Annotated in this window: 38 protein-coding genes (1 of these 38 running past the window's edge); 8 read left to right on the top strand and 30 right to left on the bottom strand. The window is 55.3% G+C overall.

Translation table 11 applies throughout. From position 1 onward, the window contains the following. The 8 genes from Poly41_RS27645 to Poly41_RS34440 all read right to left on the bottom strand — a co-directional run. Positions 1–70: the 5' portion of an SdrD B-like domain-containing protein gene (locus Poly41_RS27645; RefSeq protein ID WP_197231700.1), read on the bottom strand. Its footprint begins 10757 nt before the window's first position; 70 of the gene's 10827 nt are visible here — the first part of the coding sequence; its start codon is at positions 68–70; the stop codon falls past the left edge of the window. A gap of 659 nt (positions 71–729) precedes the next feature. Further along, a complete protein-coding gene (locus Poly41_RS27640) occupies positions 730–2628 on the bottom strand; it encodes a TolC family protein (protein WP_146530613.1) in 1899 nt (632 codons plus the stop codon). Positions 2629–2781: 153 nt separating this feature from the next. Further along, positions 2782–4986, bottom strand: coding sequence for an efflux RND transporter periplasmic adaptor subunit (locus Poly41_RS27635; protein WP_146530612.1), 2205 nt, complete (start codon positions 4984–4986; stop codon positions 2782–2784). Between the two features lie 98 nt (positions 4987–5084). Next, a complete protein-coding gene (locus Poly41_RS27630) occupies positions 5085–6575 on the bottom strand; it encodes an efflux RND transporter periplasmic adaptor subunit (RefSeq protein WP_146530611.1) in 1491 nt (496 codons plus the stop codon). After that, entirely contained in the window at positions 6575–7453 is an 879-nt protein-coding gene (locus tag Poly41_RS27625) for an efflux RND transporter periplasmic adaptor subunit (RefSeq protein WP_197231699.1), read from the bottom strand. The genes Poly41_RS27630 and Poly41_RS27625 overlap by 1 nt, the downstream gene beginning before the upstream one ends. Positions 7454–7481: 28 nt before the next feature. Continuing rightward, on the bottom strand, positions 7482–9473 hold the full coding sequence (locus Poly41_RS27620) for a preprotein translocase subunit SecA (protein WP_261344920.1): 1992 nt from the start codon (positions 9471–9473) through the stop codon (positions 7482–7484). A gap of 134 nt (positions 9474–9607) precedes the next feature. Next, on the bottom strand, positions 9608–9781 hold the full coding sequence (locus tag Poly41_RS34445) for a hypothetical protein (RefSeq protein ID WP_197231697.1): 174 nt from the start codon (positions 9779–9781) through the stop codon (positions 9608–9610). A 117-nt stretch (positions 9782–9898) separates the two neighbouring features. Next, a complete protein-coding gene (locus Poly41_RS34440; RefSeq protein WP_197231696.1) occupies positions 9899–10258 on the bottom strand; it encodes a sulfatase/phosphatase domain-containing protein in 360 nt (119 codons plus the stop codon). 561 nt (positions 10259–10819) lie between these two features. Here Poly41_RS34440 and Poly41_RS27610 point away from each other — a divergent pair. Genes Poly41_RS27610 through Poly41_RS27600 form a run of 3 tightly spaced genes read left to right on the top strand, consistent with a single transcriptional unit; the run spans position 10820 to position 18162 of the window. Then, on the top strand, positions 10820–12295 hold the full coding sequence (locus tag Poly41_RS27610) for an alpha-L-fucosidase (RefSeq protein ID WP_197231695.1): 1476 nt from the start codon (positions 10820–10822) through the stop codon (positions 12293–12295). 24 nt (positions 12296–12319) lie between these two features. Next, a complete protein-coding gene (locus Poly41_RS27605; protein ID WP_197231694.1) occupies positions 12320–14713 on the top strand; it encodes a DUF5703 domain-containing protein in 2394 nt (797 codons plus the stop codon). Positions 14714–14769: 56 nt separating this feature from the next. After that, complete coding sequence (locus Poly41_RS27600) at positions 14770–18162, top strand: glycosyl hydrolase (protein WP_197231693.1); 3393 nt, start codon at positions 14770–14772, stop codon at positions 18160–18162. Between the two features lie 13 nt (positions 18163–18175). Here the strand turns inward: Poly41_RS27600 and budA are convergent, their stop codons facing one another. Both budA and Poly41_RS27590 read right to left on the bottom strand, forming a co-directional pair. Further along, entirely contained in the window at positions 18176–19012 is an 837-nt protein-coding gene (gene budA / locus Poly41_RS27595; protein WP_146530605.1) for an acetolactate decarboxylase, read from the bottom strand. A gap of 378 nt (positions 19013–19390) precedes the next feature. Next, positions 19391–19645 (bottom strand): GlsB/YeaQ/YmgE family stress response membrane protein, encoded by a 255-nt coding sequence (locus Poly41_RS27590; protein WP_146530604.1) that lies wholly within the window; start codon positions 19643–19645, stop codon positions 19391–19393. A gap of 248 nt (positions 19646–19893) precedes the next feature. Between Poly41_RS27590 and Poly41_RS27585 the strand changes: the two genes are divergently transcribed. Further along, entirely contained in the window at positions 19894–20391 is a 498-nt protein-coding gene (locus tag Poly41_RS27585) for a hypothetical protein (protein ID WP_146530603.1), read from the top strand. Positions 20392–20436: 45 nt separating this feature from the next. On the opposite strand, the gene Poly41_RS27580 is transcribed toward Poly41_RS27585, so the two are convergent. The 18 genes from Poly41_RS27580 to tssK form a co-directional block, all read right to left on the bottom strand. Beyond that, the gene (locus tag Poly41_RS27580) at positions 20437–21678 is read right to left on the bottom strand and encodes a TIGR03032 family protein (protein WP_146530602.1); all 1242 of its coding nucleotides are present in this window, start codon (positions 21676–21678) and stop codon (positions 20437–20439) included. Further along, positions 21638–23503, bottom strand: a complete 1866-nt coding sequence (locus Poly41_RS27575) for a ferredoxin (RefSeq protein ID WP_146530601.1) — start codon at positions 23501–23503, stop codon at positions 21638–21640. Before Poly41_RS27575 ends, Poly41_RS27580 begins: the two co-directional genes overlap by 41 nt. 126 nt (positions 23504–23629) lie before the next feature. Next, positions 23630–24586 carry a thiamine pyrophosphate-dependent enzyme gene (locus Poly41_RS27570; protein WP_146530600.1) on the bottom strand — a complete coding sequence of 319 codons (957 nt, stop codon included), beginning with the start codon at positions 24584–24586 and terminating at the stop codon, positions 23630–23632. Further along, positions 24583–26502, bottom strand: a complete 1920-nt coding sequence (locus Poly41_RS27565) for a 2-oxoacid:acceptor oxidoreductase subunit alpha (protein ID WP_146530599.1) — start codon at positions 26500–26502, stop codon at positions 24583–24585. Before Poly41_RS27565 ends, Poly41_RS27570 begins: the two co-directional genes overlap by 4 nt. A 213-nt stretch (positions 26503–26715) precedes the next feature. Further along, positions 26716–29499: a type VI secretion system ATPase TssH gene (gene tssH, locus Poly41_RS27560; RefSeq protein WP_146530598.1), complete on the bottom strand. Its 2784-nt coding sequence runs from the start codon at positions 29497–29499 to the stop codon at positions 26716–26718. A 40-nt stretch (positions 29500–29539) separates the two neighbouring features. Further along, a complete protein-coding gene (gene tssG / locus Poly41_RS27555) occupies positions 29540–30664 on the bottom strand; it encodes a type VI secretion system baseplate subunit TssG (protein ID WP_146530597.1) in 1125 nt (374 codons plus the stop codon). Next, positions 30628–32475 (bottom strand): type VI secretion system baseplate subunit TssF, encoded by a 1848-nt coding sequence (gene tssF / locus Poly41_RS27550; RefSeq protein WP_146530596.1) that lies wholly within the window; start codon positions 32473–32475, stop codon positions 30628–30630. The genes tssG and tssF overlap by 37 nt, the downstream gene beginning before the upstream one ends. Next, entirely contained in the window at positions 32472–32966 is a 495-nt protein-coding gene (tssE, locus tag Poly41_RS27545) for a type VI secretion system baseplate subunit TssE (RefSeq protein WP_146530595.1), read from the bottom strand. The genes tssF and tssE overlap by 4 nt, the downstream gene beginning before the upstream one ends. A 7-nt stretch (positions 32967–32973) precedes the next feature. Beyond that, on the bottom strand, positions 32974–33783 hold the full coding sequence (locus Poly41_RS27540; protein WP_146530594.1) for a type VI secretion system accessory protein TagJ: 810 nt from the start codon (positions 33781–33783) through the stop codon (positions 32974–32976). 26 nt (positions 33784–33809) lie between these two features. Then, positions 33810–35402, bottom strand: coding sequence for a type VI secretion system contractile sheath large subunit (gene tssC, locus Poly41_RS27535; RefSeq protein WP_197231692.1), 1593 nt, complete (start codon positions 35400–35402; stop codon positions 33810–33812). Between the two features lie 75 nt (positions 35403–35477). Next, complete coding sequence (gene tssC, locus Poly41_RS27530; protein ID WP_146530592.1) at positions 35478–36977, bottom strand: type VI secretion system contractile sheath large subunit; 1500 nt, start codon at positions 36975–36977, stop codon at positions 35478–35480. A gap of 115 nt (positions 36978–37092) precedes the next feature. After that, on the bottom strand, positions 37093–37602 hold the full coding sequence (tssB, locus tag Poly41_RS27525) for a type VI secretion system contractile sheath small subunit (RefSeq protein WP_146530591.1): 510 nt from the start codon (positions 37600–37602) through the stop codon (positions 37093–37095). Between the two features lie 120 nt (positions 37603–37722). Beyond that, on the bottom strand, positions 37723–38868 hold the full coding sequence (gene tssA / locus Poly41_RS27520; protein ID WP_146530590.1) for a type VI secretion system protein TssA: 1146 nt from the start codon (positions 38866–38868) through the stop codon (positions 37723–37725). Between the two features lie 157 nt (positions 38869–39025). After that, positions 39026–39766 carry a sigma-70 family RNA polymerase sigma factor gene (locus tag Poly41_RS27515; RefSeq protein ID WP_146530589.1) on the bottom strand — a complete coding sequence of 247 codons (741 nt, stop codon included), beginning with the start codon at positions 39764–39766 and terminating at the stop codon, positions 39026–39028. Then, complete coding sequence (locus tag Poly41_RS27510; RefSeq protein ID WP_146530588.1) at positions 39763–40149, bottom strand: hypothetical protein; 387 nt, start codon at positions 40147–40149, stop codon at positions 39763–39765. Before Poly41_RS27510 ends, Poly41_RS27515 begins: the two co-directional genes overlap by 4 nt. 12 nt (positions 40150–40161) lie before the next feature. Next, complete coding sequence (locus Poly41_RS27505; protein ID WP_146530587.1) at positions 40162–41844, bottom strand: type VI secretion protein IcmF/TssM N-terminal domain-containing protein; 1683 nt, start codon at positions 41842–41844, stop codon at positions 40162–40164. Between the two features lie 10 nt (positions 41845–41854). Continuing rightward, a complete protein-coding gene (locus Poly41_RS27500; RefSeq protein WP_146530586.1) occupies positions 41855–42499 on the bottom strand; it encodes a DotU family type IV/VI secretion system protein in 645 nt (214 codons plus the stop codon). Between the two features lie 123 nt (positions 42500–42622). Next, entirely contained in the window at positions 42623–44080 is a 1458-nt protein-coding gene (tssK, locus tag Poly41_RS27495) for a type VI secretion system baseplate subunit TssK (RefSeq protein WP_146530585.1), read from the bottom strand. A gap of 255 nt (positions 44081–44335) precedes the next feature. Between tssK and Poly41_RS27490 the strand changes: the two genes are divergently transcribed. Together Poly41_RS27490 and Poly41_RS27485 are read left to right on the top strand one after the other, a co-directional pair. Then, positions 44336–49255, top strand: a complete 4920-nt coding sequence (locus Poly41_RS27490) for a hypothetical protein (protein WP_197231691.1) — start codon at positions 44336–44338, stop codon at positions 49253–49255. A gap of 121 nt (positions 49256–49376) precedes the next feature. Further along, positions 49377–49859: an Hcp family type VI secretion system effector gene (locus Poly41_RS27485; RefSeq protein ID WP_146530583.1), complete on the top strand. Its 483-nt coding sequence runs from the start codon at positions 49377–49379 to the stop codon at positions 49857–49859. Positions 49860–50178: 319 nt separating this feature from the next. Here the strand turns inward: Poly41_RS27485 and Poly41_RS27480 are convergent, their stop codons facing one another. Both Poly41_RS27480 and Poly41_RS27475 read right to left on the bottom strand, forming a co-directional pair. Next, positions 50179–50766: a hypothetical protein gene (locus tag Poly41_RS27480; protein ID WP_146530582.1), complete on the bottom strand. Its 588-nt coding sequence runs from the start codon at positions 50764–50766 to the stop codon at positions 50179–50181. A 216-nt stretch (positions 50767–50982) separates the two neighbouring features. Next, a complete protein-coding gene (locus Poly41_RS27475; RefSeq protein ID WP_197231690.1) occupies positions 50983–55785 on the bottom strand; it encodes a vWA domain-containing protein in 4803 nt (1600 codons plus the stop codon). Positions 55786–55880: 95 nt separating this feature from the next. Between Poly41_RS27475 and Poly41_RS34435 the strand changes: the two genes are divergently transcribed. Both Poly41_RS34435 and Poly41_RS27470 read left to right on the top strand, forming a co-directional pair. Then, positions 55881–56195 (top strand): hypothetical protein, encoded by a 315-nt coding sequence (locus Poly41_RS34435; RefSeq protein ID WP_197231689.1) that lies wholly within the window; start codon positions 55881–55883, stop codon positions 56193–56195. After that, positions 56182–57474: an FHA domain-containing protein gene (locus Poly41_RS27470; protein WP_197231688.1), complete on the top strand. Its 1293-nt coding sequence runs from the start codon at positions 56182–56184 to the stop codon at positions 57472–57474. The genes Poly41_RS34435 and Poly41_RS27470 overlap by 14 nt, the downstream gene beginning before the upstream one ends. Positions 57475–57671: the final 197 nt, after the last annotated feature.

The raw sequence follows: 57671 nt of genomic DNA, 5'->3' as shown, positions 1-57671 counted from the left end.
CAAACAGCACACGTGGCTCGAGATGTTGCCATAGGCGTGCATGGACGAAATCGTGGAAGTTCTTTCTCATTACGGTGGCGTCGCGTGGGGGAAAACCGGAAGGGGAGGCCGTTAATAGCGAAAAGTTAAGGCGCACCGGTAATGGAGACCTTGCTGTAGGTATCAGCATTTCCTAGGGGGCAAGCGTTCACGAATGCCCTAATTTGATAGCATTCCCGAAGCGGGTTGTCAGATTACGGGCACCTTGACGATTCCACGGCTTGCAACGGAAACGTGACCGCTGCGCTCATTACCGCGAAGCGGTTAGATTCCACAGCCCAGAGGTCGTCGCGAAGCGGCGCACCCTGGGTTACCGTTACGGTTCACGCATCCGTACGCCGTAGATGTTCCACGAAGACTTCCTTGTAGGACAATTGTCCCAATTGTCCGGTGCGTACCTCGCTGGCAAAGCCAGCTGAAGACAATTGAGACAATTGTCCTACATTAAAACACCTCGCATTCCGGACAGACAACATCGAGGGTGCGCCTGTCCGCTGTCGCCGCGTTCGCGGCTGGGGCTTCGGTTTACCTCTACGACTGACTTTCGTCCGCAGCTAAATGCTGCCGCAGCTATCGCTGTTAAAGATAGCAACCACGAAAGCGTTAAATCAACAAGCAGTTAGAGCCCCTATCGTCAAGGATTTTTAACTAGATCCACTACCAAATCGTTCAGGGAAAAAATCGACGTCTCTAGAAGTCCAGCGTCGAGGAATACTCGGGTGCAAGGGTCGGTTCTTGCACGGGAATGATGGTTCCGCCATCTAACAATCCACCATCCAAGACTCCGCCGTCCAGCATCCCCCCGTTGTCAATCACGTAGCTGGATTGTTTGGAGAGGAGGTTGCGTGGCAGTCCACACTCGCAGATTCGCGAGATTTCGACTTGCTCGCTTTGTAGCAGCAATCCAGTGACCCGTTTTAGATTCACCAGCGACAGGTTATACGTCAACTGTGCGGTCAGGTATTCAAATTCGGCACCCGCAAGTTGGCTCTGCGCGATGAGCAGGTTCTCAAGCGTCAAAGTCTTGTCGGTTTGATCGCCCGGAAGTTGTTCCCAACGGGCCGTCATGGCATCCAGTTGAGCCGAACGTGCTCGCATCGCCGTTTGCTTGGTGGACAATTCGGACATCGACGTTTGCAGTTCACGAACCCCCACGGCGACCTCGTGACGTATCGTTTCGAGTGTCGTCGAGTACTGGTTACTGATTTGACGCAGTTCGAGTTTACGTCGACGTAGCCGCGCTTCCGCGGCGCGGTTGCCCACCGGAAATTCGTATTGTAATCCAATGCCATAGCTTGGAGCCCCGGTGGTGAACTGACTCTCGAACGCCTGGAATGCGTCACCCTGAGCAGCCAAGCCAGAAAGGTAGGTTTGCGTGACCAAGTTGAGCAGCGGCATCAATTCGTTCTTGGACATGTCCAAGCGAACGCCGGCGGCCTTGATTTGCTTCAGAGCCTGCATGACTTCAGGTCGGTTCTGTACCGCGATTGCGACCGCTTCTTCCAAATCCGCGGAACTCGACGTGAACGACGGCGCATCGGTGGGCAACAACTCGACATTGGCGTACGAGGGCTGGTTGACGAGCGAGCGAAGTCGCGATTGAGCATTCTTCACGGCAGCACGAGCACGAACCAAGTCGCTGTAACGACTCGCAATGGCCGCTTCGGCGCTGACCAACTGTGATGCGTTGGCATCCAAGTCGCTACGGGCGGCCAATCGATCGTAGATCGCTTTTCCACGAAGGTAGGAATTGGTCTTTTGGTACAGCGCGGCGCGTTCAAGGTACAACGCCCAGTACGAACGAGCGACTTCCAACAGGTGCGATTCAAGTTGACGTCGAAACTCATCCGCGGCAACCTCTTGATCGATCTTTGCCAGGCAGATCAGGCTGTCGTTATATCGGCGGCCACGACCTCGCATCAGCGGCTGAGTAAACCCGAGTACCAAACGGGCGGTGCCTTGTGGATCGGGCACAAAGAATTGTGAGTTGTTGTCTTGGAAACCGAATTGCTGCGAAACATCGACGGTGCCCCCTGTATGAGTTCGCCGGCGGTATCCACCGCGCGCGGTCAAGTTATGGTCGTTGAATCGGTCCACCCCCGCGCCCGCCGTCAAGACATTGCCGATCGGCTCGCTAACGTCGTCCCAACGTGTATCGAGGTATTGGTGCCAATCGAACGTGGCGGCCGCTTCGATCACGGCAGTCTCACGAATCAGGGGCAAGTCGCTAAAAACTTGCACTTGGCTGCTGTATTCGAGCGTTGCGAGCAGAGTGTCCTCGAGCGTCAGCGGCATCGATTGCCGTTCCGTCCCGAGCGGCTGGCCAACATAAGGCGTCCACCAACCGGGATCGTATTGATGGTTGGTGTTCCAACGATCGTGCTCGGACAATTCGGTGTTGGCTTGTTGCAAGGCCGAAAGGTCCGAGACGTTTGCATTTTGAGCCGACGCCGGGCCGCTAAACGCCGCGATTAGCAGGGCGATGCCGACGGCGATGCCTCGTGAAAGTCGTTGTCGTTGTTCGGGGGGCGTGCAGCCGTGAGCTGAGTCATTGGCATGCGACGAAGGGTATGGCCGTAAAGCGAGCAAGGCACCAATCCATCGGTGGGAGGCAGCGGGGAGGTTGAGGACGGGGCGACCCCATCACAGTCCTTGCTAGCATCGAGACTTAGGGATCCTTTGCTGCACTGAACATTTCCGCATCACTGCAATCACTCCAGTCGGGCAACCCCGACCACCGGGCTAACGTGCTGCGATCACTACACTCGCGCCGGATTTCCGATACCACTGGATCAGTTCGTCTAATAGGATCTGTCCCAGCGTCTGCTGCCCCAGCACAAATCGCACGGTTCCCCGTTGTCCGCCTCTCAGCTCCCCACCTCCATTTTGGGATTGAGGGTCCTCCCAAAAAGCTTCGGCGATCACTCGCGGCTCGACCAACTTCCATCGCTCCTTCACGTTTCGGGCCTGAGGATTGGCGTAAACGGCTAGCGATCCTCCCAGCGAACTGGCAAATGCTGGATGCGAAAGGTCATGGGTTGCACGCGGTTTCAACTCATCAAAACAGATTGTCTCGAGCAGCCGTCCCTGTCCTTCGATCCAAACGTCGGCGGTAAACTGGTCGCGATCTCGTAGCGTGACCGCGTCATCCTGTCGGATCATCGCCACGAGTTTCATCTGCTTCGGATCGGCGACCACGAACATCCTTTCGCCTGCCGTGACAAGGGTCCCAAGGCGATCGACTAAGTCCGATTGAAGGACCGTCCCCTCGGCGGGACAGCGAATATGGAGTCCGGCAAGCCGCTGCTGCAAATCATGCTGTCGCGTCATCATCGCAAGCTCACTGGCACGCTCGATTTCCAGTTCCACCATGGACTGATTGTGGCGGAAGACGCGTTGTCGATGTCGGGATTGAGCAATTTCAGCGTTCAGACGCTGCAAATCGATCTCGAGTCCCCGATTGGTCAATCGGGCCAGCACCTGACCGACAACAACTCGCTGTCCAGGCTCGACAGCAATTTCCGTAACGAAACCTCGTGCTCGCGACCGTACTTCAACCGGTTTGTCATGAGTGACGATCATCGGGGCTGAAACCCGCTGTTGATAGGGAAGCATCAATCCAGCGATGCAGAGGACCACCATAGCGCCCGTCACGGTCAAGAACCGACTTCGATTGATTCGCACCGGATCGTTCCAATGGGCGAACAGACGCACGATCGGCTTACCGATCCAAAACGTGATCGCGACGGCTGCAAGCAAAATCCCAGCACCCCTCCACAATGACATCGCCGCCATCGCCAGCGTGACACAAATCAGGATTCGCCAAACAAACGCTGCCACCGCGTAGGTCGCAACCATTGGCACTTGACCTTCGGGCCAGGTCGGGCGTGTAACGGATGCACCAAGCCAATATTTCTGACGAAGGTAAGTCAACCAACGGGTCGCGTTGGTGGAAAGATTTGGCAGTTCAAGATAGTCCGAAAGCAGGTAGTATCCATCGAATCGCATCAGCGGGTTCAAGTTGAACAACACGGTCGTGATCGTGGCAGCAACGATCAGATTGCGCGCGTGCATTTGCACAACCGGATCCTCGACGCACAGCCAAAACCAAAACGCGATGCTTGCCATTGCCGCTTCGACCATCATTCCCGCGCCGGCAACGAGCATCCGATGCCACTTGTTCGGAAAGGCCCAGGAACTGCTGACGTCCACATACGGCAGCGGCATGAACAGCACCAACATCACACCCGCCTCGCCCACTCGCCCGCCCAGCCATCGGCAAGCTGTCGCATGGCCGAGTTCATGAATGCCTTTGACGATCACCCATGTCGCAATCAACCAAATCCAGTTGCCATCTGCAAAGACGTTGCGGGATGCGTTCCATAGATCATGCCAGTTCCCGATCAGCGCCAGCGTCGTTGCAGCGAAACCCAACGCGGCGGTGAACATCAACACAACTCGCACCATCGAGCGTTGCGACAAGCGTTTTGCAACCCGGACCATCGGGTCCACCATGAACGAAGGATTGCACAGCGGTATCTTTTGAAACATCGGGTTCATCGCTCCGACGATCACTTGCTCGCGCTGCTTGCGAGCCACGTCCGCAACGCGGCGTCCTGTTTTCGATGCGTTGGTGTGTGCCAGTCCTGATTCCACCAGCCAACCACACAGCGAGACGGCGTCTTGTTCGTCGAGAGCATCGAGTCCGTGCTTGGACGCGGTGACGGCAAAGGCCTCGGCGACCGTTGTGCGCCCATCCAGCTGTGAAAGAAAGGTATACTCCACGTTTCCGACTCGGGAAAACCGTCCCGACACGGGATCCTCGATGACAAAACTCGGAAGCCCCGAATGGACTTGCCGTGTGACCCGCAAATCCTCTCGAATGCAGGGACGAAAGGACATCACCTCGACCGTGATTGGGTCGGCAGCAATCGGTTCGTCGCTCATATTCGATAGGCTCCTGGCTGATCGCAGATCAAATCTCTGAAGGGTTTCAGCGGCAAGGGGTTGATCGATACTGCTTGGCCCCTTGTTCGAGACGAATGCTACCAAGGCATCCACATACAAGCTTGTTCCCAGGCGCGGTGCAACACGATCCAGCCAAGCGTGTGTTGTTGCCCGTAGACTTTCGCGTGCCCTTTCATACCGGGCCGCAATCGGCCATCGTCATTGGCGAGCAGACATTCCGCAATGAACACGTTTTGGTCCTCGCGCACTTCACTCTGAGGCCGAATCTTCTCGATCGTCACATCGAAGGCTTCCCTGCCAAAACCCGCGAACAGGATCTCGACATGCATCCCTTCGGCAACATGGCTGACGTCTTCACCGAGCACGCTCAATTCAATACGTAGCTGCCCAAGCGGCGCGATCTCGTACAAAACCTGCCCTTGTTTGACGGGAAAGTTATCGCGGCGATCCATGTTGCCGTCCAACACGATGCCAGCGATGGGCGCGGCGAGTGTCAAGTTGCTCTCGCGGTAACTCAACAAATCGATCTGCGATTGCAACCGTTGCATTTCCAGCTCGGCCTGCAAGGTCTCATTGGTCTGATGCGATGCCAAATAGGAATCATGCTGCTTGGCAGATCGACGATGCTCTGCGACCAAACCCGCCAACTCCCATCGAACCTCTCGGCCGTCCATCAAAGCCATCGTCTCCCCCACGCTCACCACATCGCCTGGTTCCACCTTCGCGCTCTGCAACAATCCGTCATGCGGAGCGACACAAAATCTTCGTTCGATCGGTTCGATCACCGCAGGGCATGCGATCCGGTAGTCCACCGGAATCCAGGCCGACGCGATCGCTGCGACGATGATCGCTGCTGCAACGCTTCGCTTGGCAAGCGAACAGCCGCGATACCAACGCACCATTCGGGTAAGCCTCGTTCCCTCAGCCCGTTGGATGGCCGCCATTACGTCCGCCAGCGGGCTGGCGGTGGCAGCGAGGAAGTCGATGGTTTGAGGCTGCCTCGACAATTGGCCCCGTGCGGCGACCAACATCAAGCTTCCAACTCGTTTCCCCGTCTTGGTCGTCAACGAAACCGAGACCACTTCGCGATCGCGTCCTGCGATCTGCTTGTGCGACAACATCGAATCGGTGTCACCCGTTTGTCCCCGCAGGGATGGCCAACAACCGAGCGATTCGCGATGGATCGCCTCATCCAAGCACGCCTGAACGAGCTGTACGTCATCGGAATGGGCGTCTTGGTTGGCAACGCCCGAGATCGAAGCAACGTGCTGGCAATTCGCATCTCCTTTCCAACCGACCGCAACGCGAACAAGCTTTAAGTGGCTTTGTAGTTCCGAAGTCAGTTCATGACAGGCTGTTGAGAATCGGTCGCAAGCGGCAAGCGATTGCAACAATTCGATTAGCCAGCCCGCATTTTGAACTTGCCCTGATGCCTGCGCCAAACGCGATCGCATTTGCAACAGCATCCCGTCCGAGCTGCCGCGCAAATGCGATGCGTGAACTTCCCTCGCTCCCCCGGGGTTGGCCGATCCCGTGGTGAAGGTGGTCGGGTTGGACGTTGGATTCATCACAGCGAACTCTCCGAGGTCTGCCGTTGTGACCACTGCAAACGTGGCTGTCGGCGCTGCGGCTCTAAGCGACAACGGAGACCGCTACGGAATTGCTGGGCTGAGTTTTCGATGATCATGTCCACTCGCACACGGCCACTGTCAGCCTGAGTCACCGCCGCGATGTAAACAACCCTTGCTCGCACGGGGCGATCACCGGAACCGCTGTTTTGTTCCATCATCATGTCGATCGTTTCACCCTCTTCGTACAGGTCCGCGACCTCGGTTGGGACAAAGAAGGTGCAACGCAATTGGGCAAGCACAACCACCGTGGCGACATGCGGGTCAGACGTCGAAACGTATTCGCCGGGCTCTCGCAGCACGTCGATGACGAGTCCAGCAACCTGGCCGCGGACGCGTTGTTGTTCAAGCCGTCCGTCAAGCTCGGCCAATTTCAGTTGCGCGAGTGATTTCTTTTCGATCGCTGCAACAAGAGCCAGCTTTGCAATTCGTGCGTCGGCTTCCGCACGCTTCGCTTCCTCGGGACTGACCGCGCCCCTTTCGAGCAGCCCCGCAACCTGGGCGTGGCGATTTTGCTTCATCTCATATTCGATTTCCAGCGATTCAATTTGCGTGGTGCTTTCGGCCTCCTGTTTAGCGATCATTCGCGAGGCCTCCAGCACGTTTGAATCGAGCTGCATGATCAGCGAATCGGCTGCGACGCGGTCGCCGCGTTTGACCATCACGCGGTCAACGCGACCGGGATGAGCGGCGGACAAGCGGATCGTTTGCACCGGTTCACTGAACGCTTCGAACGTCTCGGCGGAAGCGACGCTAAACCAAGCCAACGAGAGTAACGCAACGTGGGCCGAGACCATCGCCGCCCCCCTTCTTTTCATTCCAGCTCTCACTTTCAACTTCATTGCGCTATCCTGTCTTGGCTAACGTGTTCTGAATCTTCTCTAGCCACGCGTCTCGTGCGACCATCGTTTGACGCGACCGAAACCGCTTTTGCTCAATTGACTTTTGCAATCGGCCAATCGCGGCGTCCAAACTCGATTCGTTCACGCCTTCAATCTGTTTGATCCGACGCAGTCTGTCTGCCAAGCCGTCATCGTGATCGTGGATCAGTTTGTCATCGGCCGAGGTCAGGAACTGCACGGATCCGGGATCACCTTGGCGAGCCGCGCGACCAGCCAATTGTCGATCGACTCGCGATGATTCATGATGCTCGGCCGCGATCACGTGCAAGCCACCACACGCTCTCGCTCGATCACCGATTGCGATGTCGGTACCGCGTCCCGCCATGTTCGTTGCAATCGTGATCGCACCGTGGCGGCCTGCACGCCCAATCACGTGGGCTTCCTGTTCGTCTTGGACGCCGTTGAGTATTGCATGCGATGTGGATCCGTGCGAACGAAACGCCTCGGCGATCGCATGGCTTTCGCGAATCGATCGCGTCCCTACCAAGACGGGCTGACCGCGATTGGACCGACCGACAGCATCGATGACGAGGTAGCGGTGTTTGTCATCGCGGTTGGCGAAGTAGCGAGACGCCAAAACCTTGCGTTGGCACGGTCGATGCGTTTCAACGACAGCAACGTCGAGACCGTAGAATGTGCGAAAGTCGATCGCGTTGTCACCAGCTGTACCGGTAAGACCACAGAGTTGTTGATAGTATTGGCAGTAGCGTTGCCGCGTGATCCGAGCTTGTGTGATCGTTTCCACAGATGGCGTTAGGCCACATGCAACCTCAATGGCTTGGTGCAGTCCACTTTGCCAACGGCGTTCCTTGTGGATACGGCCTGTGTTGACATCGACGATTCTCACCTCGCCATCTTGCACAACGTAGTCCACGTCCCGAGTAAAACCGATGTGAGCTTTCAAAGCGTTTTGAACGAGCACACTCCATGATCGCGACATCTTTCTGCGTGGCAGTTTTTCGAACGCGGCACGAGCCAGACCGGTGCCCGCCTCCGTGAGCTGGACGATGCCACCTGCGAGTTTCTCGTAGTCAGTGTGGGCGGATAAAGAAGCGGCGAACTGATTGGCGATCCGGTAGAGTTCGGGGTCCGTCTGCGGTCCTGGTTCTTGCCCGCCAAGCACCAACGGCGTGTTGGCTTCGTCGATCAATACACTGTCGGCCTCGTCGATGATTGCAAAAGCGCATCGACGCTGAACGGGCTTGGCGCTCTCGAAGCGATGGCCGTGCATTTGTTGCACGAAGCGATCCCCGAGTGGTTGTCGATCCGACTTGCGACGTTGAATTTGGTCACGCAGGTAGTCGAAGCCGTATTCATACCCCGGCCCATAGGTGATGTCGCAGGCATAAGCGGCGCGTTTGAGGTTGTCGTCTTGACCGGTGTCCAAGTGCGAGGTCGTCATACCGAGCAATCGAAACGCGGGACGATTGGTTTCGAAATCCCGGCGAGAGAGATAGTCGTTGGTGGTGGCAACGTGCACGCCGCGACCGGCCAGTGCGAACACAAACGCGGGGATAGCGGTGATCAACGTTTTGCCTTCGCCAGTTTGAATCTCGGCGATCGTTCCTTGGCAAAGCTTCCAGCCGGCAAGCAGTTGCACGTCGTAGTAGGACTTACCGGAGACGCGGTGAACGGCTTCGGCGATCAATGCGATCGCATCGAGGATCACGTCGTGTTTCACGCCGTATTTGCGTTCTCGCAAACTGCTGCTGAACCATCGCACGTTCTTACGATCTACTCGCCTGACTTCTCCACGCAGCCTGTCGGTTTCACGGACCAGCGATTGGCTTGACAGCGTACGGAAGGTTTCCAAGTTGGCGCGTACTCGATCGACGAGATGCCTATCTCGGATTGCAGACTTGCGAGAAAATGGCAAGTATCGAAGCAAAATGAACCCTGGGCACGAGTGAATAATGCAGACTCCTCGGGTAGGCATCGGCGCCGCAGGATCGTTAAGAGCAAAGTAACCGTACAGACATTCACATCCGGCATAATCGGCAAGGTTTGTGAAAACGCACTGTTTTGTCGTCAACAGGCTGTTCTCGGCTCGAAGTCCGTGCTGAGAATGGACTAACGCGCGCGTTTTCGCTGACCGAGTCGTTCTCCGGTCGGTGGGCGCAAGGGGAGCGTCAAGCCGCCCGAAGCTTCCAGTTCATCGAAGAGACGCTGCTGCAGTGCGTCAATCTGTTCGCGATAGGCCGGCACGTCGATCAAATTGTGTCGTTCATGTGGGTCGGTTTGCAAATCATAGAAGCCGTTCAGGTCCTAAACACCGTGGTAGTAAATGTACTTGAAACGGTCAGTACGAATCGCCAGCGTTGTGGGTGTGGCCGGGAAATTCCATTCCCAATGGTACTCGTACTAGATGTGATCACGCCAAGGACGCGTGGACTGCGTGTCGCGATGGCCATTTCCTTTTTGCCAGAGTCGACGCATCGACTGCCCATCAAACTTTGACGCTTCCGTTGCCTCGACTTCTGCCAAGTCCAAGAGGGTCGGCGCGATGTCGATGTTTTGGACCATCGCATCGATGACCGTTCCAGCCGCAATTCGCCCCGGCGCGCGGGCGATCATCGGAACGCGTATGGAGTGCTCGAAAGCATCTCGTTTGTCATAAAACCCATGCTCGCCTAATTCAAAACCGTTGTCTCCCATGTAAATCAAGACGGTGTTATCGCGCAGACCGGCATCATCGAGACAATCAAGCAGAGGACGTTTCATAACTACCTTTCTGGCAAAAAAACCTAAGTCGCAGCGCTGCAACGGGTGGTCATTGCGTATCGCCATGCGCTCCGCGAAAACCGCGTCTTGTAGAACTTACGCACAGCGAACGTTGACAAAAAAACTCGCTCGCTGTTTCGATCGCTGAAGCGGTAACGCAGCATTCCCCAATTGAAAAGCGAGAATAGATGAGCGGCAAGGCGCTAGCCGCCGGTTTTGCACATGAAGTACCGGCGACTAGTGCCTGCCGCAGAGTCCGAGATTGATTCGGAAAACTACGGAAAATGGCCCACAAGGTGGCGATGTCCAGCGAAGCAGTTTTGATCCCCACCGAGCAATAAGACTACACGCGAACGCAGACGTGGAGTAGAATGGTTGCTTCATTGTCCAAGGAAAGTGGCGAGCTGCGTTGGTCACTAACGAGTCCCAGCCGAGCGATTCGTCCCGTCGAGTCTTGGCGAAAGCAAAGCTGAATCTCAGCGACTCACTTGGCATTGAAGTTCTGCTATGATGACTCACCGCCCTCGATTTGGACCAACCATGCAAAGCACTGGACCAACTATGCAAAGCACAGCGAACCGAAGAAACGTCGTGGCGATTCTTGCCATGTTCTCCGTTCTGATTTCCTGCAACACGTCCCTCTCGCTCGACAATGAACAGGTGGCCGAGACGTCCGCAGAGCGAGATGCTCGCATGCAATGGTGGCGTGAGGCTCGATTCGGCATGTTTATTCACTGGGGTTTCTATGCCGTCCCGGCCGGTGTGCACAATGGCCAGATCGTCGACGCCAGCCACGGATCCGAGTGGATCCAGTGTGATGCTTTGTTATCCCGAGAGCAGTACGAACCCTATGCGGCGCAGTTCAACCCCGTCGACTTCGATGCGGAAGCGTGGGTCCGATTGGCTCGCGAGGCAGGCATGAAGTACTTGGTCATCACGTCCAAACACCATGATGGCTTTTCGATGTATGACTCAGCCGTCAGCGATTACAACATTGTCAAATCAACTCCGTTTGATCGCGATCCGCTCAAAAAACTGTCAGAAGCGTGTCAGAAACAGGGCGTTCACTTCGGCGTCTACTACTCGCAACTGGATTGGCATCACCCCGCCCAGGAGAACGATCCGCAGCGAGAAGAACGCAATGCTTATCGGTTCAATCGCATACGTCCAGGAATGAAGGATGCGTACATCGCGGACATGAAGGCGCAGCTAAAGGAGTTGATCCAGGATTATCACGTCGAAGTGCTGTTCTTTGATGGCGAATGGGTGCCCTGGTGGACTCAACAGGATGGTCGCGATTTGATGCAGTACGTGCGTTCGCTGAATCCGGCAATCATCGTTAACAATCGGATTGGCAAACGAAAAAAAGAAGATGGTGACTACGGAACTCCCGAGCAAAAAATCCCCGCTGCAGGACTGGACTATGACTGGGAAACCTGCATGACCTTGAACGGAACCTGGGGCTACAAGAGTTATGATCACAAATGGAAAACGACCGAAGACCTCATTCATAAGCTCGTGGACATCGCAAGCAAAGGGGGGAATTTTCTGTTAAATGTCGGGCCGGATGCAAAAGGGATTATCCCGGGCCCCAGCGCAGAGCGACTTCGTGAAATTGGCCAATGGTTGGCGATGAACGGCGAAGCGGTTTATGCGACCCGGCTGTGGAATCCAACCGCCCAATTCGATCCCGACGCTGGCGCCGATGCTTTTGGCCCCGGACCCGAGGAAGTGGCCGATGCGCTCCCAACGGCTGATGACTCGCGCAAGGGAGACACGGTCCGGTTCACTCGTAAAGACGACGTGCTGTACGCGGTGCTGCTTGAATGGCCAGCGGATGGCAAGGTCGTACTCAAACAACTTGCTCGTGGACGCACGGCTTCACCGATCGCTGCTGTGGACTTGCTCGGTTCGACAACGGCATTGACATGGAACTGTGACCGAGAGGGGCTGCATGTTGAACTTCCCAAGCAAAAACCTTGTCAGCATGCCTGGGTGCTGAAGGTGGTGGGTGAAGCAGCAAGGCTCCACGAATAGACCCTCTTTTCAAGTCTAGGCATCATGAATGCTTCACGGGTGTTTCAAATGAAATGGCTTATTCCATTCGTCGCTCTATGCGGTTTTGGCATGGCGCTGCCGACGAATCTCGATGCGGAGCAAATCGATCGATACAATGTGGTTTGGGACCGTCCATCTGAGGATGCGACTGGACAAATGCCGCTTGGCAACGGAGACATTGCCGCGGGCGTCTATGCCATTGAAGACGGTGAGCTCTACCTGCTTCTGTCGAAGAATGATGCCTTTACCTACAACGGCGATTTGTTTAAGACCGGGCGAGTCAAAGTCACGCTACGCCCCAATCCTTTTGAGCAGGGAAAGCCCTTTCAACAAGTCCTGGATTTAGAAACGGGATCGATCCGAATCGAAGCCGATGGGGTCCACCTTCGGATTTGGGCTGACGCGATGCGTCCGGTCTATCACGTGCAGATCCAATCGCCGCATCCCGTTTCGGTTCGGGCAGAGTCTGATTTGTGGGAGCGAATCGACGGCTGTCAGTGGAACAAGACGATGCAACCGATCGATCCGCCAACGCAAGATGTACGGCTCGAGCAGGACGGAAGTATTCTTTGGTCCTTCTCGGTCGGTGACCGTAGTGTCTATCCGACAGAACTGAAATTCTACGATGTCGAGCAAATGGCATCGGTGTATCCCGACCCGTATCGTTTCAATACCTTTGGCAATCTTTTGGAAAGCCGGAACTTAGAATTGAGCGATGGGGCGTTGTGCGGAGACGGACAGGTTTTTGATCTTCGTATCCATGCACTTGCGACACAGACAGCCGATCCATCGGATTGGGTCGAAACCATTCAACAGCAGGCGGACCAACAGAGGGATTCCGACACGGATTGGGCGACGCATTGCGAGTGGTGGTCCGCATTCTGGGATCGCAGCTGGATCACCATTACCGACAACACGCTACCTGCGGAGCAGCGAGGCCTGCTCGGCCACGAGGGGTATTCGGCACAGCGCAAAGTGATCGACCGTGGCGCCATCGTCGCGCAGAGCTACAACGTCTTCCGATTCCTGATGGCCTGTCAAAGTCGTGGACGAATCCAAACCAAGTTCAACGGAGGACTGTTCACACAGCCCCTACGTTACGACAAGAAGCCACGACTTCGCGCTACACAACGGGACGATGGTGCATGGATCAGCCATGAAGACGATCGGCTTTGGGGACGACGATTCACGTTCCAGAACCAACGCTTGTTGTATTGGCCGTTGTTGATGAGTGGCGATGGTGATTTGATGAAACCGTTCTTTGATTACTACTGGAACATGCTTCCCATGCGCCGAGCCATCACCCACGCTTGGTTCGGCCATGGCGGTGCCTATTATCGCGAGAATTTGGAGCCAACGGGAGGCGAACGTGATTGTGGCAAGGATGGCAGCGACGTCGAGCACAAACCACTGAAGACGCCTCCGGGAGGCAATGACGGTAGTGGCTATTACCATAGTTATTACTTCACCAGCGGTCTTGAAACGGTGGCGATGATGATCGACTACGTCAAGTATTCCGGAGACCAGACTTTTCAAGACGAAGTGTTGGCCCCCTTTGCCCGAGAGATCCTGCTGTTTTTTGACAAGCATTACGGACGCGATCTCGAAGGAAAGCTTCGTATTGATCCTGCCATGGTGCTCGAAACGTGGTGGATCGCAGTCAACCCAGCTCCCGACGTTTCTGGATTGCAACACTGCTTGGACGAACTATTGTCCATGAACGTGGGATCTTCGGAAGATCAAAGGCAGTGGGCACGTTTTCGCAAAGAGATCCCTGAAGTGCACCTTCAAAAAATCGACGGTCGCCTCGCGATTGCGCCCGCTCAGTCTTGGGAAATGAAGAAGAATTCGGAGAACGGTTTGCTCTATCCTGTTTTCCCCTTCCGGCGTTTCGGGTTGGGACTCGGCACCAGGGACATCGTGGATTGGACGATGCAACACCGAACGAATAAAGACCGATTTGGATACAAGTGCTGGACCCAGGACCAGATCCACTGGGCCTTCGCGGGCAATGCATTGGAAGCACGCGATGGCCTCGTCCATCGGTTCACGCACGCATCTCCCTTATGTCGCTTTCCACTCTACGGAAGCGAAGGCCCTGACTCCTGTCCGGACTTTGATCACTTTGGTTCTGGTAGCACGGCACTGCAACGGATGCTTCTTCAAGAAGCCAACGGTAAAATCCTTCTGCTTCCCGCTTGGCCCTCCAACTGGGACGCTCAGTTCAAACTGCACTTGACCGGCAAGACCGTTGTTCGCGGCCAAGTGACGGATGGCAAGCTCGTGGATTGGGAGATTGAACCTGCGGCGCGACGCGGCGATGTAATGGTCTACGAACCCCAATCGGTTGTTGACCATGTAACGACACCCGACAATTCAAGTAGGAGCAAAGACTGATGAGGTGCCACGGACGAGGTTGCACATGCCTCGTTGCCTGTCTGTTTGCAATTGGCATGCTGTCATCCACCGCAAATGCCCAGCACAGCGCCTCGCGATCGAATGCACTCGAGTCCGGTTTCTTGGATCCACCGCGGCAGGCGAAGCCTTCGGCGTATTGGTTATGGCTGAACGGCTATGCGAATCGTGACTACTTCGATCAAGAGCTGCGTGAGTTCGCCGACAAGGGCGTGGGAGGTCTGTGCATTTTCGACATGGGCGGGCGCGGGGATGCCGATTTCTTGCCTCCCGCCGGTCCAGCGTTCATGGGCGAGGAATCCGTCGAGACGATCGCGAAGGCGACCGAGGCAGCAAGGCGACATGGACTGGACGTCCAATTGGCCGCCGCCAGCAGTTGGGACCTCGGCGGACCTTGGGTGAGACCGGAACACGCCAGTATGGCCCTCTACCGTACCGAGACACGAACCGAAGGCCCTCGCCAATTCAACGCTGCGCTGCCATTCCCCGAACTGCCCACCCAAGTCCCCCGTCGAGAGGATGGGGAGCCTGCATTTTACCGCGACGTGGCCGTTTTGGCGGTGCCGGAAACCACGCGGCTGCCTGGGCACGAGTTTGTCTTTCGCCTGCCCCGCGGCGACGTCCACCGTATTGATCACGTGGTGCTGTACAACGCAGAAGCCGACACCCCCAATCAGGATGGAGACACAAATTGCTTCAGCAAGGACTTTACGGTCGCCATCAGCACGACGCGCCCCAAACGTTCGGAATTTCATCAGATCCTTGCCGGATCGTTGCTGCCAAACACGCAACCACAGCGGTTTGATTTTGACGTGACCGATGCCCGCTACGTTCGATTGACCCTTCTTCAGGGACAGCATCCCACGACGGATCAAGTTCAGTTGGCGGAGTTCGAAATCTACTCAACCGACGGCATCAACATCGGCGGATCCAAGTCGACGGACTCCACACGCGATCCAGCCGAATTGATTTCCTACAGTTCCGAAGCTGCTGCGGGCGGACAATGGACGGCAGCAAACCTACACGATGGCGATAAATCAGGACCGGACGGTATTTGGTCGTTCGCAGGGCCTCCCCCGATCATCATTCCCGACAAATCCGAAATCATCGATGTCACAAACCTCCTTTCCGCAGAGGGTCGTTTTTCTTGGTCGGTCCCCGAGGGGAAATGGACGATCATGCGTTTCGTTTGCGCGAACACCGGCGAACGACTCAAGATCCCCAGCCCAAACTCCGATGGCTTGGCAACGGATCACTTCAACGCCGATGCGACCCGCACGTTCCTTCAGACGATGATCGACCGACTGGAAAAGCGTTTAGGCAATCTCAGCGAAGCCGGAATCAAGCAGTTGTACTTACCGAGCTATGAAGTCGTCGGTGCCAAATGGACGGCTGACTTTCTCAATCAATTCCAACGCTATCGCGGCTACGACATGACTCGCTATCTGCCGGTGTTCGCGGGTTGCATTGTTGAGAGCGAAGACAACACCGAGCGATTTCTGTACGACTTTGAGAAGACGCTTGGCGAATTGTTGGTCGATGCCTATTACCGAACAGCCAGTGCAACCGCGAGAAAAGCGGGTTTGGGGATCGAAGCCGAGGCGGGGGGGCCAGGGCCGCCGACTCACAACGTTCCGGTGGACGCGCTGCAGGCACTCGGCGCGATCGATGAAATGAGAGGAGAGTTCTGGCCTTGGCGGACACAGCGCAACGGTCTCTGGGTCGTCAAAGAGACCGCCTGTGCCGCCCATGTCTACGGGCATCGACGTGTCCACATGGAGGCGTTCACCGGTTTCTACCACTGGGCCAGCGGTCCCCATTTCCTGAAATCCTCGGCGGATCGAGCCTTTTGTGAAGGGATGAATCATGTTGTTTGGCATACCGCTTCGCATCAACCCCCGGAAGCGGGACAACCGGGGTGGGTTTACGGTGCGGGAACACACTTGACGCCGAATCTGATTTGGTGGCCGATGGCCGCGCCGTTTCTGAATTACCTGTCACGCTGCTCGTTTCTGCTGCAGCAAGGACTCTTTGTAGGCGACGTGTGCTACTACTATGGCGACCAGGGATCGAACTTCGTACCGCCCAAGCACGTCATCCCGTCACTCGGACTCGGTTACGACTATGACGTCGCCAGTGCAGAAGTGGTGCTTTCTCGCATGTCCGTCAGTAACGGTCGAATTACGCTTCCTGATGGGATGCAGTACGAAATTTTGGTGCTGCCCAACCGAGAGGAGATCGACTTGGCGGTGTTGCACAAAGTGGAGCAGTTGGTTCGCCAGGGGGCGACCATCGTCGGTCCCAAGCCGATTCGCACCGGTGGACTAACCGATCACCAACGGCGTGATCGACAAGTCAAAGGATTGGCGGACGAAATTTGGGGAGCATGCAACGGTCAATCGGTGACGCATGTTCGCTATGGCAAGGGTCACGTTTATTGGGGACCGTCCGAACGTGAGATCTTGCTTGCACGAAACATACCACCGGACTTTCAATTCGTCGGCGAGCACGACGATTGTCGGCTGGACTACATTCATCGTCGGGTTCCAGACGCGGACATCTATTTTGTTCGCAACACGAAATCCGAACCTGCGCGAGTCCGAGCCAGCTTTCGTGTAACCGGTAAGGCACCGGAGTTTTGGTTCCCGGACTCGGGTGAGATCCGGCCTTGCGGGGTGTATCAGCAAGATGAGCGTGTCCTGCACGTTCCCTTATCGCTCGACGCGAAAGACAGTCTATTCGTTGTCTTTCGCGACCGTCCGCCACACCCACACCTCACCGTAGCCGCCGAAGGCGTCGAAGTGCTTGGCACACCCGGTGAACCGATGCGGTTCATCTCGCACCAGAACGGTTTCTACCAGTTCACGAAATCCGATGGACAAGAGCTGTCAGCAAGTGTCGAGGGATTGCCTGAGGCCATCGAGCTGACTCAGCCCTGGAAGTTGAAATTTCTCAGCGGTCGCGGAGCTCCCGAATCGATCGATGTCGAGGAGCTCCAATCCTGGACCGACTTCAACCAGCAAAGCATTAAATACTATTCCGGCATCGCGCGCTATGAAACGAGCTTCAATGTTCCCGATTCGTGGATGGCGGAGGGACGCGGAATCCAGCTGGACCTAGGAAACGTGTGGACCGTTGGACGCGTCAGGATCAATGGCAACGCCTGGTCCGTTAGGTGGAAACCACCCTATTCGCTGGACGTCTCAGCATGGATCCAACCCGGCAAAAATCAGCTCGTCGTTGAGGTCGCGAACACTTGGTCCAACCGCCTTGTCGGAGACGCGCAGCTTCCAATCGAGCAACGGATAGGGCGGACCAATATCACTCGCTCTGGCACACCTGGAAAACCATGGAAACAAGTTCCGCTGCACGTCTCAGGGCTGATGGGCCCCGTGCGACTTGTGCCAACCCAGGAAACGATCCTTCCTTGACGGGACCCTTCTGCTACTTCTGTTTGTACTGAAAGGACTTTTCAAAGCTGACTTGCTCATAGGCTTCGGAGTTGGGCAAGGCAAATTTGTATTCATCCATTTGGTCAAACGCGACGGTCACGTCCGTTGCATCAAACTCCAAGACATGGCCTCCAAACTGTTTGTCATCCGAGATGAAGTGAAAATGGAAACCAGCCACGTTGATGTCGCCAATGAATGACGGGCAGAAGAATCCCACCATCGTCCCTTTGAAGTTTTCTCGATCGAAAACCGGGCGAGCGGGAATCAGCACGTCCAACCCCTCTTTGAAGGGAGGTTCCTGGCGACTCAAGCCACCACACTTCATTGACTTGAAATTCCCGGTGACCTTAAATGCGTAAAAGTAGTTGCGGGATGGCAGCCGGTCGCCAATGATGCCCCGTAGCATCTCGAAGTTTGAAACCGCAGGTAGCTGGAAACTCTGATCTTCGTCAAAGTAGGCGGCATTGGCATAGACCAACTTCTCGTCATTCGGCGGCACGAATACCTTTCCAGTCTCATCAATCTTATAGGGCACTCCATCGAGCATCACCATCTCGCCATCGAGCTTCGTAAATGATCCCAATCCAATATCTCCCTGCTGCTTCAGTTCTTCCACAGGAAGAAAACCCTCGAAGACACGATTAACAAACGCGCCCCAGATGGAATATTGGTAGTACGTCTCGGTTCGGTCGGCACGTAAGTTCGCTGCGGCATCGTCCATTTTGACGACTGATTTTTCTTGTGCAAAAACGCGCGGAGCCGCGAAGCACGAAGCGACCCCGAGAGAAACGCAAATGAGCCATTTGGTAGATTGATTCAAGAGAGGCATGCAGAAATTCCTTGTTGAAAAAGTTTACCGTTCACGAGTCGACAGGAAACAACCTGCTGCAGGGTTGGGAGCAAAAACGACTCAGCTAACATTCCTCGCAGCATTTTGAACAATGACGTAAGCTCCAAACGTAGCCACGTTCGCCAGAACCTGGTCCACCGTCTGACGACGGTGGCTACGCTAAAGATCAAAATGCTCTCGTGTTTGGACCAGTTTCAATTTTCGGGTTGGTGGGAGTGGACAGACCACTAAGGCAGCCCGCCACGCTCCGAGTTTCTGGAACGTAGCTTAGGCAAAAAGAGCTGCATTCGCAACGCTTGTGCGGCCGCGCTGCGTGGCAAAGCCGCAATTGCATTTCAGCAATCGGGACGCCTCCATCTATGCTGCTTTCTTGAATAGCCGAATCACGAACAGCAGGATCACGGCCCCGATCGTTCCACCCGCTATTTCATTCAAAATCGCCGAATGAAGTAGATTGAAGCTGCCGAACAGAGCACCAAAGACCAAGGCACCCAAGATCCCAACGATGATATCGCCAACCAGCCCAAAGCCACTACCTCGGACAATCTTGCCCGCCAGGAAACCAGCGACCGCGCCAATCAATAATGCAACGACTAATCCCGTGATATTCACTAAATTTCTCCGTTAAATGCAGAGGAAGCCCTTCTGGATTTGGGCTGATAAGATTGTCCGATCACAATACACTTTTCGATCTTGCCGAATTCAGTCTAACATCTTTCTGAACGCGCTGAGAAAAAAGACCGTTTGCGCTTGCCGTGGGGGGGTACAATAAGTCTTGGCTTGAATCCAATCATTGGATACCACGCCGTTGGGCAGCCTTGCCCGAAGATCACACTTCATGCATGAGGGATTTTGGAAAGATGAACAAGACAGCTAGTTTTCAAACCGTTTCAATTGGACTCTGCGCCACTCTGGCGATGCTTTGCAGCGGATGCTCAAAACAGGAGGCCGTGGAAAAGATGAACGAAGCGGAGGTAATCGCTGAGAAAGCGTCCGATACGATCGCAGAAGACGTCAGCAAAGTTGTGGAGGAGGGCGAGGAGATGGCGTCGGGACTGGGTGACAAGGCGATGGCTTTCCTTTCTCCATTGAAAGACAAGCTTGGAAATCTGGAAAGCCTCAAGGAAAAGCCTGAGGAACTCAAGAAGGCGGTTGCGGAGTTGATTCAGTCGATTGAGAACAAGGCGGAAGGCATCGAGTTGCCTGAATCGGTTAGCAATGCCTTGGCGACGACCAAGCAAAAATTGGTGGAGCTGAAGGAGTATCTGGAAGGCGAGGTCGACCAAGCGAAGATTGATGAGCGTATTCAGGAAATCAAGGATTCGCTTAAGTCGGGACTCAGCCTCTCAGGCAAGTAGGCCATCTATTCGAGAAGCTCAATTCTCGTAAAGCAGATACTGAAATCAATCGGAGAGACCGTCGCGAATACGGAAGGCTGCTGGAACGTCCGCCAAGGCTTCGTCGGGCAGTACATAAGCAGCTGCTAGAATGTTTGAGTCGTCTTGAATCAACTCAGGGAACCGCTGTCCGGCCAATAACTCGACCGCAAAAATTTCCTGCACGGCATCCTCAAACTTGACGAAACCCACGGTCTGTCCGGTTTGAATGTTCACGACCCAGACACCGCAGCTCCGCTCGCCACTGGATTGCAGTCGTTCAACGAGAGGAATACCGCCAAAGACGGCACTCTCACGTACTTGCGAGAGTCCAACAAAAGCGAAGGGGCCCCGAAAGCAGAGCCCACGCGTAAAGCCGGGCAACTGAGCAACCTCTTCATAGTGGCCACTTTTTACGTCGATCATTCCAAAGCCGCCGGTGCCCGAATTCAGCACCCACAGCCGTCCGTCATACCAGCGCGGCGAATGCGGCATCGAGAGACCACGAGCGATGATTTCGTTCGAGTCGATGTCGATGAGGATCCCACCATCTCGTTTGTTTTTACGCCATCCGAAGGCTTCATTGGAATTGCCAAGAGCCGTAACATACTTGACACGCCCGTTTACCGCAGTCAAACCGTTCAGATGGCAGCGATCATCGGGCGAATACTGGCTAAGGAACCGGGGGCGCCAACGTGGCTCAAAACTGTACTCGTTGCTGCGCACGCAAAGGCAGGAGAACGCCGTGTTGACAAACCACAACTCGGGTAGGGGCGAGGTCTCAGACGGAATCCATGCCATCTCGTGAATCTGAATATCACCCGTCACGTTTTCACGTCGTGGTAACCAGGCAGCATCGTGCTTTCCTGCTGGCTCCAATCGTGTCGCTACCGCTGGAACGTTGTGAAATTCCTGAATGCGGTTGGCGCACCCGACGGCTAATCTGCCACCTTGAATTGCCATCCCCATCGGCTTGTTGAACCATCGAAAATGAGTGTTCAGAACGCCCGCCTCATTCCGCAGGATTACCAACTTGCCCGTTTGGTAGGTCGTCACCAGCAGCGAGGAGCTTAGTTGCGCCAGAATCTCGGGAACGCTTGAAGTGTGAATACTGCGTAGCGCCGCCTCACTCTCGGCCAATTCGCCGTCGAGTTGCCGAGGCTCTCGATCGGGTTGAGCGAAGTCCGCGTCGGTTTCGATCGGTTCGTTCTCCAAAACAATCGGGGGCCTACTGGAATCGTTTTGCGCGTTCGACCCACTTTTGGACATCCTTCTCGCTCGGATCCCAGGGCTTTCCTGGATGGATGATTTCTGCGGTACACTTTTCGGCGGCCCGCACGAGGTCTTTATAGGGACCTCCCTTTGGGTTCTTGATGATCGCCTTCTTGTTCTCGTTGTAGGCAAAAATACGGTCATTGACGGAGATGCACTCGTCGCAGCTGGTGCAAAGAGGCGTTTCCAACCACGCTCCATCCCCGGATGGTGGCACCGCTTTGGCCGGTTCGGCGGCGGGCGAGACGCGTTTCGGTGGCGATGGGGGCGTATCGGACTCTTGGTCAATCTCCGCTTCGGGGACGGGCTCTGAGATTCCAAAAAGCTCTTCCAATCGAATCGAGCCGGGATGACTACCAGTTAAGTGGGCCGTCAAATTCCTAACGGCATTCGCAACGGCCGCCTTTTCACGGCGGTCCGCGTCTTGTTCCAATTCCTGCCGCAAGTTCTGCTGGACCGTCTTGTGTTCGGAACTGACCCGCGTGTGCGTTTCTTTCACAGCTCGTTTCACATAGGGGCTGTGAGCACCCGACAATTCTTGCAGGGTTCGCCAGAGCTGCATCCGCTCCGAGGTTTGGGTGACGATATCGGCCGAGGGCACCTGCTCGATCAGCGCTCCATCGCTACCGACAACGTTGACATAGGGAATCCGCCCGATGCGTTGCGGCCGAGTCATACTGAGATACTCCAGCAGCGGAACGGTCGCTTCTCTCGAAGCCATCGCAGGCAACTCGTCGAAAGATCCGGCGAAAGCCGATTCCGCAAACGCAAAGTCCGCAAACGTATACGGACGATCTTGCATTGCGGAAGCCGTTTCGTTCTCACGACCGAGATCCAAATCTGTCCCCCAGTCGTGTCCCAGGCCAGGGTTGGTTGAAAGATCCAAGCAGGATGCCAAGTCCGTTCCACCATCAGGGTCGTACGTAAAGGTCGGAAACGCACGGGACAGGAGAGCTTTTTCGGAGCGATCCCTCAGCTCTACGTCGTCCACTTGGTCATCCCAGAACAACGACACCAGCGCAGGCCGCGAAGACGTGATTCCTTGACGGAGCAGGTCATCAAAACAGTGGTTTGCGATGCAGGCCTGCACCGCGTAAACGCCTCGCATAAACAGGGGAAACAGTTCGAGTGTGGCTGTGGTGGGATTGATCGGGTCAGGGGCTGGCGGATACACCTTCTTCAACGATCGACGCAGTGCCAGGATCGTAATGGGTTGGCGGCTGCCCAGCAGCGATACCATTTTTTGGATCGACGCTGCATCGTCCTGGTCCAACTCGGCCACCACGACAAACGGTGGGCAACGTTCGATCTCAGCCGGGCTGAGCTGATGCCAGCGGAAGTCACTAAAGAAGCCATCATGCTGATCTGGTTGGTACTTGGCCCTGATTTCCAACTGGGCGATGTGCAAATTTTGGAACAGCGCAGCGATGCCTCTCAGGTGTCGATCCACAGCAACTTCAATTTCGCTCTCCGGACGTTCCATCGAAACAAAGACGGGCATCGGCGGGTTCGCCTCAAAGTCCAGACGAATGGCGCTGAGGGTCGCGAGCAGCTTTTCGATTCGCTGTTTACGCTGCGGACTGAGTAAACGAGCGCTTCGGCCTTGGCTGAGCACATGCGAAAGCGAATCCAGATTCATACTTGCTGCCGCAAACGGTCCCATCGCTTCTTGCAGCTTGGCGGGTTCGTGGCCGTGCTGGCGATATTCGTCCAACTTGAGCAGATCATCCAATTCCGAGATGGTCTGGTGAATCACACCAAGCAACTCAGCGCCGACCGGCGTCCACGCGTTTTGGATACGTTCTTTAATTGATGGTTGCATCAGGGAGCGACCTTTCTTTATGCATCACGAGGAGCACACAAGTCGTAGGGGAGCGGCTCAAGCCTGAACTCCAACAATTGCGGCGAACCCGCGCTACGGTTCGAGCAAGATACTTTCCGCAAAACGTTAAACAGCGAACTTATCCAGCGTCCCATCGAGACGTCGCAAGAAGTCGCTTCGGTCTCGGGGCTTATCCGTGCGGCTGAAGCGGATATCTTCATACGCGGGTAACCGCTCGTTCTGGTAAATCAGGCCCATCGGCGCCGGCTCCGACGTATGAGCAACTTCCTGGGCGGCGTGAATATCGGTATGGTCATGCGGCTGAGCCGGGCCTCGAAGCAGGGCGGTTTGATCAATCGGGATCCCCTGTTCGTTCTCGAGAAGGACTACGGGATAGTTCTTTCCGCCATCGCCAAACCCCTGAGGCATGTAAACCGGACAGCGCTGCAGAATTCGCACAAAGGACAACCCGTGATGACTCCAAGCCTTCTCGATGGTCGCGTCAAGGTGATTTGGTAACCACGTCGCACTCTGCGCGAGGAACGACACATTGGTCATCCCCATCACAACGCTGAGCGGATTCATGGGCTCCAGATACGTTCCGCGCGGCGTCGTATTGGTCAGTTGACCATCAGGCGTTGTGGGAGAAGCTTGTTTTTTCGTCAGCGCGTAAATGTTATTGTCGAGCACCAAGGCAACGACATTGATGTTGTAACGAATGGCATGTAACCAGTGGTTTCCACCGATGCTGAAGCAATCGCCGTCGCCCATCACAACCAACACGTGGGATTCCGGACGAGCCAACCGGACTCCGGTTGCAATCGGCAACGCACGGCCATGAAGGCCATGAAACCCATAGGTTCGCAAGTAGTGCGGCAAACGACTCGAGCAACCGATCCCGGATACCGATACCACATTCTCCGGGTCGATATTGTTCTTCTTCAACGCCCGCTGAATACCCGTCAAAACACCGTGATCGCCACAACCCTTGCACCAACGAGGTAGCTCGGATTCAAAATCCGCTAAGGTGTGCGACGTGACCGCGCAGTTTTCATTCATGCTGTCGTGAATAATGTTTTTCATGGCCTAAACGCCTCCGGTGAGTGGTTTTTTGCACTGGCTTCGGACGTCGGCACAGCGGTAGGTCGGTTGTTGAACTCAGCAACAATGGCATCGTAGATTTCGATCGGCATGAACGGTTGTCCTGGGACACGAGCATAACAATCGATATCCAACAACGTGCGGGCTCGGAGCACAAAACAGAGTTGGCCGTAGCGGCGGCTATCTTCATTGATCAGCGGGTCCTTCGGGTCGTCACTGTAATTCAGCTCGACCGTCATCACCTTTCTGTACCGCGAGAAAAGCTCTTTCAAACCAGGTGGCAGGGGGCTGAGAAACTGAATGTTGGTGGAAGCAACGGCGTAGCCCTCGGCCCTCGCCATATCAACCGCTTCTTCGATCGCTCCTCGCGTGCTGCCCCAGCCGACGAGCAGCAAATCGCCTTCTTCGGCACCATACAGAGGTGGCGGCTGAAGGGTCTTCTGCAAAGTCGCTAACTTGCGGCTTCGCATCGTATGAGCGCGTTGGTTCCGTTCGGCATCGTAACAAGCTTTGCCGTTTCGATCATGATTCAACGATGTCGTGATCCCCATGCCTCCGGGCTGACCTGGGATCAATCGTTTCGATAAACCGGTGGTTTCATCCCAGTCGTAGGGAAGCGTTTGATCGGGAACCGGGCTGAGGTCAAGAATCGGGGGGACGGGCGTACGGTCCACATCAGGGCGTGGAAAGACCTGTTGGCCGGTGGCTAAGTTGGCATCCGACAGCACAATCACCAACATCCGGAACTCGTCGGCGATCTTCCTCGCAGTACTCAGGATGTAGTAACATTCCTCGATACTACTGGGAGCAATGATGACCTTGGGGGCATCGCCCGGTGCCCCGAACAGTGAATGGAGCAGGTCGCCCTGTTCGATCTTCGTTGGCAAACCCGTGCTTGGACCACCACGCTGGACATTCACGATCACCAGCGGCGTTTCGGTCATGACCGCCAACCCCTGGAACTCGGTCTTCAACGCCATACCCGGCCCCGACGTAATCGTCAGCGCCGTCTTGCCAGTGTAAGAAGCTCCAACGGCCACACCAATCGCGGCGATTTCGTCTTCTGCCTGGTGCACAAAACCACCAAAACTCTCAAAGAAATCAGCAAGGGCATGTGATGCTGACGTCGCCGGTGTGATCGGGTACATCGAACAAAGTTCGAACCCCGCGGCAATCGCGCCGAGTGCTAAAGCAGTATTGCCATTCATTGCCACCTTGGGTTGATCCGAAGGAGTCGCCTCAATCGAGTACTGAAATTCGAAATGAGTCTTCGCGTAGTCGTAACCTTTTTCCGCGAGCCCGACGGCTGTATTGATGACGGCTTCCGACTTTTTTGCAAACGTGTTCCGAATCACCTGCTGCATCAACTGGGGATCTTTACTGTACAGGAACGTCAGCAAACCCACCGCGAACATATTCTTGCCACGGCGCGCGTCCTCTACCACCTTCAACGTTTCTTCTTCCATGGGGACTTCGAGAACGGTGCCCCCCGTACTGCGAACCCGATCCGTCACTTCCTTGTAGGATTCCTGGTAGCGGTGATTCGGGTGGCTGGCCCACATGCTGTCAATGATCACCACCACATCATCCGCAAGGCTGCTCGCTTCGATGCGGGACAGAAGGGCCATCTCGTTAAAGGCCAATACCACGTTCGCCTTATTACCAACGTTGGTAACCCGGTTCTTTCGGGAAAGCCGAATCCGGTTGCCACTCGCACTGCCCGTCGTGTGCGGGGGCGGCTGAATTTCCGAGGGGATGATCTCAACCGTCCACAAACCGTTACCGGCCTTTGCACAAACCTGTGCAAAACTGACCGCTGCCTTCTGTGCGCCCTCTCCGGCATCACTGACAATTTCAACGATATGTTCAGGGAGTTCTTTAATGGTAATTTCTCGCATGCGAGTATTCTCTATTGTGGACACTCCGTTGGCAAGCGGGAGAACTCAGGGTTTCATCCGTGCTGGCTCTGCTTAGCATCGCTGGCTGCGTCAAAATGTCACGACCAAGACAAGAAACCAGCCATGCAGCCATTCAAACGACCCATGGTAAACGAAATCACACGCCTACCTTCTCCGTGTTCCCGAGTGCATTGAAAGAACTGCAAGTCAGAGTCAGTTACCAGCATCCGCAGCGAACACTTCGTAGGTGAATCCTGCGTCGTCCGAACCGATTGCGATCTTGGAGATTCCTTTGCCTTCGGCGAGCTTCGCCAGCACTTGAGCGGATAGCTCGGGGAGCAACGTGCGGTTGAGAATGTGGTCGACATTTCTGGCACCGGTATCGACTTCGGTACAGCGGGCACGAATCGCATCGACGACCGCGTCGGCATAGGTAAACTCCGCCCCATAACTTTCAGTGACACGTTTTGCGACCTTGTCGAGTTTCAATCGTGTGATCCTCGTCATCACCTCGTCATTAAGCGGATAGTAGGGGATCACACTGACACGTCCCAAGAAAGCCGGTTTGAACGTCTTGAGCAGTTCAGGAAAAACGGCTGTGATAAAGTCATCTGGATCGGGCATCGTGTCAGGATCGTTACAAATGCTTTTGATCAAATCCGTACCGGCATTTGTGGTCATGATAATCACCGTGTTTTTGAAGTCGATGTCGCGTCCTTCGCCATCCTTCATATTTCCTTTGTCAAAGACTTGATAGAACACATCCTGGATCCCTGGATGCGCTTTTTCCATTTCATCTAGCAGAACGACCGAATAGGGCTTCCGACGGATCGCTTCGGTCAACACGCCACCCTCACCGTAGCCCACATAGCCCGGAGGCGATCCCATCAGCAAGGCGACCTTATGCTCTTCCTTGAACTCGGACATGTTCAGTACGGTCATATTCTGCTCGCCACCGTAAAGCAAATTGGCCAGCGTGATTGCGGTTTCGGTTTTTCCCACCCCGCTCGTTCCGGCCAACAGGAAAACGCCGATCGGCATGCGGGGATCGCGCAGCTGCGCGCGGCTGGTCCGAATACTCTGTGCGATACGATCCAATGCATGCGACTGGCCGACGATCGATTCTTCCATCATTTCTTTTAAGTTGAGCACCGTTTGAATCTCGTTGCTGACCATCCGTCCCACAGGAATTCCGGTCCACGCCGCAACCGTTTGCGCGACGGCGGAGGAATCGACACAGGGAAACATGAGCGGATTTTCGCCCTGGACTTTGCGAAGTTCTTTCTCTGCTGTGACAAGCTCTGACTTGAATTGGGCAAGTTCTTCGGTCGTGGGAGTGGCGGGTCCCGGTTCGACCCCGGGCATTTCGGAGCAGTCGGGTGCTTGCGATGTTTCTGGTCCGGCCGGTGGCGTTTCCTCTTCTTCCTTTGCCTCTTCCGCTACCACCGCCAACCCGATCGGATCGCCGGTGATCTGATGTCGCAGCTTTTGGATCTGCTGAACGAGTGCTTTTTCCTGTTCCCACTGGCCCGTCAACGAGTCCAATGCTTCCTCGGCTAACGCGAGTTGCTGTTCGCATTCCACAATCGTTTTCTCGTGATCCGTGCCTGTTTGCTGTTCACGCTGAAAAATCTTGATGGACAGTTTGAACTGATCAATCCGTCGCTGCGCATCTTCTACCGCCGACGGTGTCGCCGTCTGGCTCAATCCGATCCTGGCACAAGCGGTGTCGAGTAAGCTGACGGACTTGTCCGGCAATTGCCGCCCACTGATGTAACGGCTTGAAAGCACTACCGCATCGACAACCGCTTCGTTCAAAACACGGACTCTGTGATGTGATTCGAGTGTTTCGACGAGTCCACGCATCATTTCGATCGCAACCGGCACGTCCGGCTCCTCGACCTTGACCACTTGGAAACGGCGTGCCAGTGCAGCGTCCTTCTCGAAGTACTTCTTGTATTCAGCCCAAGTGGTCGCCGCGATTGTCCTCAGTTCACCGCGTGCCAAGGCCGGCTTGAGAAGGTTGGCGGCGTCGGTTTGGCCCGCTTGGCCGCCGGCACCGATCATCGTGTGTGCTTCGTCGATGAACAGGATGATTGGGATGGGTGACGCTTTGACTTCATCGATTACTCCCTTCAATCGGTTTTCGAACTCGCCCTTCATTCCTGCACCGGCTTGCAGCAGCCCTAGGTCGAGTGTGCGAATTTGAACATTTTGAATCGACGGTGGCACGTCTCCTGATGCGACTCGCAGGGCGAACCCTTCCACGACCGCGGTTTTTCCCACGCCCGCTTCGCCGGTCAGGATCGGGTTGTTTTGTCGGCGACGCGTTAAAATGTCAATGATTTGACGGATTTCGTGATCACGTCCCAGTACCGGATCGATTGCACCGCTGGCGGCACGCCCCGTCAGGTCGATGGTGAATTGATCAAGTGAAGGCGTCTTGGTCGGCCCGCGTCCCGGCGTTCCCGGTCCGCCCGTCGCCCCAGGCGCGCTGCCGCTGGTCATCGGCACATGCTCCTCATCGGACTCTGCCAAGATCACAGCAAAGTCTCGCGCGATCGCGTCGGGGTTGACTGCTTCGAACTCCTGCGAGGCATCCAGTGCGGTACCGCGAAGCGAATTGGACGCTAACAATGCGACCAGCAAGTGCCCGCTGCGGACTTTTCCAACACCCTGATCAATCGACCCGAATAGCCATGCATCGCGAATCAAGTCGACCACATTGGGGGACAAGGCGGGCGGACGACCGTTGCCGGTTTTGAACTTGTCAATCGCACGCGTCAAATCGGTGGTCAATCGAGATACGTCGACCCCCGACGCTTTCGATGCAATCGTAAGATCACTACGATCGTTCTCGAGCAACTTCAAGAGCCAATGCTCGATTTCAATGTTGTAGTTGGTCCGCGAAAGGCACAAACCGGCAGCCGCTTCGAGCGACGCGCGACAAGTGTTGTTTAATTTGCCAACGAGTTCTTTCAAATTCAGTTGCGACATGGTGCTGAGAACCTTTCATAGAGAGGAGGTTTCGAATGAGTTAGGCCAAGGGTGAACCATCGTGTTGGAAGACGGCATCGTGGCTATCCTTCGTTGGCGTCTGGCTACACAGCCATGTGTTCCACCCCAAGTTCGCTTGAGGGAGTTCCGACCTGCTGACACCGCCGAGTTGACAAGGCGGAATCTCACTGGCGATCAAAACAACTTGGAGATCGAATGAGAACTCACAGCCAACATAGCTGCGGATCAGCTGCGAAATTGGAATTAAGGAATCACCCGTTGGCATCAGACTCAGAAAATCTTTATACCGTACCGGGCCGATGCTGATGCGAAACTTCGACGTCGGATCCCAAACTTTTTCTCCGAGGACCGTGTCGGTGCCCAGCCGACTGTGCCCGTCGAGTGCACCCAGTCGCGATTGCTCTGACGGTGGTAACAACAGCCATTGACCGAATAGCGACAAGACCTGCGTATCGAGGCCAAGGAAGTCGGCCACCATTTGGCTGAGCGATTCCGCGTTGGGCCGATCATTGAACAGTCCACCGTAGTAAACGCACACATCGTCTAGAATCTCTAACCGATCACGAACGTTTCGCGTCCCTCGTCCGACGATCGACAACAACGATTCACGTAGTAGGTCGGCGGCAGGATCGTGCTGGCGCAGCGCTCGCTCGACACCGGCTGGGACAAAGTACTTCTCCCAGGCGCGATAAAACAACGATAGCTGTCGGTGCGAGAACAAATCCAAGAAGTCAAGCAGCGACGTGTCGTGGTCGCGAGCACGATCAATCACCAACTGAGTGTAATGATTCGGAAGCGCTCCGACCGGCCCGACCAATCCCCAAAACGCGATTTCCATTTCGATTGGCGATCGATCTTGGCCACGCCCATTTGCGTCACCATCCAGATCATCGGATTGCGATGGCGGCACCTTCACCGAGACAATTTCGGTCGCTGGAAACTCCAACGCCGCTTGTGATCGAAATCGAATCGCTTCTGCCGACGCGTTCTCAATCGTTCCAACTCGGCCTTCGTTTGCACCGAGGGAGCGTGCGGCACCCGACGCGAGCAGCAACCGCACCGCTTGGTAAAAGGAAAATCGATGCGGCTGTGTTACCAGCCGATCGATTACAGAAGGGTTTTTCTTCCGGATCGGGCTGGCCATTTCGCAATCGGCTCTTCGCGTAAAGTGCTCAAAAGTCGTGTTCGGGTGAATGAATTGATGGTTGCATACAGCGCAAGAAATTGCTCCAAGACCGAGCCGAGCAAGTACGCACCACCGCTGCTCAACTTGTCCTCATCCACCATCAGATCGATATCCAAGCCACGACAAAACGTGGTGCCGCCGGTTGCCGCACCCGAATGGCAACGTGCCACGCCGTGCTGGTAATGCACCGATCGGATCGAATCGATACGCTGACGGAGGTCACTGCTTTGGACAAATTCATAAAGACTCAAAATCTCGCGCAGTGCCGAAGCACCGTTGCTCTGATCGAATAGCGAAACGTGCCCCAACGCAAGATGGCTAATCAAACGCCAACTGGTTCCCTTGCCCACCGGAGGTCGAATCGCGGGTCGCGGCTGAGTGACACATTTGGGTGCGTTGACTGGGCCGCCACGAACCAATTGCAAACGGGGTCGTCCGCCTCCAAACTCCAATCGTTCCGGCAAATTCCGGCTGGTGCAAAGCATGCGGATGTCCAGCACCGTCCCGGCGGATTCCTGTGGTAGAAAATCAAGATCCACTAACGACAGATAGACGTCTGTGGCACGGTCAACATCTCCGCCACTCCTCTCTGCCTCGCGGCGCATCAGATGATAGAAGCCGCGTCGCTTCTCTCGTTCAGCCGCGTGACGAATCGAATAGAAAGGGTGATAGATCATCTCTTGATTGCTTGCGTCAATCCCGGTGACCCGAGTCACCGTGTGGACTTCAAACGCACGCGGCTGTCGAGCATCGGGAACGATGCGATACTCTGACGCGCCATGCGTTACACGAATCGGTTCGGCACGGTGCTCGAACAAATTCACCACCGGCGTGCAGCCTAATCGGATCGTATCGGCAGCCACAAACGGCTCGATGTCACCGATGTGCCGCCGCAACAGAATGAACACGTGCAACGAATCGCCAATCCCAGCCAACCGCTTCGCGTTGATTCCCTTGATGTCGAAAAACATGAACTTCTCAGGAGCCGCAAAATACTCGGTCAACAATCGGTAGCCGTCAAAGGTTCTCGCTTGGTGTGGCAGCAAGCCTTCGTCCTTTGCAAAACCGACTCGTTGAATCGCGTCCGAACTCAGGCGAATCGGACTTGGATCGTCTGGTGATTTTGCCAACAGCACTTCCACACAGCCGCCGTGAATCAATTCGTACAGATCCATTGATGCCCGCGACAGCCCTCGGATGAAAAAACGCAGTTCCGAAATGTCCATGCTGCCGATGGGTACCGACGAACGAAAGCTATTCAGATGCAAATGCAGCACCGATTCACTCTTGCCAATCGCATCGGTCGCAGGGCATGAAAAGGGTTGCCCACGATACGAGGCTGCGGTGACTCCAATGGGAAACAACTTGACGGGGTAGGCTGTGCGAAATTGACAAACGCCATCGGAGGTTGATTCCGTTTCCACGCTTTCGCCAGCCTCAATACCATAGCCACCGACGAGGTCCGCTTGCCGCTTGTCGATCGAAAATTCAACAACCGCCGTCGAGGGAATGGGGGCAAGGTAGTGAGGATAAAGCACACCGAGCAGCGCATGGGTGATTTCAGGAAAATCGTCGTCGATCTTTAGCCGAGTTCGTGCGGCCAGCAAGGAGAATGCTTCGATGATTCGCGAGACGTGCGGATCCTCGGACAAGTCATCGCCCAAACGCAGCCGACCAGCGATCTTGGGATGTTCTGAAGCGAACTGCGAACCAAAACGCCTAAGAAACTCAAGCTCCTGGTTGTAATAGGGTAGCAATCGATCGCTCACCGCCGCACTCCTTGCACCGAGAAATCACCGACGGTCGCGTCGAGCCAACTATCGTAAGCAACCGGCTCGGGAGCGGGATCGATTTTCAACATCGCATCAATTCGGAATCGCATCGTTCGATCCGAGGGGTCATTGGTGTCGGCCGTCGAAACACGAATGCTGATCAATCGAGGCTCGAACACCTCTACCGCTCGCTGGATCATCCTCCGCAACGTTTCTTGCTGTTCTCGCGAGCCGGTGTTGATGCCGACACAATCGGGGATGCCATAGGCGACGAGCGAAGTACCCAACTGCTCGAGCCCTTCGGGATATCCCGTGGCACGGCAGCGAGTGTTGAGCAAGTTTTGCAAGTCACGCCCTACGCTCGTCTTCACTTGCTGTAACACCTGAGTACGGCTAGCAGGCAGTTCGGTCTTGCGATCTGGCTGCAGATCGATCAATCGATCCAGTATGCTGGGGATCAGTCTGGTGTCATTGGGAATGCGAGACATGAGACGCCTACTCCTGACGCTCGATCGTTACCAAACTCATGAACGGTAAATCAACGTCGCCAGCAAGCAAGGTTTTTTGTCCTCGGCCGCGAACAATCGAATCACCGCTTTCGACCCAATCGGTGCTGCGTCCGAGTCGCAAACTTGCGTCGGTTGCCGGTTGCCCATCTGGATCAAGATAAATTGCCGGCAAATAGACTTCGCCGTCCGGCCCCGATTCGATGGACAACGAAGCCTGACGCCAAAGCAAATCGATCGATCGTTTGGGCGGATGAACTTCGAGTGCAACGATTTGATCCCACTGGATCCAGAAGTACTTTCCCGTCGATGTATGGACCTCCAAAATCGGTGCGAGTACATCGTCGAGATCGCGAATCGCGGTAACGCTGTTGTCGTTGACGATCCATCCCTTGGTGTGTTTAGGTGCCGACTCATCGACCGCTCCGATCCATTTCGCGGCCTCCACCAAGTCGTTTTCGCGTATCGCCGTCAGCGCTCGCACATGGTTCTGCAGTTGCGGTGAGGGTGTGCCAATGAACTCTGGCATCCTCCCGGAACAAAAACACTCGCGACGCGATAACTCGGCGCGAACGAGTTGCCGAAACAGTGCGGCGGCCATTGCCGCCTGAGTATCCTGATTGGAAACCGTCTCCATTTGGCGATCGGCTCGTTCGAGGTCGCCGGCGATACAGGACAACTCGGCTAACTGAAAACGAAGGTTACTGTCAGCCGGGTTCTTTTTGACAAGTTCGACCGACCGCTGGACCGCTTCATCAAGTTGTCCTGCCTGGTAAAGCTCGCTCGGTGTCATGTTCATGGTTTCTCTTTTGCTGTTGGTTGTTGCTATTCACTTCCCAAAATCGTGCTTAGCCGCACGCTGCCGACCATCTCATCCAGTTCATAATGAGGGGCCAATCGCATGATGCAGCGAAACGATCCCGGCCGACTCGGATCGGGCTGCACCGAAATGTCCGCTTCGCGGAGCGGTTTGCTGCTTTTGACAGACGCGGAGGCCTCGCGGTCGGTCGTCACGTATTCGACAATCCAATCGTGCAAAATTCGCTCCAACTCGGATGCCGTAGCGAACGAGCCGACTTTGGCCCTGGCGATCGATTTGATGTAATGTGCAAATTGCGAGACGGTCAGGATGTAGGGTAACATCGCACTGATTTTTGCGTTCGCCGTCGCATTGGCGTCGTCATACACCTTGGCACGTTGCAAGGATTGACCGCTGGCGAACACGGCCATCGGCGTATCCTTACAATCACAAAGCGGTAACAGCCCCATTTCGCTGAGTTGCCGTTCAAGCGAGTCCGTGACCGCGACTTCCGTAACGGGTCGCGGGACCACCCCACGTGAATCGGTGGGAAAGCTCAACGCTGGCAAATCGCTCACCAACCCTCCGGCATCCTCGTTTTGTCGCAGCCCACGAATGTCAGCTAACCAACCACTCGTTGCATACGAACGCATCGCGACCGCAGCGTAAGCGTAGGCTGGATTGCCCCACAAATAACCACTGCAATCGGGCTTGCGAACATCCTCGGAAAAGACGAATTGATCGATTCGGCTGCCGTCGTCTTCGTAGGGGCCACGCATCAGAATCCGCGGCAGCAGCACACCGACAAAACGAGCATCCTCTTCGTCACGGAGGCTATTCCATTTCAGGTAGTCCGGTCGAGACAGCCGCTCGCGATGGTCTCGAGTGACCTGCAACTGCGAAAACGACTCAAAATCCAACAAGTCGGGATGAGCTGCACATAAAAACGGACAAAATGCACTCGCTGCCACGCCGGCAATCGATCTCAGCACGAACACGTCATTATGCCGCTGCTTCGCCGTTACACGATGACTGATCTCGTAATCACCAACCATCAAGCCAAACGGTTCTCCGCCGGCCGTTCCGAAGCAATCCTCGTAAACCTTCTTGAACATTTGACTCTGATCAAATTCGACCGAGCGTTCAAAGTCCTTCTCCAATTCAGCCCAACTGACCGACAGCATCCGGATCTTGATCAGCGGATCACTTTCGATATCTCCCCGCCGAACCAAAAAAGCCAAGCCGCGCCATGAGGCCTCGAGCTTCTGAAATCGCGGGCTGTGCAAGATTGCGTTAACCTGATCGCCAAGCAGGGTGTCAATCGCGGCAATATCGGCGCTCAATCGTGTCGCGATCGCGTCGCCCGAGTCGTAACGAGGGTTCTCACGCCAACTTGGGCCCAGCCACAGGTCCAACAACTCGCCAACTTGATTGCTTTTTAGGAAAGCATCAAGCGTGCACGGAGCCCCGGTTGACGATTTGGCTTTGGCATCCGTCGCCGACGAGGGACCGCCCGATCGACCAAGGACGCTGTCCAACAACGAATCCGCGACCGACTCAGATGCGAAGCCTTGTTCGCTTCCTGGCGTCGCTTTGGGGCTAGGATCGGCGTCGAGCACAGCACGAACCCTTGGCGTGATGGAGTTTGCGCCGGTCTGGTTCGGCGCAGCGGGATACGATGGAATGGAGTGAATTTAGCTGCTCATTTTCGGAATGCTGGCGACCATCCGCATACTGGTCGTCAACTCCTCCATTTGCAGCCACGGTCTCATCCACGCAATCGCGTTGTACGACCCCGGTTTACCCGGGATCTCGCGGACTTGGATCTTTGCCTCGGCCAACGGGTAACGAGCACGAATTTCCGAGGACGGATTCGTGTCGGTTGTCACATAATTGTGGATCCAACGATCCAACCACGCTTCGCAATCGCTCGCCTCCATAAACGAACCGATCTTGTCTCGGGCAATCACCTTCAAGAAGTGCGAAAATCGGCTGGTGGCCATGATGTAGGGCAATCGCGCACTGATCGCCGCATTGGCGGTCGCTGCGGGGCGATCGTATAGTTTTGGTTTCTGGCAAGTTTGCGCACCAAAGAAAACGGAATAGTCGGTATTCTTGAAGTGGCACAACGGCAAGAATCCCAAATCGCTGAGTTCCTTTTCACGGCGATCGGTGATCGCGATTTCGGTGGGGCATTTCAGGTCCATGTCGCCATCATCGGATTTAAAAATGTAGGCCGGCAAATCCTCGACCTTGCCACCATTTTCGACTCCGCGAATCGCCGTGCAAAAACCGCTCTTGGCAAACGCATCGGTAAGCTTTGTACCCATCACATACGCGGCATTCATCCAGCAAAATTTATCGTGCTCAACGTGAACCGACTCACCCTTTGCCCCAACTTGAACCTCCTCATAGTCAAACTCATCAATCGTTTTGGTGTTTGCACCATAGGGCAATCGAGCTAAGGTTCGCGGCATCGTTAAGACACAGAACCGACTATCGTCGCTCTCGCGGAAACTTTTCCACTTCGTGTATTCGACCGCATCAAAAATCCGCGACAGGTCGCGAGGCTTGGTCATTTCGGTCCAGTCGTCAAAACCGAATAGCGTCGGATCGGCGGCAGAGATAAACGGACAGAAAGCGGCAGCCGCGACACCACTGACCTTGCTAAGCAAATCAATGTCTTCGGGATGGTTCGTAAACTGATAGTCACCAATCAACGCACCAAAGGGGGCACCCCCGGGTGTTCCGAATTCATCTTCGTAGAGCTTCTTGAACAGTTGGCTTTGGTCAAACTCGACGGCACGATCCATGTCCTTGAACAGTTCTTTCTTGGAACAATTCAACGCGCGAATCTTCAACATCTCACCGGTTTCGCTATTCATCACCAAGTGATGAACACCACGCCAAGTTCCTTCGAGTTGCTGAAACTTGGGTTGATGCATGATGGCTGCGAGCTGTTTGCTTAGCTTTGCATCGATACCAGCGATCGCGGCGTTGAGCGAACGCATGACGTCTTTGTCAAAGGTGACCGTTCCTTTGAGCGCTTCGCTGGTCAATGTCTTCAGCAGTTCTTCGGCTCGCGAACGCTCGGTTTGTTTGGTTGCCGAAATCGCCGTCTCCAGCAAGCTTTCACCGACGCTTTCCGAGACCTGTTGTTGGGCCGCTGCGGCCTTTTCTTTACTAGCACCCATAACGAAAACTCCAGTGCAAGGGATGTCAGTGGATCGAAGAGTAAAACGCGTCTGTTAAGAGAATGAACGGACATCAAGCGAGTCCTAGTTCCCATGGGCTGCGTCGGAGAAGAGCCTACTCACTCTCGTCGCCGCCGAGTTCACCGGAGAGTTGCTTCAATTGGTCGGTGTTACTTAAGACTTGTTCGAGCACATTTTCAAGATCCGCACTTCGGTCAATCTTGGTCGCCAAGTCACGAAGCTTGTCACGCGTTTCCATCAACTTGCGTAGTGGTTCGACTTGCTTGACCACGTTGGCTGGCTCAAAGTCTTCGATCTTTTCAAATTGCAAATTGACCGACATTTCGCTGCCATCTTCGGCGAGCGTGTTTTCGACACGCATGTCCAATCCCGGCGTCATGCGTTTGAGCACATCGTTGAAGTTGTCGCGATCGATCTGAATGAACTTGCGTTTTGTCAACGGATCAAGTTTCTTTGTCGGATCGCCAGAAAAGTCACCCATCACCCCGACGACAAACGGCAGTTCCTTGACAATCTGAGCACCTTCGGTTTCGACCTCATAGGTGATATGGACTCGAGGCTTTCTTACTCGACTGAGCTTCGTTTGTTGGCTTTCAGAAGCCATGGCGTTTTCTCCCCAAGCGGCGGTTGAAACATTGTGCCCCAATATCACACACGTTTGATTTTACCCCAGCCGATGGCGTGATGCAACACTCCAACGGAGGGGCCAGGGGAAAGGTGCCCGCTAGTCCTCTTCGGAGTCCCGTTTGATGTCGATTCCGGTACGTTCAGCAAATCGTACCAGCACGTCCTCGTCGGTGATCATCTCTTGTAGCAAATCAGGCAACTCCATTCGTCCAATCCGCACGGCTTTTTGCAGCATGTAACCAACGGGCGAGTGCGGTTCGGTCTTTCGAAAGAACTCGCTCGCTTGCAACAGCATGCGAAAAGCGTCCTCACGATTGGCCACTTGCTGTTTCACGGGATCGACATTCCCACGGCCGGATGTCGCAGTCGATTGTGTCAGCGATTCGGAATCATCATCCGTAGGTTCAGATTCCTCCGCCGAGTCCGGCGAGACGACATCGCGAGAGATCAAACGTAGCGTTCGTTGACACTGCTCCAGTGCTGCCGTGATCTGTGAGCTTGGAGGTGACACCGCCGGTTGATCATGGGCTCCGCACTTGCTCGCCAACAAGCGATTCATTTGCGAGAATGCTTCGATGGACTCGTCAATCTCTTCAACCGATTGACGCAATCGTTGTGGATCGATCTTTCGCGCCGCAGAATAGAATTCTGCTTCTGACGGTCGCGCATCGCTATCCTTCATGGCCTGCCGATAGGCTGCAAACGAGAGCCCCGGAGAATCATTGACGACAAGCAGCGGTATCGACTCGATCGGGATGATCAACGTACCCTGGCTGCTGACTCCGTTTAAACTCGCCAACTGGGAAAGCGTGCCCGCGTAGCCCTCTTCTTCATCCGGCGGCGGGCTAATGTTGTCCCAGTACTTCTCGACCAGCTGGACGACCAGTTGGAACCCATCGCGAAGTCCAGCAAATCCAGCCAAGCGGGTGTTCGCTTCGATGAGCCAGGACGCAACCCACAGATCCTTTGAGTGATTGGCAAGGATCTCTGTACAACAATCGACGACCGTTCGCCAATCGGGCGATTCGACTCGACGGTCCTCATCGGGCAGCATTGCCAGATCCTCATCGCTGTACATCTCCAACTCACGTTGCCGACGCTCAACTGCAACCGCTGCGGATCGACTGTCCTTGGCACGTTGCAGCAATTCGCGGTTGGTTTCACGCAAAAACGTGCCGGCGGGGTGTTCTTCGGAAATGGCTGCCGTGAGACGATCGAGATCGAGTGTGGGTTCAGATGCCATGAAAAGGATTCGCCTGCATGTGAGCGTCGCGGGTGGCTGATTTGATTACCACGATAATCGCGGATCGAGTGGGCGATAAGCGTGAGAAGCTGAAATTGCCCGGTTTTTCCGCTCACGTCGTACGATCTGTAAGGGTGCGGTGAGACACGGCACCCAATCAATCACGGCGGAGACTCTTGGCTAGCTGATCAAGACTCTTGGCGTGCAACCGGCTGGCCCAGCTCTTGCTGATTCCAGCGCGTTGTGCAGCTTCGGTCAAGGTGTAGCCGTCGAAGTAGATGCTTCGTATCAATCGAGCCGCATCGGGCGGCAATTGCGTGACGACCTTCTGTAGCTTCTGCTGCATTTCCAAGCTGGCCAGCGCGGCACTGGGCGACTGTTCCGTTGAGACGGCGTTCCGCAACGAGGGTCCATTGGTCTCGTCATCGCGCCCCGAGGCCAAATAGACGACCGTTAGTCGCTCGGTCACTCGCCCGATCCATGCGGCATCTTCTTCCGGCGTCGGCCGATCACTTGCCTCATCCTGTTCGCTTTCCAGCACGTCATCGGCGATCTGCTGAAACCGCATCCGTCGCAAGCGCGCCCGACTGGTCCACGTCATCTTGGAAACACCATCGTAGATCTGGCCACGAATGCGGTAATAGGCGAACGTGGTAAAGCGTGCCTGGGAGGTTGGGTCAAACTTTTGAGCTGCCTCGACCAACCCCAACTGACCATACGCGATCAGATCATCCAGTTCGATTGGAACGGGCAAGCTGCGAAACACGCTCAAGGCGATCGAGCGGACAAGGCCTTGGCCTTCCTCGATCAAGGATGCAACATCGACAGGTTCGGAAGCCGAAGCCTTTACCGTTTTTTTACCTTCCCGCTCATCGGAATGGGGGCATGGATCTGTCATTGGCTTGGCTCCAACGACTGCCACAACCGTTCAATACGTTGGCGACTCACCGGGTCATTCCAAAGCACGGCAGCGACGTCCCGGCGCAGCGGCGCGGGAAGGTCGTCCGCATGACTGCCCATTCGATACTGCAGCACCTGTTGGACCAACCGCTCAACCAAATCCGAGTCAAACAGCGTCGCACCCAGTGTTGTCCGCCACTGCCGAAGTGAAAGCAACATCGCACCGGGGTCCTCATGACGCCGACTGAGTGTCTCGCCCAAAACCTGAGCGAGCAATTGATCGCGGGGCGTCGCCAGCTTGTCGGCTTGCCGCTCAGCAGCAACGAACGGATCCGTTTGGCGACAAGAATCGTTGCGTGGTTCATTTTCTGGCATCATCATGTCGGGAAACCGTTACGTTGGTTTGAGCTTCCAAAAAATGAGCAGGGCAATCATGGCGGCGATCAACATCCCGTTCAAGATCGAGAGCACCTTGACAATGCCCTGCATGCGCTGCTCTTCGTTCATCGCTTCGCTACCCCACTCCAACTCCTCTTCTTCTTCGCGAGATTTCCGAAAGACGCTGGCCAGAAAGGCTTGCCGGTCCGGCGTTTGACCACTTGCGACGAAGTAGCAACCGCTAAACAACAGCGGCTCACGGCTCGACAGCGCAGTCGCCCCTGGATCCAGTCCATAGGAGGATTGGATCAGATGTGTGAGTCGTGGCAAGAAATTTGAGCGAATTCGGCACAACAATCCGTACAAGTGCCGGTTGCCTCGTTTGCTGAGCCCATCCTCCTCTCGAAACAACAGGTACGACCAATCTTCGAAGGCACCGCACGCGTGCTTCACGACGGCATCCAATTGATCCACTTTCGCCGGATTCCAAAGTCCGAATCCTTTTCCGAAGCGCTGCGTGGCAGCACGACCGGTTCCCACCCGACGCACAAGTTCTCGGAATCCCGATTCCTCTTCCATTGCGTCGACGATATGCGTCACGCTACATCGCACCCGTGCGGCGCCACGGATCGTAGCCAAGTCTGCTTTGATCGCTGTTTGTAATTGAGTCACCGCTTCACCGGTTCCGTCGGCAAGCAAATGAAATGGCGTGGTGACCAACACTCCGTTGATCGGACACATTGGATCTCGAACTCTACGGATGCATCGGCAAAGGTAAGCCAAGAGGGCCGAAGCCTCACTCGATTGAGAAATTGCCAACCGGGGCGTTGCGGACGGTTTTCCCTGCAATGCAGGTCCTTCGGCACCGGGCATGCCAACCATCATCGTGCCGCGGATCCCATCGTTCGCTCCGCCACCCCCACCACTTGATGGCGGCTGCAAATTCGCGGCCCCAGGAACGCTGAACGGCGTAACGGGGTCCGAGGAATCTCCGCCAAGCTGTGGTTCCGCATAGGGATCTGACGTGACGGAACCCACTTGCAGCGTTCGAGCAGGATCATAGGCTGGCTTGGCTGGCCCCGCAGCCGCGGGAACGCCGCCGGTCGCAGCAGCCAGCATTCCGCCCTCGCTCAGCAAGTGCCCCAAACAGCAACACTCGGTACAAACCACATAGATGCTCTGCGGATTTGCAAACACATGCAGCGGGCCGGGACCACTCGGGACATGGACCGAAAACTTTGAGTTCGATGCCGACATGAAGGCAGTGGCGGAAACCACATCACCCGGACCAAGTACCAGAAAAATCGGAGTTTCCGAGGGATTGATGGATTGAACCCCCATCGCTTTGACCGCTTCCTTCCAAACCCGGTCGATTTCCGGATAGGGTGACGGTTCGCCTTCAAGCCACAACTTAAGCGTGTACCAAACCGTGCAGGGGATGATGAAGACCAACAACAAAATCGCAAAGAACTCGCCATCAAAGAAGACCTCGCCTTGCATCCTGCTGGGCATGAACCAATACAAAACCCAACGCACAATTGCGATCGTCAACAAGCTGACGAACAGCAGCAGTGCGACGCGCACTGGTAGCGGTAGCCCCAGCATCCGTTTGGGAGAACTGATCACGTTGCTGGGGATTCGAGCCAACATCCGGAACGGATAGAGGATCAAATCGATAAAGCTTCGAAGGGCATGCATGCGTGAAATCTCACGGTGAGGGCCACAGAATATGATACGCCAGCGCGGCGGTGATCGACGCGAGCATGATAAAAAACAGTCCCAATGCGATCACTAAGTATTTTCCTTCCAGTGGCGGTGCACCGGGGCCGGGACGGCCAAGTTCCAATAGCTGCGGACGGCCTTGGCCAAGTTGGATGGACATCGCCATTCGCCGCGCCCAATCATCAAGCGATCGTGGTAACCCGAATTCCTCGGCATGCTCCACCGCACTTGGGTCACCGTACAAGCCGCGAAAGCCAAGCACGACACAAACGTAAAAGACTTCTAACGCATCCTTCTTGGGAAACTCGCTCGCCTTCTTAGCCTGCAAGTAAAATGCAGTGAACGCATCGCCTGAGCGGAACAGCTGAAACTCCAGCCGGTTCTCTTCCCACCAAGTGCGCCCCTCCCAAGGTGCTTCGATCAGCAGATCATCGACCCAAGCGACAAGTGCATACTTCGCCAATTCCCAATCAGGTCGTGATCCGAGTCGATTTTCCGCATGATCGATCACCCCTCGCACACGCACGCTGATGTCCTCGGGCAGCGGAGCACGACCGGCCTCGATTTCGTCCATGACGGACAAAACATAGGTGAAGATCGGATCAACAGCAGCGGAAAACTCGGGTGACATGAAAATGAAGCTTTCAAGCGGTTAATAGCGGCCAGGACTTGTAGTGGAGTTCATGACGAACCATCGATATCGTGGACCTTGAACAAGATCCACACCCTCTTTCATTGTCCGCACGATGCTAACCTACTGACCCTGCGGAACGGCAAACAAACTCAAACGGATGATTCCACAAATGTTGTTCGCGTTGATGTGCAAATCCTTTTGACCTTGCAGCGTATCAAGATTCTCAATCAAGTTCTCGTTGAATCGTGCCCCCAATGTCGGCGTGTCCTGTGACTGCAGTTGATCCCAAATCAAACCGCTACGTTTGACTTTGTAGAAGATCCAATTGCTGCCTTGCGGCAAGACTCTTGGTGCAGAGGTCTCTTCGATCATCAAACCAGGAACACGAAATTTGAACATGTAGTCCACTTTTTCACTGCTGCCCAGCTTCCAATCCAATCCTTTTGGCGACAGCAGCTCGCGGATCTCCTGAGCACTGATTTGTTGGTGCTGCACACCAATGTACCATTCCCAATCACGTCCGAGCCACTTTTGACTCAGGGAAACCTCCAAGCCGCGGCCCGCACCGATAAAGTCGCGACGTTCGTACTTGTATTCCTGCACCTCGGTAATCAGCGATCGAATTTCTTCGCGAACCCAGCGAAAAATCCGGGCCAAATCGTCATGGTCGTACAACGGAATCTCACCGGGCCGGCGGTCACTTCGGAAAATCGACAATGACCCGACAATCCGACACAATTCGGTATAAGCAATCAACGGATGCACGCCGCCGGCAAACGCCAAGGATCGCAAAGAAGCAAAGCCTTGATTGAGCGAATGAAGCATCAGCAAGCGACTAATGTCGCCCGCTTCCAAAGCTCCCTGCATGATCCCGCGGCTCGTGACTTGGGCACTGAGTACCTCGATCTTCTGTCCGATGATGTCGTAAACCGCTCGAACGTAATCGCGAGCCAGTTCGGGCCAAGCGTCGCAGGCTAACAGCGGCGGGATGTAATCAGCATCCAATTCCGGTGCCGCCTCGGTCGCACCGCTACGCTTGATTCTCGCGATTGGGATCGTCTCGAAACCCGCTAAGTTCTCCGTGCCCAGCAAACATTGCACATTCAATGACCGCTGCTGAATCTCCTGCTCATTGCCACCCGCGTTCTCGTCCGGCACGTCCGAATCCCGAGATACATAGCGATGCTCGCCTCCGCGCTGACCAAGCAGGTTCGCACGCCCAAGACGCAGTTTGGGGACTGCGAGAAAGACGTCGATCGACTCGTCCTCTTCGAACGCCTGTGAAAGGTCCTTGGCTCGGATGGATGCCGATTTTCCTAAGTCCTTACGATCGGGTTCCTCTCCGGTGGACAACCAAATGATGGTTCCATCACGTAACCTCGCCTTGCACTCGCTCAATTCAAACTGGCCATTAGCAATCGCTTCTTTGCTAAAACTGATTTGCCGCAATCCGTAACTGTAGCCATGATCCAACGCGACTTGGTTACCCACCAAATCGGTCAAGCTACGCTCAGCAGCCTGCATGTGATGTGGCCGAAGAAACATTCCCTCCAGCCATGCGACCTGCTCGTTTTGCATTGCTTTTTTTCCAGAGAACCGAGAGGAATAAGGTGACACATCGGCGTTGTTCTTTGGGCGGCTTGGCTGCAACGACCGCTCGCGCACGTCGCAAACACTTTCCGTGGTCAAACCAGATCACGAAAACCTTGCCGACTTTCGTTTCAAGAAACCGCGACGCTTCTCGATTGGCCAAGACTGACGACCTTAGTTTAACAGTTTTTGGGTGGCGAGCCTACTAGGTGGCGTACGCCACCCCCTCTAAGATAGTAAATAGTGACTCCTGGCACAAAACTCTCTTCCCAGGCATGGCTGATGAGCAACTCGAGCGTTTACAGCGAACGAAAATCTTGGCGTCAAACGCAATCCTCCGGTGGCAACCGCTGGATCGGTCGCATCCTGTTTACCTTGATCGCACTGTTGCTGTTGGCATGGCTCGTTTACTTCTGGCTACGTCGTCAGCCCGCCCGAGAGCTAAGGGCGTTCCTGATTCAGCCCGGTTCGCTCGATGGCGATGTCATCATGCCGACCATGTACGGCGCATCTGCGACCGAAGCAATCGTCACAAACCTAAAGGCAGTGGAGATCAATGGAACCGCCGCTTCGATTCAAGAGCAGCTTCAGTCCACCACGGAGCTGAAGGAACGTCTGAGCGATTCAGACGATTGTGTTTTGGTCATCGTCAGAGGCTATTTGCTGGCCGGACCCGATGGCGAACCGATGATCGCATGCAGTGATTTGCAGCCGGGCACCGAATCCGATACACCCAAAGGCTTGCTGCCCCTGACCGAACTACTCGCCCCAATGGCTGCGGATGCCCCTGCGCAGTTTACAGGGACACGATTGGTCGTGCTGGACATCGAACCATTCGCAACTCTGCCGCGATTGGGCCAATCCGATGATCAGGCCTTTGCGAACTTGTCGAATGTCGTGGCAAACCTAAAGGGTCCTGATGTCGATTCGTTGTGGGTGATGGTGACTCGTGGACCACTTCAAAACGTCGGTTGGAACACCGAGGCGAACTTACCAATCTCAACCGCAACACTGATCGACGCACTCGGTGGTGAGGCAAATTTCAATGACGACTATGAGATCAGCCTTGACGAACTTTGCAACTACATGGCCGCCCGATACAAACGGCTTGAGCAACGTGGCGATGCGGAGTGTCCGCAAATCATGATGCTGCGTGGCGGCATTGGGCGAATCACCAAGCAATCCGAAATCGAAAAGGTGTGGATCACAAGCTCAATGCCTGCGGTGGAACCGGAGCCAATCGACGACACCGAGACGAACGATCAGTCACCCCAAAAGAATGTTGATGGAACGACGGATAATCCGACGGGTGATGCTGCGAGCGATTCCGTTTCCATGCAGATCCGACCGGTACGTTATCAAACGCCAATCAAGCCGCCGCCGGCGCTCGGCGCTGACGAGCAACCGGACACGGCACGACCCGCAGCCGATGGAACAGCGAGCGGGCCGGCACAAGCAGCGGGCGGGCCAGCACAAGCAGCGGGCGGGCCAGCACAAGCAGCGGGCGATGCGAGTGGCACGCCAGAAACATCGGCCGACACGATGACGGACTCAGAGGTGCCGGAGGCCACGTCCTCGCCAAATAGTTTTTGGGACTACCGGGATTGGTTGGAAACAAATTCAACCTTCGACCGTCCCCACCCGATCGCAATCGCTCCGCAACTTTGGCAGCGGCTGATTGTGGAGATCCTGCACGCCGATATCGAAACGCTTGACCCCAATGCAGATCAATCCAAAGTCGATCGGCTAGTCCAGACGACCAACGACCTAGGCCTCCTGATTCGCTCAGTCGAATCCGCTCGCAACCAAACAATCGATCAAACGGGCGACCCATCGGACTACAGCGACGTGCTGGTTCTCGAATTGGCAAGCCGTTGGCGCACGGCGCGACCGAGTAATCCGATCGTCGACGAACAAGTGCGTGCCGCGAATGAATTGCAGTTGGTCATCGCTGTCGCCCGGTCGCGATTGTACAGCCGCCTGCTGTACCGCGAGCAGGCGATTCTCAGCAAAAGTCCTTCGCTCGCCGATGATTTCGATTGGCCGAAAACGCTCACCGAGGCCGAACACCTACTCGCCGAACAGAATGCACAACCGAGTGGCAATCATGTTGATGTGACGGAAATGCAAGAGCAGACTCGTCTGATTCGATCGTTGATCACGCAATCCGACAGCGAGGTTCAAGAGAAGATTGCGAACTTGCTAGAACAGTTCGGTAGGGTCGACGAAGGCAACTCGTGGCCCGTGATCCGGCGGGCCCAGGCTTGGTTGCGAAGCCCGCTACCCAGTGGAAAGCTACGCAGAAAGATCATTGAAAAGTTGGCTGCGACCAGGATCGAACGTGTTGACACCCAGTCGATTGAAATCCGCATCGCATCGAGTGAACTGAGTGCTCAGACACCTCCGAATGCGATTGTCAGTAACCAATTGTTGCCTTTGAAACGCGACTATAGTCGGTTTGTCGCATTGGAGCCAGGTTCGCAAAGAGAGCTGCCGGACGTGAAATCCTACACTCTGCTCAGCGACCATTTGCGAGCAGCCGACTCCGGATTTCGCAATCATTTTGCTGCTGCGTTGCGGATTGCTCCCTCGGATGCCGACGCCGAGGATCATTTGAGCCCCATCATTCACCGCGTCGTCGCGGCTCCTCGCGTGCGAGATCCGAAAGCACGTATTTTGGATGCCTCCGATCGACCGATCCAAAACAACGAACTGACGATGCAAGCGACAATGGACTCTCTGCAGGTGGAGGTCCAACCCGACAGTGACCGCACGTCTTCCTATCGGATCATTGCCCGTCAACGACAACTGGATCAATTGGGTTTCTCGAAGCCGCCATTGGAATTGACCTGGCGAGCTGGCAGCGGAGTACAAAAAACCGCAACCGACGACACCATCACGCTAACCGTGTCGGCTCGCGACACCGGAGTGGCTCGTTTGGATTTGCGTGCGTTGCGCGAGCGTGATGAATCCTCATCTGCGACCCAGGTGGCAATTCGAATCGAGCCGATCGATCAAGCAATGGATCCGGCACTTAAGCAACTGGAGTCCACAAGGGTGCTCGGAGTCCGATTGCCCCAGTCGGACCAAGTGCGTGTTGCGGTGATGACGGAAGGGCTGAGCAAAGAAGTGGTCAGTGGCAATGACAACCTTGCTGGGGGCGTTTGGTTACGTACGTTTGCGTCGCGTAGGACGTCGTTCTCGTTGTCGTTGTTCAATGAATCGGGACGACCGGCGCGGGCTCGTGTTTGGCTCCTCAAGCTAAAGAACCCTTTTGTCGGCGAGAAGATCAGTGCGTACTGGCCAGACCTACTGGCCCACCGAATCGGTGCGCTAGAATCACCGCTGCTCAATGCCAATGGACGAGTGGACGCGCGCGTGTTGTCTGGAGCCCAAGTTTTGAAAGGACCTGCGGAATTGAGTTTGGGATCGGGGGAAGAACGGACTCCACTGACCTGGAATCCGCCACCCAGCGCAGACTCAGCAACTGCTGCGAATGCGACCGCGGCAAGTCCGCCAGCGAATGTTACCGATGTGGATGTTTCGCATGGCATGGCCTTGGTGGTTCGATTGCTTGACGAATCCGGGAATGCAAAGCCGGGAAATGACGAGATTGTTTGGCTGATCCCAAGACCTTGGTCCCCAGAGGACTACGTCGAGATCACGTCGCTGCAATTCCGTGCTGGAGAGGTGACCGTGGATGCTACGCTGAAGTCCAAAATCGATGGCGATCAATCCCTCGACGAGATCCCTGAGATTAAGATGACGCCCGTGACGGTTCGTTGGACGCAAGATGACCAGTGGGACCGCTTTGAGCGAGATTCGACTGGTCCGCGGCGTGAACAATCGATCCTGCTTTCTCCGGGAACGATCGCGAGGCGAATGGAAGTTCTCGTGCCCAATCGCAATGAGACCAACGTGCGGTTGGATGTCGATGGTTGGCCACGAGCGATCCGCCGTGCGATCAGTCATCATGAAGGAGGCCGCGGCAATACGCGCACACGCTGGGATACAATCGATTTTTCTTCCGTTTCGATCGACTACGGTGACACACCAACGAGCCTTAGCGCGGACGATTTGCCCATCTCAGCTACCACCGTCTACTTCCCAAGCCGTGTCTTCTTTCGTGGCAATGGTCAGTCACTAACGACCGTGATTAGCGCGGATCTGTCCGCCGATCTTTACGAGGATCGTTCGACGCCAGAAATTCGATTACTCGTTGATAGCCATACCCAGCGGCGGTATTGGACCGATCGCATCGTTTCCACCTTGGCCAATTCGATCGGCGACGGTGGCCAAATCGAACTGACGACTGACGTGAATGATTTGACGGAGGTGTGGACGTCGGAAGCTAAACGGGCGGATGATCAAATTTCTTTTCAAGCCGAGATCCAGATTAAGGACGAGGTCAAACGCTCCGCCTTTGAACTGACGCTCGACACAACACCACCGCAGGTTCAGCGACCGCGACCGAGCAACTTTAACACGCCCTACCTTGGCGAGTCGGTCACTTGGAATGTGGATTGCGCAGACGTGATCCGCAACAATGCGTCGTCCGGTATCAGCCGGGTCGTAGTCGGTGTCGATCAGAACGGCGATGGAAAACCAGACACAAATGACCGCACGTTCGTCTCGGAACAAGCCAATAACTTGCCTCGAATTCCGCGGGCGTTGCGAACGTTTACGCCAGAGAAGGTAGGCCGGTTTGCGATTGCGGTGCAGGCTTGGGATGCTGTTGGATTGGCCAGCCAGGGAGCCAGCGATGCTGTCGATGTCAAGGCTCGACCCCCCAAGCCAAAACCGGCCCCCGCTTCGGCTGAGATGAACGCTCAGGCAAATCCTCCTGCCGGTGCAAAACCGCTGGTTGCCGCGCCGCCTATGCTCGGCCGGATCAAGGGGCGGATTGAAAGCCGCAGTGCGATGCGAGGCAAATTGGTTCTGTCGCCTGCGCCGGACAAGATCCGACCAGGTGATACGATTGAAGTCGGCGGTGCGAACCCGGCCTTCGATTTTTCAAATGTTCCGGCCGGTGAGTACACGTTGACGTTCCAGGGCACGGTGAACAATTCCACTCGAACGTACGTTTGGTCCGGGTTGAAGATTGATGTCGCAGGCGGAAAGCCATCGCTATCACTTTCGCCAGCCGCCGCAGAATCAAAGTAGTTTCCGTTTCTTTTCATTCGAGACGCAACTAATTTGACGAAGCCACGAGAACAGTGATATCACGGGGGCAAACGCCTTCGAAATCACGTTCCAACCCGGTTTTAACCAGAGGAAGAATCAAATGGCTGCTTACATTAAATTCGATGGCGTTGATGGCGAATGCCTCGACAAGGATCACAAAAAGTGGAGCGATTTGTTATCGTTTAGCCAGGGGGTTCATAAACCAGGTGGCGGAGCGACGGGGTCCACGCGCCGTCGCGGCGACACGATCTTGGAAGACATCCAGTGTGTCAAGGAACTGGACAAGTCCAGCCCGAAAATTGCCGAAGCGGTATGCAAGGGTAAGGTTTTCCCGAAGGTCGAGATCGAACTCACTGCATCCTACACCGATGCCGGCCGAGTGACCTACTATCGCTACGAACTGAAGAATGTTTCGGTCACCAGTTATCAAATCGGCGGTGCTGGACAAGCCGACGATGTGCCGACCGAGAATTTCTCACTGAACTTTGAAGAAATCAAAGTGACCTACACCGAAAACGACAGTGCAGGCAAGAAGAAAGGCAACGTCGAGTACAGCTGGAAAGTTGAAGAGGGCGAATCCTAATCTGATCGACACTGCGAGGGAGGTCGCTGACCATGTCAGCGGCCATTTTTTTTTGCATCAGGCGACGAAGCCACAATCATGGCGGACCGTTCCGATTGAGTCAAAAACAGACTGCGCACGTTGGAGTCGTAGGCTTTAGCCGATTCAGCAAGGATCCAGCACGTAATCGGCTAAAGCCTACCACTCCAACGAATCATCCGGGTTAGCGCTCGTTTCGCCGGCATAGGGACTCGCTGGCTATTCCAAAATGAGTTGACGGCTCTTAACGTAGCATTTCTTCCTCGCGAACCCGAAGGCTCTAGAATGCGTCGAAGCTGCACTACGCGGTAATGTAGATAATCTGCTCGAAACGCCCGTTTCCGAGGTAGACAGGGCCGACACCGAGTTCGCGGAGTCTTCCGCCCGCAGGATCTAAATAGACGATCTTTCCCGATGTCGCTCTTCGTGAAGCAACGATGAAGTGGCCTCCGTTGCGAGTGCTACCCTCGTACCAACCGAGCAAAACGATCGCGGGCGCCGTGTCGCTCAGCCTAGCCCCATCGACGGTGTTCCCCCGCGTGAAATTCGTCAAGTGTGTCACGGTCAATCCATCGTTCCGGATCGCCTGTGCCACTTGCCCCATGAAGGTGCCGAAGTTCGCGAACATATTCCCAAACGTCTCCTGGTTATTCTGGTGAGCGCCGGGGCTAAGGGACATGGGGGCCGGTGCTTCAGGGACTGCGACGAGCCCGGCGACAACTTGGTGATACGTCCGCCAAGCCAACGCCCACTCCGCCTCGTTAACGGTCATTTGTAACGCTTGATTACGAGCCATCCAGATACTCGCAATGGCACAAGAACTCGCTTGTTGCTGAGCCCAAACTTGATGAGTCACGTGGTCGCTATCATCTCGGTAGTGAATGGTCATAGCATTGCTCCCCTTTTGCGGACGAAGAAAGGTCTGTCAGTTTCCCTACAGACTGTCATCGTTCGAAGGCTAGATTTGTTGTCAGCATTGCAGGGAAACATCGCACTTTTTCGCTGTTTGGGTTCCAGCGGCATTGCTTGTCGTCTATCGCTCTACGAAGTCATGCAAATACGCGATTTTTAGCTGCGAAGGGTGCCCGTGTTTTCCGGTCGTGGCTTAGCGACCAGAGATGGAGATGCTGCCTCGGGCGTGTACCGGAGCGGAGTCGGTGATCTCACCTCGCTTGGTGACGAACACCTCTAGATTTTCAGGCGGTCGGTCATACTCGAGAACTTCTTCGACAACACCCTCTTTGGGGTACACGCGCGTTGTCTGTCGATTGGGAAGTGGCTGCGAAAGCAGACGAACCGATTTCACCGGTGAATCGGCGGCATAGGTTTCCGTTATCGATAGTTGTAACTTGGGTTCTCGCTGGCGTTCAACACGGAAACTTACCCCCGGGACCGAATCCAATGCCACGCTGCTTTCTGATCGAAGTGGCAAGGGTTCGCGACTGGCCTCAGGGTCTCCGAAACGAAGCCACGCCTCGATGTGGACGTTGTTCGCCCAGTCCGGCCAATCGTCGACGCGACAAACTAAGACAGGAACGCCACGCGACACCTCGAACTCTTGCTGGTTGATCGAATAGCTGATCGTTCGACGACGCTCAGCGTCAACTCCAACCAGATCGATCCATACGTCACTCGGTCGCGGCGTGAAACTTTCCGACGACGTATTCTCAATCACCAATTTCAATGTCAGTTTCCGATTGTTGTTCACGTCCGGTGGGAGTGCAATCACGGAGTAGCGATTGCTGTCACTGCCGTCGACTTCCAATTCCCGAAACACATTCAGTCGACGAGGGAAGGGAACATGGGCCAGTCGACCACCACGCAGTTGCAGAACGAACGCTTCGCCTCCTTCGACACGGACTTCCGTTGAGGCCGTTTCCGTCTCGCTGGTTTGTGCTTCGATCTCGTACGGCAGGGCCGGCCGCACGGGTTGCCCTTTGAGATTCCCCTGTCGAGGTGGGGGCCACTGATCGAGAACCATCGTGGAGCCCAATTCAACTTCCTCACTTTGGATTCTGCCGTCTCGTTTCCAGACCGATTGCGGTCGAAACCTTAGATTTTGAAGCTTGTCAATCAACTCGTCTCCGTCCTTCGCTTTGACCACACAATTCGGAAACGCAAGGTTCAGGTCGGCTTGAGGATTCGTGTTGGCAAAGTTCACAATATGCAAGTTGACGTTCGGATAACTCGCCCGATTCGCAACCGCTTGATCACGGAAAGAAGCCGTTTCGACGCCAACGCAAAACGGTACGCCATCGGTCACGACGATAATCCGTCCGTCGCCAAGACCCAGCATGCCGTAGGCTTTGTTGATCGCTTGATAGGTTGGCGTCACCCCTACGGCAGATAGATTGTCCAGTTCCGACACGAGTAGCTGTAAGCGAGCATCTTCAAGTGGAGCCAAGTCAACTTTCGCTTCGACATCAAAATTTGGATTGTGCGACGCGCTGCGATCATCGACGCGGATGGATGCCAAACGGACCTTCTGCCCTCCACGAATCGTGTAGGCTTGATATCGCTTGGGGTCCACCTCGTCTCTCACCATGATATCCTTCTTACCGTCTGCTCCAACCGTTTGAACCCAACCGTATCGGTGTCCAAACAGCACCATCCCAACACGGGTCTTTGCTGGCAGACTCTTGAGGAATTGCTTCACGGCGCCGCGAGCTGCATCAAGTTTATTGATGTCCATTGAACCAGAGCAATCGAAGACCAACACGATCTTTTCCGCATCCTGTTGGGCCGCTTGCACGAACGCCGTGGGTGGGCCGTAATGGGGAAGCTCAAACAACACCGTTTGCGGATCGCGAATTCGGCGAAACGTCAGCCCACCACGACGACGCAGTCCACGAAAGAACGACTCGACGACGAAGGTGTCGTCGACGCTCGAAATATCGTCGGACACCGTAAACGAGGTGGTCAGCGATTCGTTGGCCGCTTCGTCCAACGATAGTCGCTCCGAATCTTGATTCGTCCATACGGAAACATCTCCGGGCGGTAGGATCCTGGGGGCCGGCAATTGAAACGTGACCGCCTTTCCACTGACCTGCCGCAGCAGCGGTCGTTGCTCAGACCGCTCGGTGGGGCTTGCATTGAGTGTGGCGTTTTCGGTCGCAGCCTGATTTGCATCCGCTAATCGTTGCTGCAGATCGCTGCCGTCGAGGATCGGAGGTAACGGCTTGAACGCTTTGATCCCAAGCAGCCGATCGGTAGCTTGGACAAAGAACGGTTCTTCACCTTCTCGCGCCTCACACCAACGTTCACGCAATGTTCGGGCCGCTTGCTCCATCACAAACAACTGCAAATCCAGTTCGAATCGCTGTTCGATGGCACGCTGCATCGATTTTGGGCGATCACTCAGGATGACGGTCTGGCATCGCAATTGAGTTTCTTGATCGTCGATGTCCTGACGAACGGACGCCAGACGCTCGCCGCTGCTGCTGAGCTCTTCGGGTCTGCCCGACACGTTACCAAAATCTTGGTTGCCAAGCTCGACAATCTTGTTGCGAAGCAAAACTCCTTCGGAGGAGAGCGAAGCGGAGGATGCGGGGGTTTCCTCTTTGTCCGTCGGTGTCGGGGCTGCTTCGGGACAGGTCAGATCCTGCGTTTGGTCAAGCCAATGGACCCAAGCATGTTGGTTCTCGATCCGTACCGATTCCTGCAATTGCTGTTGCCACGGACCGTTCGATTCCGGGATCCGCGTTGGACTCTCGGGCGATTCGGTAGCGGTTAGGTCCAATTGGTTGTTGCCAATCATTTCCACCAACCTTTGGTGGATTCCGGCGCGTTGAAGCGCATCTCGGACACCAGACCCCTGCAACAGAGCGACGGCTTGACGAAGTCCGCGTTCGTCACTCGCTTTCGTTCCGCGAATCTCATCGACTCGCTCTTTCAATCGCAAACTCAGCCGATCCATCGCGACGTCGGCTGCCATCCTTGCATCATTGATCTGAGCGAACGAGCGGTCGTCAATCATCCCCAAATGGTTCACCGCATCCTTCAGCCGCAACCGAGCCGCCAAACATCGTACCTTATCGATTGCATCTTGAATCAACTTGGCCGATACCCTCGATGCTTCCTGCTGTCCAAACGCACCGACGTCCCAGAGCAACGTTTCGGCGATTCGCGGCACTTCGTGAAGCATTTGATCACGTAGCTGATAGGCTTCGGAAACCATGTCGCCGCGTGCATGAATTTTCCGGTAGTCAGCGGTCGTCAATAGGGAAAGCTGCGTTTCCGCACCACCGGATTCGCCGTGCCCCAAGGCTGCATCGGTAAACCGCATTCGCTGGAAATCCAACGTCGTGGTGGCTTGGCGAATCCAGAACGACGCACGAAGATCCTTTGTTAACAACGCACCACGACTGGCCCGATGGGATTCGACGATCGCGTTGGCTCGAATCCCACCAACCTGTGGCAGATCAGGAGCAGACAGCAATCGAATCAAGTACGTTTCGACCAAACGGCTCGGTTTGTTCGATTCGACGGTCACGCGATCAAGCATTCCAGCGGCGGCAGTGAGTGCGTTGGATTCAAATTGTTTTTTAATCAGCCAGGGCCACAGAATCTCCGTCAACTGCTGTTCGTCAATCTCCGCTGCAAGCTGAATTTTCTCGGGAACCGGTTCTTTTTCCCAGGCGGCGGTAAACTCCTTGATGGCCTGATTCGCCCGTTCCTGAGTCGCACCGAGCCGTTCCGACGCTGGCTCACACCCGAAATAGTCGACCAATTGCAACTCCGGCAAAGCCTCTTGCTTTGGGATGCGAGACGACCCATTGCTGAGTTCTCGCAGCAGTTTCTCGCAGTTTGCGATCACACGGTCACGATCCGATTCATAGGCCTGACCCGCCAAGGCCAGTTGGTCTAGTCGGGCAAGCTGTTTTTCTAGAACACCCCAAGCCAACGGATTCGTCACCAACGGCGGATGCGTTCTCTTGGCGATTTCGTTGTGTCGATCCCAGAGCCGATCCACTTGTTCAAAGACGTTCTTCAACTGGTCCACATCGACGTCCGGCAAAACGGGACTCGGCACAGGCTCGGGTTTTTGAATCAACCGCCAAGACGCAGCATGCTCGCTGAGTAGTTTCGGGTGTTGATTGGCGTCCCAAATCGCTTGAGCGTCGGTAGAGACTTGGCGACGAACATCGTCGGCGATTTCACCAACCGTGATATAGCGATCATTGCCGGTACTCGCGCTGCCAGTCAACGATGCGATGATGGCCTTGGCAAACAAACTTCGTCCGCGCCGCGGGTCACACCAACTTCGCTCACCTTCGCTACTGGAAACGATGACGGCAATCCGATTTTTGCTCTCGCGATCGACGACTTTTCCCACCGCTTCGGTAAACGAATCATCAAGTTTTCCCCAATCCCAAATCGGCCCGCCACGCGTGCCATCGAGAAAAAGCACGACTCGTGTTTTCTCCGTCGCGTGGGTTTCGCGTCTCGTTTCAAGTGCCTGTTGAACCGATTGCAATAATTCTTCGACGGAGACCCATGTGGATGGGCTAGTCGGTTCGCTGTCGCCAACCAGCAGGTAAGGTTGGTCCTGGTGTACGATGCCTTGTGCGGTAACAAACAAGACGATCATGTCGCCGCCGGGGCCGCCCGCAATCGCGGTGGTTAAGGGATCGGTGATTGCCGTCAACAGACGACACTCGCTGTCGTTTCCCGCCCGCTCCATCGATCCCGTTTGGTTTTCGACAGTGCTGAGAAACTCAACATGCTGGCGAGCGTCGCGGTTAAACCACGCTTGCAAGTATTCGGCGTCTTCTTTGGCGAACGGGTTGGGGGGAACCGGCAAGGGGTCAGAGGGAAGGCGGGGTGCTGATTGGGTCACAGCAGCAACGATCAGTGGCACATCGTGGTCTGGACTCCGCCGCCAATACCAAATCAAAATAAGGGTCATGCCAATTGCCAGTGTCGCCAACGCGCTGACGTGAAACAGCAATTGACGTCGACTGCGACCTCGACTACCAAACTCATCTGCCTTCGTTACGCGTGATGCCGAACGAGAAGATCTTCTCCAACTGGCACGCGGTGCCGGTGATCTGCTATCCCGCATCGAATGTACGCCTCTGCTATTTGATTGAACGTTCGAAACGCCGCAGCACGGTTGCCGCGCTCGATCACCACAGTATACTGCTCTCTCGTGAGAAATCGCGGCAAAAACAGGATGCAATTGCCGTAAAATGGATGCGAATTTCTTTAGGGATAAGTGGCAAGACGAGCTGGAGGGTCTCTCTGACAAGGACTCCAAACATTGCGGTGATCGCCGCGTCAGGAAGAAAAGAATTTGCGAGTTGTGATCGCTATTGAATCGGGGCCACGAGCCGGGGCCAGATGGCTGCTGCGTAGCGGTGAGAAGCTGACGTTCGGGCGTAGCGAACAGGCCGACATTATCTTTGCCGATGACCGCGTTTTGTCGTCGAACCATTTTCGAATCTCGCTCGAAGGCGATCTCGGTAGGGTTGAGGATTTGCGATCGACCAACGGCACCTGGGTGAACGAAGTCAGGGTGATCGAAAAGACGTTGACCGATGGCGATCAGATTCGAGCCGGAAGCCAGACCTTCGTCTATCACTTGGAATCGTCTTTTTCCACCGACGGACGATTACAGGACTCGACCGGAGATCGAGAGGGGCCAGCGGCGGCAAAAATCGGTCCTTCAACGGTGCCCACCAAGAAAGAACTGCCGTCGATAGAGTCGCTTGAAGAAGAATCGCCCGCGGAACAGAAGACGGTTGAAGAATGCTCCGAGCTAGACTGGCCCGCTGACGCGCGCGATCCCGTTGATTTGGAAGAGTCGGACTCTCCCGTTTCTGCTGCCGTGCCTCCGCCGATATCGGAACCCCTGGCCGATCCGGATCCCTTTCCCGCGGGCCAGTCGATCTCGCCCTTGCAAAAAACGCAACCGAAGGATTTGTCAACCAAACCCAAAACGGCACCCAATTCGCCATCGAAAGGGCTGCCGAGCACTTTAACGCTCGAAATCCAAGGGTGCCCTTCCGGTTTGTATCGAGCGAGCCAGACGACCGAGTCCATCGAGGCGGCGAGGAGCGATCAAGTAACAATCGGACGACAATTGTCGAACCGCTGCCCGTTGACATTCATCATCGACTTTGGACGAACCAAAATAAAGCCGCCTGAAATCGTGCAGGGCGATTCATCGGATTTCCTGCTCGCGAATCTGCCGTCTGATGTCGCTGCGCTCGTGTCACCGAGAATGCTGCGTCCCACGAACCTCGACCAACAGGAAGATTGGCTCAGAGTAGGTTGGGGGAAAGATGGGATGATTGTACTCTTCACTCATGTCGACGTGCCACCTTTGCTCGAACACCTGCAACGCTTGATCCAGGCAAGTGCTTGCGATCCACACGAGGCGAAGGGGATGCTTGGACTCTGTTGGCCAAGTCTGCTCGAAGCGTCCCTTCGCGAAGGCGATCCCACGTTAGCAGCGGAGATCATCGAACCATGCGAGGCAGTTCTGGTGGAATCACCCGCCACCGCGGGCGGTTGGGAACTGTATGGTGATCATCGACTACCGCAACTACTGATGGCGTGCGAGATATCAACAACATCGCCAAACGACGCGTAAGCATCGCGTGAACAACAAGTGACGACTTGGTAGTGGACGAGGCCACGAGTCCCGTGTTGCAGGACTCGTGGCCTCGTCCACTTCTATGAAATGTTTGCTGCTGTCAAGTGACTGTTGTGTTGGGGTGGTTGTTGATTGAGTTTGCGTTTAAACGATCCGGTTCCCCATTCTTCTATCCGAGCTCTGATGGCCCAAGT

This window comes from Novipirellula artificiosorum (assembly GCF_007860135.1).
Classification (GTDB): Bacteria; Planctomycetota; Planctomycetia; order Pirellulales; family Pirellulaceae; genus Novipirellula_A; species Novipirellula_A artificiosorum.
The sequence above is the reverse complement of the archived record's forward strand: the minus strand, read 5'-3'. Positions and strand labels throughout refer to the sequence as shown.

What these genes read in the sequence shown, in the direction of transcription:
- Poly41_RS27620 (WP_261344920.1), bottom strand. Translation starts at nt 9,473, where the DNA reads ATGCCTACCCGAGGAGTCTGCATTATTCACTCGTGCCCAGGGTTCATT.
- Poly41_RS27475 (WP_197231690.1), bottom strand. Translation starts at nt 55,785, where the DNA reads ATGACCCTTATTTTGATTTGGTATTGGCGGCGGAGTCCAGACCACGAT.
- Poly41_RS27515 (WP_146530589.1), bottom strand. Translation starts at nt 39,766, where the DNA reads ATGACAGATCCATGCCCCCATTCCGATGAGCGGGAAGGTAAAAAAACG.
- Poly41_RS27630 (WP_146530611.1), bottom strand. Translation starts at nt 6,575, where the DNA reads ATGAATCCAACGTCCAACCCGACCACCTTCACCACGGGATCGGCCAAC.
- Poly41_RS27540 (WP_146530594.1), bottom strand. Translation starts at nt 33,783, where the DNA reads ATGAACATGACACCGAGCGAGCTTTACCAGGCAGGACAACTTGATGAA.
- tssK (WP_146530585.1), bottom strand. Translation starts at nt 44,080, where the DNA reads ATGCAAAACGAGCAGGTCGCATGGCTGGAGGGAATGTTTCTTCGGCCA.
- Poly41_RS27575 (WP_146530601.1), bottom strand. Translation starts at nt 23,503, where the DNA reads ATGCAACCATCAATTAAAGAACGTATCCAAAACGCGTGGACGCCGGTC.
- Poly41_RS27605 (WP_197231694.1), top strand. Translation starts at nt 12,320, where the DNA reads ATGAATGCTTCACGGGTGTTTCAAATGAAATGGCTTATTCCATTCGTC.
- tssG (WP_146530597.1), bottom strand. Translation starts at nt 30,664, where the DNA reads ATGGCCAGCCCGATCCGGAAGAAAAACCCTTCTGTAATCGATCGGCTG.
- Poly41_RS27580 (WP_146530602.1), bottom strand. Translation starts at nt 21,678, where the DNA reads ATGTCCAAAAGTGGGTCGAACGCGCAAAACGATTCCAGTAGGCCCCCG.
- tssE (WP_146530595.1), bottom strand. Translation starts at nt 32,966, where the DNA reads ATGTCTCGCATTCCCAATGACACCAGACTGATCCCCAGCATACTGGAT.
- Poly41_RS34435 (WP_197231689.1), top strand. Translation starts at nt 55,881, where the DNA reads ATGCCGAACGAGAAGATCTTCTCCAACTGGCACGCGGTGCCGGTGATC.
- budA (WP_146530605.1), bottom strand. Translation starts at nt 19,012, where the DNA reads ATGCCTCTCTTGAATCAATCTACCAAATGGCTCATTTGCGTTTCTCTC.
- Poly41_RS27625 (WP_197231699.1), bottom strand. Translation starts at nt 7,453, where the DNA reads ATGAAAAGAAGGGGGGCGGCGATGGTCTCGGCCCACGTTGCGTTACTC.
- Poly41_RS27565 (WP_146530599.1), bottom strand. Translation starts at nt 26,502, where the DNA reads ATGCGAGAAATTACCATTAAAGAACTCCCTGAACATATCGTTGAAATT.
- tssA (WP_146530590.1), bottom strand. Translation starts at nt 38,868, where the DNA reads ATGGCATCTGAACCCACACTCGATCTCGATCGTCTCACGGCAGCCATT.
- Poly41_RS27635 (WP_146530612.1), bottom strand. Translation starts at nt 4,986, where the DNA reads ATGAGCGACGAACCGATTGCTGCCGACCCAATCACGGTCGAGGTGATG.
- Poly41_RS27570 (WP_146530600.1), bottom strand. Translation starts at nt 24,586, where the DNA reads ATGAAAAACATTATTCACGACAGCATGAATGAAAACTGCGCGGTCACG.
- Poly41_RS27500 (WP_146530586.1), bottom strand. Translation starts at nt 42,499, where the DNA reads ATGTCACCCGAGTTTTCCGCTGCTGTTGATCCGATCTTCACCTATGTT.
- Poly41_RS27505 (WP_146530587.1), bottom strand. Translation starts at nt 41,844, where the DNA reads ATGCATGCCCTTCGAAGCTTTATCGATTTGATCCTCTATCCGTTCCGG.
- Poly41_RS27480 (WP_146530582.1), bottom strand. Translation starts at nt 50,766, where the DNA reads ATGACCATTCACTACCGAGATGATAGCGACCACGTGACTCATCAAGTT.
- tssB (WP_146530591.1), bottom strand. Translation starts at nt 37,602, where the DNA reads ATGGCTTCTGAAAGCCAACAAACGAAGCTCAGTCGAGTAAGAAAGCCT.
- Poly41_RS27485 (WP_146530583.1), top strand. Translation starts at nt 49,377, where the DNA reads ATGGCTGCTTACATTAAATTCGATGGCGTTGATGGCGAATGCCTCGAC.
- Poly41_RS34440 (WP_197231696.1), bottom strand. Translation starts at nt 10,258, where the DNA reads ATGAAACGTCCTCTGCTTGATTGTCTCGATGATGCCGGTCTGCGCGAT.
- Poly41_RS27600 (WP_197231693.1), top strand. Translation starts at nt 14,770, where the DNA reads ATGCTGTCATCCACCGCAAATGCCCAGCACAGCGCCTCGCGATCGAAT.
- Poly41_RS27510 (WP_146530588.1), bottom strand. Translation starts at nt 40,149, where the DNA reads ATGATGATGCCAGAAAATGAACCACGCAACGATTCTTGTCGCCAAACG.
- Poly41_RS27585 (WP_146530603.1), top strand. Translation starts at nt 19,894, where the DNA reads ATGAACAAGACAGCTAGTTTTCAAACCGTTTCAATTGGACTCTGCGCC.
- tssH (WP_146530598.1), bottom strand. Translation starts at nt 29,499, where the DNA reads ATGTCGCAACTGAATTTGAAAGAACTCGTTGGCAAATTAAACAACACT.
- Poly41_RS27610 (WP_197231695.1), top strand. Translation starts at nt 10,820, where the DNA reads ATGCAAAGCACAGCGAACCGAAGAAACGTCGTGGCGATTCTTGCCATG.
- tssC (WP_146530592.1), bottom strand. Translation starts at nt 36,977, where the DNA reads ATGGGTGCTAGTAAAGAAAAGGCCGCAGCGGCCCAACAACAGGTCTCG.